This window comes from Pseudomonas sp. MM211 (genome assembly GCF_020386635.1).
Taxonomy (GTDB): Bacteria; Pseudomonadota; Gammaproteobacteria; order Pseudomonadales; family Pseudomonadaceae; genus Aquipseudomonas.
Genome location: NZ_CP081942.1, coordinates 2,926,682 through 2,983,953, shown reverse-complemented (window position 1 = coordinate 2,983,953; position 57,272 = coordinate 2,926,682). Strand labels below are relative to the sequence as shown.

Annotated in this window: 50 protein-coding genes and 3 pseudogenes (2 of these 53 running past the window's edge); 32 read left to right on the top strand and 21 right to left on the bottom strand. The window is 60.4% G+C overall.

Going from position 1 to position 57,272, the window contains the following annotated elements; genetic code table 11:
* Positions 1-875: pseudogene (locus K5Q02_RS13615) on the top strand (mannose-1-phosphate guanylyltransferase/mannose-6-phosphate isomerase) (it extends 557 nt beyond the left edge of the window).
* Positions 876-1,323: 448 nt separating this feature from the next.
* On the top strand, positions 1,324-2,121 hold the full coding sequence (locus K5Q02_RS13610) for a WecB/TagA/CpsF family glycosyltransferase (RefSeq protein ID WP_225831332.1): 798 nt from the start codon (positions 1,324-1,326) through the stop codon (positions 2,119-2,121).
* A 178-nt stretch (positions 2,122-2,299) separates the two neighbouring features.
* On the opposite strand, the gene K5Q02_RS13605 is transcribed toward K5Q02_RS13610, so the two are convergent.
* From K5Q02_RS13605 to K5Q02_RS13575, 7 genes are all read right to left on the bottom strand, one after another.
* Complete coding sequence (locus tag K5Q02_RS13605) at positions 2,300-3,493, bottom strand: polysaccharide pyruvyl transferase family protein (RefSeq protein ID WP_225831329.1); 1,194 nt, start codon at positions 3,491-3,493, stop codon at positions 2,300-2,302.
* 1 nt (position 3,494) lies between these two features.
* A complete protein-coding gene (locus K5Q02_RS13600) occupies positions 3,495-4,811 on the bottom strand; it encodes a flippase (protein WP_225831326.1) in 1,317 nt (438 codons plus the stop codon).
* Positions 4,808-5,914: a nitroreductase family protein gene (locus K5Q02_RS13595; RefSeq protein WP_225831324.1), complete on the bottom strand. Its 1,107-nt coding sequence runs from the start codon at positions 5,912-5,914 to the stop codon at positions 4,808-4,810. Before K5Q02_RS13595 ends, K5Q02_RS13600 begins: the two co-directional genes overlap by 4 nt.
* 440 nt (positions 5,915-6,354) lie before the next feature.
* Positions 6,355-7,863 (bottom strand): ATP-binding protein, encoded by a 1,509-nt coding sequence (locus tag K5Q02_RS13590; protein ID WP_225831323.1) that lies wholly within the window; start codon positions 7,861-7,863, stop codon positions 6,355-6,357.
* Positions 7,864-8,205: 342 nt separating this feature from the next.
* Positions 8,206-8,568 (bottom strand): response regulator, encoded by a 363-nt coding sequence (locus K5Q02_RS13585; RefSeq protein WP_225831321.1) that lies wholly within the window; start codon positions 8,566-8,568, stop codon positions 8,206-8,208.
* A 30-nt stretch (positions 8,569-8,598) separates the two neighbouring features.
* Positions 8,599-10,041: an ATPase domain-containing protein gene (locus K5Q02_RS13580; protein ID WP_230411038.1), complete on the bottom strand. Its 1,443-nt coding sequence runs from the start codon at positions 10,039-10,041 to the stop codon at positions 8,599-8,601.
* Between the two features lie 109 nt (positions 10,042-10,150).
* Positions 10,151-11,311 (bottom strand): two-component system sensor histidine kinase NtrB, encoded by a 1,161-nt coding sequence (locus tag K5Q02_RS13575; RefSeq protein ID WP_225831317.1) that lies wholly within the window; start codon positions 11,309-11,311, stop codon positions 10,151-10,153.
* Between the two features lie 153 nt (positions 11,312-11,464).
* Here K5Q02_RS13575 and K5Q02_RS13570 point away from each other — a divergent pair, with 153 nt between their 5' ends.
* From K5Q02_RS13570 to K5Q02_RS13560, 3 genes are all read left to right on the top strand, one after another.
* The gene (locus tag K5Q02_RS13570; RefSeq protein ID WP_225831315.1) at positions 11,465-13,105 is read left to right on the top strand and encodes a VRR-NUC domain-containing protein; all 1,641 of its coding nucleotides are present in this window, start codon (positions 11,465-11,467) and stop codon (positions 13,103-13,105) included.
* Complete coding sequence (locus K5Q02_RS13565; RefSeq protein ID WP_225831313.1) at positions 13,102-15,465, top strand: ATP-dependent DNA helicase; 2,364 nt, start codon at positions 13,102-13,104, stop codon at positions 15,463-15,465. Before K5Q02_RS13570 ends, K5Q02_RS13565 begins: the two co-directional genes overlap by 4 nt.
* 162 nt (positions 15,466-15,627) lie before the next feature.
* A complete protein-coding gene (locus tag K5Q02_RS13560; protein ID WP_225831311.1) occupies positions 15,628-16,143 on the top strand; it encodes a hypothetical protein in 516 nt (171 codons plus the stop codon).
* Here K5Q02_RS13560 and K5Q02_RS13555 read toward each other — a convergent pair whose 3' ends face one another.
* Positions 16,144-17,274 carry a M14 family metallopeptidase gene (locus K5Q02_RS13555; RefSeq protein WP_225831309.1) on the bottom strand — a complete coding sequence of 377 codons (1,131 nt, stop codon included), beginning with the start codon at positions 17,272-17,274 and terminating at the stop codon, positions 16,144-16,146.
* 139 nt (positions 17,275-17,413) lie between these two features.
* Here K5Q02_RS13555 and K5Q02_RS13550 point away from each other — a divergent pair, with 139 nt between their 5' ends.
* Entirely contained in the window at positions 17,414-17,812 is a 399-nt protein-coding gene (locus tag K5Q02_RS13550; protein ID WP_225831307.1) for a hypothetical protein, read from the top strand.
* Positions 17,813-18,040: 228 nt separating this feature from the next.
* Here the strand turns inward: K5Q02_RS13550 and ahpF are convergent, their stop codons facing one another.
* Positions 18,041-19,594, bottom strand: a complete 1,554-nt coding sequence (gene ahpF / locus K5Q02_RS13545) for an alkyl hydroperoxide reductase subunit F (protein WP_225831305.1) — start codon at positions 19,592-19,594, stop codon at positions 18,041-18,043.
* A gap of 128 nt (positions 19,595-19,722) precedes the next feature.
* A complete protein-coding gene (gene ahpC / locus K5Q02_RS13540; RefSeq protein ID WP_070885309.1) occupies positions 19,723-20,286 on the bottom strand; it encodes an alkyl hydroperoxide reductase subunit C in 564 nt (187 codons plus the stop codon).
* A gap of 182 nt (positions 20,287-20,468) precedes the next feature.
* Here ahpC and K5Q02_RS13535 point away from each other — a divergent pair, with 182 nt between their 5' ends.
* Together K5Q02_RS13535 and K5Q02_RS13530 are read left to right on the top strand one after the other, a co-directional pair.
* Positions 20,469-21,269, top strand: a complete 801-nt coding sequence (locus K5Q02_RS13535) for a substrate-binding periplasmic protein (protein WP_225831303.1) — start codon at positions 20,469-20,471, stop codon at positions 21,267-21,269.
* 89 nt (positions 21,270-21,358) lie between these two features.
* Positions 21,359-22,555, top strand: a complete 1,197-nt coding sequence (locus K5Q02_RS13530; RefSeq protein WP_225831301.1) for an MFS transporter — start codon at positions 21,359-21,361, stop codon at positions 22,553-22,555.
* Here the strand turns inward: K5Q02_RS13530 and K5Q02_RS13525 are convergent.
* From K5Q02_RS13525 to K5Q02_RS13515, 3 genes are all read right to left on the bottom strand, one after another.
* Positions 22,552-23,841, bottom strand: coding sequence for an FAD-dependent oxidoreductase (locus K5Q02_RS13525; RefSeq protein ID WP_225831299.1), 1,290 nt, complete (start codon positions 23,839-23,841; stop codon positions 22,552-22,554). The two genes, K5Q02_RS13530 and K5Q02_RS13525, sit on opposite strands and share 4 nt — an antisense overlap.
* 35 nt (positions 23,842-23,876) lie before the next feature.
* Positions 23,877-24,305, bottom strand: a complete 429-nt coding sequence (locus K5Q02_RS13520; protein WP_225831297.1) for a 3-isopropylmalate dehydratase — start codon at positions 24,303-24,305, stop codon at positions 23,877-23,879.
* 106 nt (positions 24,306-24,411) lie between these two features.
* Positions 24,412-25,212: an AraC family transcriptional regulator gene (locus K5Q02_RS13515; protein ID WP_225831295.1), complete on the bottom strand. Its 801-nt coding sequence runs from the start codon at positions 25,210-25,212 to the stop codon at positions 24,412-24,414.
* A gap of 99 nt (positions 25,213-25,311) precedes the next feature.
* On the opposite strand from K5Q02_RS13515, the gene K5Q02_RS13510 reads away from it, so the two are divergent.
* On the top strand, positions 25,312-26,241 hold the full coding sequence (locus K5Q02_RS13510) for a DMT family transporter (RefSeq protein WP_225831293.1): 930 nt from the start codon (positions 25,312-25,314) through the stop codon (positions 26,239-26,241).
* 169 nt (positions 26,242-26,410) lie between these two features.
* Here K5Q02_RS13510 and K5Q02_RS13505 read toward each other — a convergent pair whose 3' ends face one another.
* Together K5Q02_RS13505 and K5Q02_RS13500 are read right to left on the bottom strand one after the other, a co-directional pair.
* Positions 26,411-26,851: an HIT family protein gene (locus K5Q02_RS13505; RefSeq protein WP_225831292.1), complete on the bottom strand. Its 441-nt coding sequence runs from the start codon at positions 26,849-26,851 to the stop codon at positions 26,411-26,413.
* 73 nt (positions 26,852-26,924) lie between these two features.
* A complete protein-coding gene (locus tag K5Q02_RS13500) occupies positions 26,925-28,208 on the bottom strand; it encodes an MFS transporter (protein ID WP_225831290.1) in 1,284 nt (427 codons plus the stop codon).
* Positions 28,209-28,434: 226 nt separating this feature from the next.
* On the opposite strand from K5Q02_RS13500, the gene K5Q02_RS13495 reads away from it, so the two are divergent.
* The 11 genes and pseudogenes from K5Q02_RS13495 (at position 28,435) to K5Q02_RS24605 (ending at position 39,768) form a co-directional block, all read left to right on the top strand.
* Complete coding sequence (locus K5Q02_RS13495) at positions 28,435-29,232, top strand: undecaprenyl-diphosphate phosphatase (RefSeq protein ID WP_225831288.1); 798 nt, start codon at positions 28,435-28,437, stop codon at positions 29,230-29,232.
* Positions 29,233-29,331: 99 nt separating this feature from the next.
* Positions 29,332-30,207: a tetratricopeptide repeat protein gene (locus K5Q02_RS13490; protein ID WP_225831286.1), complete on the top strand. Its 876-nt coding sequence runs from the start codon at positions 29,332-29,334 to the stop codon at positions 30,205-30,207.
* 173 nt (positions 30,208-30,380) lie between these two features.
* Positions 30,381-31,388, top strand: a complete 1,008-nt coding sequence (locus tag K5Q02_RS13485; RefSeq protein ID WP_225831284.1) for an AraC family transcriptional regulator — start codon at positions 30,381-30,383, stop codon at positions 31,386-31,388.
* A gap of 129 nt (positions 31,389-31,517) precedes the next feature.
* Entirely contained in the window at positions 31,518-32,546 is a 1,029-nt protein-coding gene (locus tag K5Q02_RS13480; protein ID WP_225831282.1) for a histone deacetylase family protein, read from the top strand.
* Positions 32,547-32,587: 41 nt separating this feature from the next.
* The gene (locus K5Q02_RS13475) at positions 32,588-33,688 is read left to right on the top strand and encodes a polyamine ABC transporter substrate-binding protein (protein WP_225831280.1); all 1,101 of its coding nucleotides are present in this window, start codon (positions 32,588-32,590) and stop codon (positions 33,686-33,688) included.
* A gap of 453 nt (positions 33,689-34,141) precedes the next feature.
* Positions 34,142-35,047, top strand: a complete 906-nt coding sequence (locus tag K5Q02_RS13470) for a metal ABC transporter substrate-binding protein (RefSeq protein ID WP_225831278.1) — start codon at positions 34,142-34,144, stop codon at positions 35,045-35,047.
* A complete protein-coding gene (locus K5Q02_RS13465) occupies positions 35,047-35,931 on the top strand; it encodes a manganese/iron ABC transporter ATP-binding protein (RefSeq protein ID WP_225831276.1) in 885 nt (294 codons plus the stop codon). Before K5Q02_RS13470 ends, K5Q02_RS13465 begins: the two co-directional genes overlap by 1 nt.
* Positions 35,931-36,785: a metal ABC transporter permease gene (locus K5Q02_RS13460; protein WP_225831275.1), complete on the top strand. Its 855-nt coding sequence runs from the start codon at positions 35,931-35,933 to the stop codon at positions 36,783-36,785. Before K5Q02_RS13465 ends, K5Q02_RS13460 begins: the two co-directional genes overlap by 1 nt.
* Positions 36,786-36,787: 2 nt before the next feature.
* Positions 36,788-37,618, top strand: coding sequence for a metal ABC transporter permease (locus K5Q02_RS13455; protein ID WP_329959530.1), 831 nt, complete (start codon positions 36,788-36,790; stop codon positions 37,616-37,618).
* A 362-nt stretch (positions 37,619-37,980) separates the two neighbouring features.
* Positions 37,981-38,862 (top strand): annotated as a pseudogene (locus tag K5Q02_RS24610) (cache domain-containing protein); the annotation flags it as partial.
* Between the two features lie 138 nt (positions 38,863-39,000).
* The gene (locus K5Q02_RS24605; protein ID WP_442964004.1) at positions 39,001-39,768 is read left to right on the top strand and encodes a methyl-accepting chemotaxis protein; all 768 of its coding nucleotides are present in this window, start codon (positions 39,001-39,003) and stop codon (positions 39,766-39,768) included.
* Positions 39,769-39,840: 72 nt separating this feature from the next.
* Here K5Q02_RS24605 and K5Q02_RS13445 read toward each other — a convergent pair whose 3' ends face one another.
* Positions 39,841-40,239: a DUF1090 domain-containing protein gene (locus K5Q02_RS13445; RefSeq protein ID WP_225831269.1), complete on the bottom strand. Its 399-nt coding sequence runs from the start codon at positions 40,237-40,239 to the stop codon at positions 39,841-39,843.
* A gap of 202 nt (positions 40,240-40,441) precedes the next feature.
* Here K5Q02_RS13445 and K5Q02_RS13440 point away from each other — a divergent pair, with 202 nt between their 5' ends.
* Positions 40,442-41,548, top strand: coding sequence for a Gfo/Idh/MocA family protein (locus tag K5Q02_RS13440; RefSeq protein ID WP_225831268.1), 1,107 nt, complete (start codon positions 40,442-40,444; stop codon positions 41,546-41,548).
* Positions 41,549-41,615: 67 nt separating this feature from the next.
* Here K5Q02_RS13440 and fabV read toward each other — a convergent pair whose 3' ends face one another.
* Positions 41,616-42,824: an enoyl-ACP reductase FabV gene (fabV, locus tag K5Q02_RS13435; protein ID WP_225831266.1), complete on the bottom strand. Its 1,209-nt coding sequence runs from the start codon at positions 42,822-42,824 to the stop codon at positions 41,616-41,618.
* 400 nt (positions 42,825-43,224) lie between these two features.
* Here fabV and K5Q02_RS13430 point away from each other — a divergent pair, with 400 nt between their 5' ends.
* The 3 genes from K5Q02_RS13430 to K5Q02_RS13420 are packed head-to-tail and all read left to right on the top strand — an operon-like array spanning position 43,225 to position 45,516.
* Positions 43,225-44,670, top strand: a complete 1,446-nt coding sequence (locus K5Q02_RS13430) for a SulP family inorganic anion transporter (RefSeq protein WP_225831264.1) — start codon at positions 43,225-43,227, stop codon at positions 44,668-44,670.
* A 50-nt stretch (positions 44,671-44,720) separates the two neighbouring features.
* Positions 44,721-45,068 carry a hypothetical protein gene (locus tag K5Q02_RS13425; RefSeq protein ID WP_225831262.1) on the top strand — a complete coding sequence of 116 codons (348 nt, stop codon included), beginning with the start codon at positions 44,721-44,723 and terminating at the stop codon, positions 45,066-45,068.
* 31 nt (positions 45,069-45,099) lie between these two features.
* Positions 45,100-45,516 carry a hypothetical protein gene (locus K5Q02_RS13420; protein ID WP_225831260.1) on the top strand — a complete coding sequence of 139 codons (417 nt, stop codon included), beginning with the start codon at positions 45,100-45,102 and terminating at the stop codon, positions 45,514-45,516.
* Positions 45,517-46,537: 1,021 nt separating this feature from the next.
* Here K5Q02_RS13420 and K5Q02_RS13415 read toward each other — a convergent pair.
* On the bottom strand, positions 46,538-46,918 hold the full coding sequence (locus tag K5Q02_RS13415) for a winged helix-turn-helix transcriptional regulator (protein ID WP_225831258.1): 381 nt from the start codon (positions 46,916-46,918) through the stop codon (positions 46,538-46,540).
* Positions 46,919-47,003: 85 nt separating this feature from the next.
* On the opposite strand from K5Q02_RS13415, the gene K5Q02_RS13410 reads away from it, so the two are divergent.
* From K5Q02_RS13410 to K5Q02_RS13400, 3 genes are all read left to right on the top strand, one after another.
* Complete coding sequence (locus K5Q02_RS13410; protein ID WP_225831256.1) at positions 47,004-48,065, top strand: SDR family oxidoreductase; 1,062 nt, start codon at positions 47,004-47,006, stop codon at positions 48,063-48,065.
* Between the two features lie 215 nt (positions 48,066-48,280).
* Positions 48,281-48,739: a GNAT family N-acetyltransferase gene (locus K5Q02_RS13405; RefSeq protein WP_225831254.1), complete on the top strand. Its 459-nt coding sequence runs from the start codon at positions 48,281-48,283 to the stop codon at positions 48,737-48,739.
* Positions 48,740-49,018: 279 nt separating this feature from the next.
* On the top strand, positions 49,019-50,485 hold the full coding sequence (locus tag K5Q02_RS13400; protein ID WP_225831252.1) for an alanine/glycine:cation symporter family protein: 1,467 nt from the start codon (positions 49,019-49,021) through the stop codon (positions 50,483-50,485).
* A 103-nt stretch (positions 50,486-50,588) separates the two neighbouring features.
* Here K5Q02_RS13400 and K5Q02_RS13395 read toward each other — a convergent pair whose 3' ends face one another.
* Together K5Q02_RS13395 and K5Q02_RS13390 are read right to left on the bottom strand one after the other, a co-directional pair.
* Positions 50,589-51,221, bottom strand: coding sequence for a LysE family translocator (locus K5Q02_RS13395; protein WP_225831251.1), 633 nt, complete (start codon positions 51,219-51,221; stop codon positions 50,589-50,591).
* 127 nt (positions 51,222-51,348) lie between these two features.
* Positions 51,349-53,169 (bottom strand): sensor domain-containing phosphodiesterase, encoded by a 1,821-nt coding sequence (locus K5Q02_RS13390; protein WP_225831249.1) that lies wholly within the window; start codon positions 53,167-53,169, stop codon positions 51,349-51,351.
* Between the two features lie 285 nt (positions 53,170-53,454).
* Here K5Q02_RS13390 and K5Q02_RS13385 point away from each other — a divergent pair, with 285 nt between their 5' ends.
* Positions 53,455-54,234 (top strand): substrate-binding periplasmic protein, encoded by a 780-nt coding sequence (locus K5Q02_RS13385; RefSeq protein ID WP_225831247.1) that lies wholly within the window; start codon positions 53,455-53,457, stop codon positions 54,232-54,234.
* Between the two features lie 62 nt (positions 54,235-54,296).
* Here the strand turns inward: K5Q02_RS13385 and K5Q02_RS13380 are convergent, their stop codons facing one another.
* On the bottom strand, positions 54,297-54,587 hold the full coding sequence (locus K5Q02_RS13380) for a DUF1652 domain-containing protein (protein WP_225831245.1): 291 nt from the start codon (positions 54,585-54,587) through the stop codon (positions 54,297-54,299).
* Positions 54,588-54,993: 406 nt separating this feature from the next.
* Here K5Q02_RS13380 and K5Q02_RS13375 point away from each other — a divergent pair.
* The 4 genes and pseudogenes from K5Q02_RS13375 to K5Q02_RS13360 form a co-directional block, all read left to right on the top strand.
* Positions 54,994-55,152 (top strand): annotated as a pseudogene (locus K5Q02_RS13375) (general stress protein); the annotation flags it as partial.
* A gap of 211 nt (positions 55,153-55,363) precedes the next feature.
* Positions 55,364-55,585: a hypothetical protein gene (locus K5Q02_RS13370; RefSeq protein WP_225831243.1), complete on the top strand. Its 222-nt coding sequence runs from the start codon at positions 55,364-55,366 to the stop codon at positions 55,583-55,585.
* Between the two features lie 274 nt (positions 55,586-55,859).
* Entirely contained in the window at positions 55,860-56,261 is a 402-nt protein-coding gene (locus tag K5Q02_RS13365; protein ID WP_225831241.1) for a DoxX family protein, read from the top strand.
* Positions 56,262-56,650: 389 nt separating this feature from the next.
* On the top strand, positions 56,651-57,272 hold the 5' end (the start) of the coding sequence (locus K5Q02_RS13360; RefSeq protein ID WP_225831239.1) for a methyl-accepting chemotaxis protein. It continues 1,004 nt past the right edge of the window; 622 of the gene's 1,626 nt are visible here — the first part of the coding sequence; its start codon is at positions 56,651-56,653; the stop codon falls past the right edge of the window.

Genomic DNA, 57,272 nt, shown 5'->3' with positions numbered 1-57,272 from the left:
CGGCGAGCACTTCTGGAACAGCGGCATGTTCATGTTCCGCGCCAGTCGCTATCTGGAAGAGCTGCAACGCTGGCAGCCGGAAATCCTCGACGCTTGCCGTCGTGCCGCCGCCCAGAGCGAGGAAGACATGCACTTCGTGCGCATCGGCAAGGAAGCTTTCGCCGCCTGCCCGGAAGACTCCATCGACTACGCGGTGATGGAGAAGACCGAAGACGCCGTGATGGTGCCTCTGGATGCCGGCTGGAGCGACATTGGCTCCTGGTCGCGCACTCTGGGACGTCAGCGACAAGGACGAGCAAGGCAACGTGCACAAGGGCGACGTGCTCAGCCACGACAGTCACAACAACTACGTGCATGCCGACTATCGTCTGGTCACCACCGTGGGCGTCGAGAACCTGATCATCGTCGAAACCAAAGACACGATCATGGTCGCCCACAAGGACAAGGCCCAAGAGGTCAAGCGCATCGTCGAGCAGCTCAAGCGCGACGAACGTGGCGAGCACCTGAACAACCGCGAAGTGTACCGCCCATGGGGCATGTACGACTCCATCGATCACGGCGCGCGCTATCAGGTCAAACGCATCACCGTGAAACCGGGCGCCAAGCTCTCGGTGCAGATGCACCACCACCGTGCCGAGCACTGGATCGTGGTCAGCGGCACGGCGCAGGTGACCAATGGTGACGAGACCTATATGGTTACCGAGAACCAGTCGACCTACATCCCCATCGGCCAGATCCACGCCCTGGAAAACCCAGGCATGATCCCGCTGGAATTGATCGAGGTACAGTCTGGTACCTACCTCGGCGAAGACGACATCATCCGCTTCTCCGACAACTACGGTCGGGTCAAGGAACTCAAAGTTTCTGCAGCCTGATGTGCTACCAGCGCTGCACCCTTTCAGGTGCGGCGCTGGCTCATCGGATAGTGCAGACTGTTGAAAACGTAGGCGATGCAGCAGATGCGAGGCAAAACACAGGCGAACCGTAACGCAGCGCAGCTACAGTCGAAGGCTGGCATCCGGTGCGAACGAATCGAGTCAAAAGCGAGCAGTAAATGAGCATTTTCATTGGACTCGCATACGAGCCTGTTTTTAACGAAGCAGCAGCAACGCAGGTAGTTTTTCAACGATCTGCCAGGGCCCAAGTCGAGCCCAGCAGCATGTGTGATTCGCCACCTATGGAATCACCGTTCACGACTAACAGGGCGACGGATAGCTCCTTCATTTCGCTGAAAAAATGGATATTTATAAGAATAAGCAAAGCGCGAAGCCCAGTGAACAGATACCGGATAACTCCATAACTTTCCGACAACGAGGCTCGCCTGTGAAAACTTCACAACTGAAACTGCACGATCCTTTGATCCATAAACTGAAGTTGTTGGAAGAAGATGACGTGACCCCGCTGCTCGATGAACTGAGCACGCCGAAGAAGCCCACCATCCTCGGCTTCCTCAACCAGCATGGCTACAACATCGTTCAGAATGACACGCAAGCACGCCGTCACTTCCTGAAGGTCAACTACCTGTTGCGCGACGGTATCGGTGTAAAACTGGCCTGCTCGCTCAACGGCCTGGCGCCAGGCGCCAACCTCAACGGCACTGATTTCATTCCCAGCCTGATCACCCACCTGCTCGAAAGTGAACACAGCGACAGCTACCAGTTGTTCGCCATGGGCACCAGCGAGCCGTGGGTCAACCTGGGCGCCAGCGCGCTGTTCGGCGATCGCAAGTTTTACGCGATCGATGGCTTCCAGCCGACCGAGCGCTACCTCGAATTCGTCCGAGAGCATCTGCAACCGGAAAAAATCCCGCTGATCGTCATGGGCATGGGCATGCCTCGTCAGGAAGAAGTCGCAGTGAGCCTGCAGCGTGATCTCGGCCGCCCTGCTCTGATGATCTGCGGTGGCGCGATCCTCGACTTCGCGGCACAACGCTTCAGCCGTGCGCCGGCGATGGTTCGCAAGTTCGGCATGGAGTGGGCGTATCGCCTGCTGATGGAGCCGCGTCGCCTGTTCAGCCGCTACATCATCGGCATTCCGCGGTTTTTCTACTACATCATGCGCAACGGTATAGACCGCAAGGTTGCAGTTACCGAGCAAGGCGCCTACGACCGCAAGTCCTGACGCCAGCGCTGGAACGAGAACGCCCCGGTTGATCACTCAACCGGGGCGTTTTTCGTTGCTGCACTACCTGTAGCGTAAGTGAGCGCTGCCATGACAAGACGCCGCTCACTCAGCGTGTCGCATAACCCACCAGGCGCAATAAACGCTGCTCCTTGGTGGGTTCCGCAACCAAAGCGCCTTAGCGCCCTGCAGCCATCGCTAGCGGCTTCTCGCTGCGTACGCCATGGCTCTGCGCGATCAGGGCGAACACCTCATCCCACATCGCCTGAGTGCGCGTCTTCAGCTCTGCGGAGTGTGCTTGCAGACGAGTAGAGAGCGCCTGCATCTGGGCCGGATCAGTGAGGTAATCGAGGGCGCTGGAAAGCTCCTCATCGCTCAGGTTGATATTCAGCACGCCTTCGGCAAAACCGTAGTCGGCGAACAGCATCTGGTATTTGTGGCTCCAGCCCGTGGCCAACGACGGTACACCTTGCGATAGCGAACTGACCAAACCGTGGAAACGGCTGCCCAAGGTACCGCGGCAAGCACCGAGGATACCCTTGATCGCCAGCGGATCGGTCTCGCGCAGAATCGGCAGACCACCCACGGCCTGCGATACCTGCTCAGCTACTCGAGCATCGCCCTCGCCTTCGTGAATCAGCAGGAACGGCTTGGCGCCACGCTCGACCAGCATCTTGGTAGCGCGCTGCAGAAACGGCACATAGCCCTTGGCGACGCTGTCACCGGTTTTGTCGAGCATGCGGCAATTGGGCACCACACAGACCTGATGAATTTCAGGATCGAAATAGGCCGGCAGCGTACCGGTGATCAAGTTGGTGAAATCGGGTGCTATTTTGATGTTGTCACGCTCGCCAACCACCTCGGTGAGGTAGTCGTAGGACACCTGCTCGCGGGCGAAAACCAGATCGCAGTTGTCGAGGAACGCCCTTACCGCATCCTTGCTCTTCTGATCGCGGAACGGCCCGAACGCCTGGGGCAGCAGGATCACTTTCGAGCCCTGCTTCTTCCAGCGCTTGCTGGAACGCGCCAGTTCCTCGGACAGGTCAGGGCCCCACTGATCGCTGTAGGCGAAACCAGCGGCGTCCAGCACCACGTTCACTTCCTTGTCGAGCACCACACCGTACTGCTCGCGAATACCGGCCGGCACCAAGGCCGCCAGATCGCCGAAGGGGATGCCGGCGCGCCACAGCCAGGCTTTCTGATACAGGCCCAGGGATGCGCGGTTGACGTACGGATAAGGGCTCTTGGCGCGGCCAGGCTCCATCACCACCTTGGCGGTGGGAAGGTTCTTCTGCACCTGCTGCAGGGCAGCGTGCAGCATCAGTGCAGCCCCCTTGTTGACGAAACCGGCTTTGCGAATCTCGACGTACATATCACGTTCTCCTGAATTCACGAATCAACTGGGGCACGCTAATGAACACGTGCAGAAAAATACTCTTGGTCATCATGATGAACAGCGGCCGTGTCTTGCGTGACAGCAGCAAGCTCACGTAACCGGCGATGGAATAGGAAATCAGCGTCGCCCAGGCGGAGCCAACGACACCGTGACTCTGGATGAGGAAGTAATTGAGCACGATGTTGCTCACCGCACCCAGGCCCTGGGTGACCAGAGAAAAGATGAAGGCCTCTTCGATAATGATCCACTTGCTGAACAGCGCGCGCATGAACACGAAGGTCGCCGCGAAGATATGGATCGCCAGCACCGGCCCGGCATCCGCGTACTGCTCGCCGTAGAGCGTCAGGATGATCCAGTCGGAGAGGAAGAACACCACCACCGCCAGGCCGAACGCCATGAAGAACAACACATCCAGCGCGACCTGCATGAAGCGGTTGTAGCCCGCCGTATCGGTCTTGCTGAGGTCGATCATCTTCGGGAAGACCGACGCCATGAGGATGGTCGGGATCAGGTACCAGGCTTCCGACAGCCGCGAAGCCGCCGAATACACACCGACCGAGTACTCGCCGAGCATGTACTGCAGCATGATCTGATCGACCTTCAGGTAGATCACCGCCGACAGCGAACCGAGGAAGATCAGCAGGCTTTTCTTGAGCAGGGTTTTGCCCAGCGTCCAGGAAAAATCGAAGCGGAACTCGCGCTTGAGCATCACCGCATAGCAGACCAGGATCACCGAGGTGACCATCACCACCACCACGTGGGCCAGGGCGATATACACCAGGCCAGCACCGGCGATGGCCAGGATCATCTTCAGGCCGTTGCCACCGAGCTGACCGACGAAGCCGGCGACGGCAGCGTACTTGGCCTGCACCCGCGCCTGGAACCAGTCGATGAGCATCTCGAATGGCGTGAAGAACAACGCCAGAGCGGTGAACAGCAGCACCAGGAAATTCTGGTCGTTGCCGATCAGGTAGGTGCCCATCATGATCGCGAAGGCGATCACCGAACAGCCCACCTTGATCACGAATACCGTCGAGAGAATCTGGTCTTCGTTCTCCGGGTTGCTGCGCAGCTCCTTGACCACCAAGCCGGTCAGCCCCAGGTGCACCACGATGCTGAGCAGGCCCAGCAGCGCGAGTGCGTAGTTGAGGTAACCGAAATCCTCGGGGCCCAGGTAGCGGGCCAGTACCACGGTGGTCGCCAGGCCGATGGCCAGCATCAAGAACTTCTCGGCCAGCATCCAGCCAGAGTTGAGGAGGTACTTCATGCCCTCCTGGACACGCGTGGCACTCATCGGCTGGACGTCTCCAGGTGCCCGTAGCTACGGGCTTCATCCAGCGACAGCTTCTGCGAATACGGCACCAGACCGGTGTCCGCCGCATAGCCCAGGGAAATGAACATGACGATGCGTTCGTCCGGATCGAGTTTGAGCAACTTGGCAGCGGCCTGTTCGCGCTCGGGAATGTCCGGCCAGTTGATCGAGCAGGACGACACGCCCTGAGTCTCCAGCGCGAACATGAAGGACATCGCTGCCAACGCGCCATCGATGTAGATCACGTGACGATCACGCACGTGCGGATAGGCACGCAGGCGGCCGACCACGGCGACGATGGCCGGGAAGTTGTGATCGAAACCGGCAACGCCCATTGGCAAGCGCGAAGCCTGTGCCACGGAAGCGGCATCATCGAAGATCAGGAAGCGGTACGGCTGACGGTTGCAGGCACTCGGCGACTGCACGGCAACTTCAACGGCCTTGTCGATCACATCACGCGGTACCGGGCGATCCTGATACCAGCGCACCGAGCGTCGCTTCATCGACAGCTGGCGCATGGCGGTGTAATCGACGCTCGGCGTGCTTACGTCAGCGGCGAACGGCACACGCTCGGTGTCAGGATTACGCAGGCTGCCTGGCGAGCTTACCGGACGCTCGAAGCGGGCGAATTTCTCGCGCGCTCGGTTGATCACCGGATGCTCACCGGTCACGGTGAAGTATTCGGCGAGCACATCGTGGGCCCAGCTGACTTCGTCACGATCCACGTTGCCGTTAAGCGAGGCGATGTAGCTGTCGACCGTGTCGCCGATGTAATCCAGGGCAAACACGTCGCGCCTGGGCTGCATGATCAACCCCTTCTCGATACGGTGCACAGCACGGCGCAAGAAGTAGTTCACCGGCTCGGCGCCGGACAGATTTTCCTCGTGCTGCAGGTGCCCGACCACCACGGCATACGCTTCACGATCGAACGCCGACGAGAAGAACGAATAGTGGAAGCGGCGCAACGTGGCCGACCGTGACAGTGCACGAATCCAACCCATGGACAGTTTCTTCTGCAACCCTTTCAGGTTATCGATACTGTCGCGGGGCAATACCTTCTTGAGGGATTCCTTCAACATTTTCATAGGCTGTGATTACCGTTCAATGGTTAATATCTCCCCCACAATCGCCATAGTGGTACGGCGACATTGAATTGATAGACGCAGGCAGTTATCAGCCCAACCGCAAGCGCCTGCACGCCACCAGAAGCCCGTCATGGCTGGCGCATACAGCAGCATCCCTTCCCTAACGCAATCACCAAATCCGCTCTGCCTGCTCAACGGGAGCACGCAGGGAAAATGGCATTGGTACTGCAAACGGATCGACGTCCAGACCAGCACTTCAAGAGGCTGGAGGTGGCGGTATGGGCTACCGCCTTTTCGTTGTCAGGGTTTAGGACTACGGAGCAACGCTTTGATTCCGCAGCAGGATGCTATCGAGGGAAAAAGTTGCCGGAAGGCCGTTTCCCCTGACGCGAGCGCACCGACACCGGGCTCTGGCAGACCGGAAGCACCAAGAAAAAGCGTCAAGGCCTCGACGGCAACATGTCGTCGATGGTTTCGCTCAGCTCTCGCATGGAGAAGGGTTTATTGATTCTCTTGAGGCCAGGTAACGAGGCAAGCGGCTCATCATCGGCATCGCCAGCGATCAGCAATACAGGCAAGCCAGGCCTGCACTGTTGCGCTAAACCGACCAGTTGCAAGGCCGTGATACCAGGCAGATTGATATCCGAAACCAGCAGGTCGAACGACGCGCTGGACGCGAGCAGCTCGATAGCCGCTTGGGGTTCGGCAGCATTAACGATTTCACAGCGCCTCTGTGCCAACACCTCGGACACCAGCAGCCGCACCGCCGAATCGCTTTCAACCAGCAGAACCCGATGGCCTAAAGCATGCTCGGGTACGAGATTGGCAACCGGATCCTGTTCGCCTGCGGCAACGGGCAGGTACAAGCGCACCGTGGTACCAATGCCTGGCTCGCTGTGAATGGTGACCTGACCACCGCTCTGTCGTGCAAACCCATGCACCATTGGCAGCCCCAGGCCACTGCCCTGCCCGATGGACTTGGTGGTAAAGAACGGATCGAAAACTTTCTCCAGCGCATCGCTGCTAATGCCATAACCGGTATCCGAAAAGGCGATCAGCAGATAGTCACCCGGCAGCAGATCGGGCAAGGCCGTCATTTCTTCCCGTGTCAGGCTGATCAGCGCTGTGTGCAGCCGTATTTGCCCGCCATTGGGCATGGCATCGCGGGCATTAACGGCAAGGTTGAGGATTGCGCTTTCCAGCTGCCGAGCATCCACCAGAACCCGTGCCGTGCCGTGCCGGTAATCGACCTGCAGCGAAATACCTTTACTGATCGTGCGCCTGATCAGCAACTCCAGCGATTCGAGAAGTGGATCCACATCAACGGGCCTGGCATCCAACGGCTGTCGATGGGAAAAGGTCAACAGCCGCTGGGTCAGCGCACTGGCCCGATCCGCAGAAACGCTGGCGGCCTCGATAAAACGTCCTATTCCTTCCAACCGGCCATTGGCAACACGACGCTTCATGATATCCAGCGCGCCGATGATGCCGGTAAGCACGTTGTTGAAATCATGTGCGATACCGCTGGTCAACGACCCAACGGCATCCATCCTCTGGCTTTGCAGCAACGCCAATTCGCCCTCGCTGCGATGCCCTTCCAGAACGGCGCCTGGCGAACGGTTAACGAGCGCCGTCAGGCAACTGCACAGTGAGCGCGACGTGAATGGGCGCTCCAGCACGACGGCACCGCTGCCACCTAATGCTGCGCACGGCTCCTGGACTGTGGCAGCGCCGAGCAGAATAAGCGGAAGCGAGGATTGGAAAAGCCTGCCGTATGCACGCTCATCTTGGCCCGCCAGCACCTCCTCGGCGATCAAAACGGCATCGGCATTGCCTGCCAGGGCATCGAGCAACATCGCAAAGCTGTCGCATAGCTCGAAGGTAAACTCCAAGGGTGCAAGCAACGGTAGCAACAGGCTCGCTTCGTCACTACAGATCAATACGCGCATGGGCACCATCCGCGATTCATGAACGCGTCGCAAGACCGAGGCACGCTGGCAGAATGGGCTCGTAACCACCGATATGAAGTTGTCGGGTCACCCTTAACCACCTTCCACATCAATGGGAAAACGGCCAACGCGACCTCCAACCACCGGGCATCAACGGGCGCCCGTACTACAACCTCATCCATGGATACCTGCTCTCGACACGACGGACTGCCTTGTCACCTGATGGCGACGGTGGCGTATACGCAGGATTCGACATTCGCCCACGCGAAGGCGTTCCAGAAATAGAACAGACGAAGAAATAGATCAGTGGAACGGGAATGGAGGCTGAAAGGCGGTAATTAATCAGCTCGAGCCGATCAGTTCCCTTACCGTGGCGATGACCTGATTGATATCGAAAGGTTTGTCGAATACCGCAGCAAACAGCTCAGGGCTGGCGCGCCCGACACTGCCTTGGGCACCGCTCATCAGAATGATCGGCAGATCAGCAGACGCAGGCCTCGCCCGTATGGCACGGGCGAATTCGAGGCCATCCATGACCGGCATCATGAAATCCGTGATGACCAACTCAGGGCGTTCGCGGTCGAGCACTTCCAGGCCTCTACGGCCATTGCTCGCCTTCACCACCATGTAGCCTTCATCCTCCATGGCATAGCCGAGAATATCCGCGATCAGGTATTCGTCATCGACTATCAGGATGGTTGTCATAATCAGTAGGCTCGGTCAGGCACGCATGGCTCAGGCGTCCTGCGCCGGAACGGCGTTCCCTGACAACGCGCCTGCCTGGTTTTTGAATGCCTTGCTGAGTTCAATACCATGATCGCTGATCACCACTTCCAAGAGTGAGGAATCGTAATAACTGTCCCTCATCTTAAGTATGGAAAAGAGCCGCTTTAGTTCAGCGTCCTTTTCCACGAAACGCATCAGCACCAGATTATCGACAATGCTCGACAGCTCCGGAGCAGGCGCATTGATCTCAGCTGCAAACAGGTCACGCATCTCCCAGGTAGCGAACACGGTGACGCCCATGGAGCGCAGTTGGCTCATCAGGGCACTGAAAAATTCGATCAGGCGTGTGCTGCTAGTGGCTACGCGCGCCATGCCGCCCAGGCTGTCAATATGCAGGCGTTTTATGCCTTTCTCTTGGACTGCCTTGATGACCCGCGCACCAAGACCGTCAAGCAATCCCTCGGTGGTTGGCTGCCACATGATGTGCAACGCGCCACTTTCTTCCAGTGACCGCAGGTCAAGACCGATGGCTTCGGCCTTGATACGCAGGCGCTGCGGCGTTTCGTAAAAGCCGAAATGCAGACCTGGCGTTGCCACCGTGGACTGCGCGAGAAAGTTCAGCCCCAACGTAGTCTTGCCGACACCAGACGGCCCCATGACCAAGGTAACCGAAGACTCCGAAAGGCCACCGCCGATCAGCTTATCGAGGCTTGGAATGCCGCTGGTAACGCGAGCCAGCGTGTCGATATCGTCGTGAATCGGTTTGCTGTACAGGCTTTCCAGACGTGGGTGAACGACCAGCCCGTCGTCGGTGATTTCGCACTCGTGCAGCCCGGACAGCGCACCGCTGCCACGGGTCTTGCGCAGATGAATGCGGCGTACCGAACGCGCACCGAACAACTCTTCGCCAAGTTCGATCACGCCATCGACCATGGTGTGTTCAGGGCTGCCGTCATCCAGTCGAGAACTGGTCAGGAACAGCACGGTGCAACCCGCGAAAGCGGCGTGGCCCTGCAACTCGGCAATGAATTTCTTGGTATCGATCTGATTTTCCGCTTTGGAGCGGGCATTCAGCAGACCATCGACGATGAGCAGCGTGGCCTTCTGACGACTGATTTCACGGCGCAGCAACTTGACGACCTCATCGAGGCCCTCATTCTCCAGGGTGTCAAAAGCACTGACAAACTGGATTTCCGCACCGACCTTGGCCGGGTCGAAGAAGGTCATCGTGGAAAGGAATTGAAAGAGCCTTTCATGGGATTCGGCCAGCAAGGTGGCCACCAGCACACGACCACCATCACGCACATGATTGAACGCGATTTGGTTAGCCAGGATGGTCTTGCCCGAGCCAGGGCGCCCCTGAACGATATAGGATGCGCCGGCTACCAGACCGCCCTTGAGCAGTGCGTCCAGTCCATCAATCCCACTTTGAAGGCGTTGTAGCTGTTCCAAGTTATGGTCTGCCTCAGTCGTAAATACGCAGTAAAAGCCCACGCTTGAATATGCTTTTCCTAGGGGTTAACGCACTGATGGGAAAAGCGACTCGCGGATACTAGCATGTTCATGCCCGAGCACCTGCTGATTCCCCGACAGCCGCAGGCAAGCAGAGAATCATGGTAGCCCCCTGCCCTGCCACGCTCTCGACGTGCACGTCACCACCGGCCTGCCGGGCAAAGCCATAGACCTGGCTGAGCCCCAGTCCAGTTCCCTTGCCCACATCCTTGGTCGTGAAAAACGGCTCGAACAGCCGCGAGCGAATGGCTGGGTCGATACCAATGCCATGATCGATGACCGAAATCAACACGAACTCCCCGCTCAGATCGTCAAACTCCCCGGCAAGTGTGCGGTTCTCCGCGTGCAACCGTACGACACCTGTACCGTGCATAGCGTCACGGGCATTGAGGATGAGGTTAAGCAGCGCCATTTCCAATTGACTCGGGTCGAGTTCGACACAATGCAAGTCAGGGGCGTAGTGCATTTCCAGGCTCATGCCCTTGGGCAGTACCTGGCTCATGAACGTATGAGCGGTATCGAGCAGCGCGTTGAGGTTGACCAGGCGGCTTGGCATCTGTTCGCAGCGAGCGAAGGTCAGCAGATTACGCGTCATCTGCGCGCCGCGCTCACCAGCGTTCTGGATACTGGCGAGCAGGCTTGCCAAGCGCTCCGGGTTGCTGGTGCGGCTAGCCAGCTTGGCAGCACTCAGGATGATGGTCAGCAGGTTATTGAAATCGTGGGCCATACCACCACTCAACTGACCCAGAGCTTCGAGTTTCTGCGCCTGAAATAGCTGTGCACGCAAAGCGTCATAGCGCATGTCCGCCTCGTGACGGTCCGTGATATCGCGGGTGATCTTGGCCAAGCCGATGATCACACCCTCTTCATTGCGAATCACTTCAATGGCCACCAGCGCCCAAAAGCGGGAGCCATCCTTGCGCACACGCCAACCCTCATCCTGAGAGCGCCCGTCGCGCAGTGCCCGCTCGATAAGCTGCCAGGGTTTACCGTCATGCCGGTCTTCGTCGGAGTAAAAGATCGACAGGTGCTGGCCAATCACCTCAGTGGCGTCGTAGCCCTTGATACGCGCAGCACCGGCATTCCAGGAAACGATGCAGCCTTCCGGGTTGAGCATGAAGATCGCGTAGTCGGCAACGGCCTGAACCAGCATCTCGTAATGACGCTCGGTCAATGTGCTCGCAGAGAGTGGGGCTAACTGGCTGTTCATGATGGCCCGCTCAAGCGGCAATGGAGGTGCAGCAGTGTAGTCCGCTATCGGCGCCAAGCGACAGCGCGACGTGCGGCCCGCCCATCTCCTGCTCATTGCAAGATGATGAGCGGCCTGATATCTGTATATAAAACCAGTATCCAGCACCCTCTCATGCCATTTACCGACGACCCACGCTTCTATTACCTGAATAACTTTCACAAGGCTCTGGCGTGGATCGAAGAGCGCCATGCCGATCTGCTGAACGCCCGTGAGCAGGCGTTTTTGCAAACATTCAGCACGCTCGAAGGCCCGGCACAAGCCCTGCTGGTGCGCATGATCATGCGCAAAGGCGTGCATTTTCGTGCCAGTAAGCTCAATTACGATGAAATTGGCTGCTGCCGCCAGGCCGTCTTGGCGCTTGTTGCCAACGGATGGGTCGTCGATGACGCGGCGTTGCAGATAGATGAGCTCCTGGCACTGCTGCGCAAAGGCGAGATTATTGACTGCTTCGCCGCCCGGCTCATCGACCGCCGCGCCCGTAAAGGCGACCTGCTGGAGCAGCTCGCCGCGCAATTCGACGACGCTCAGGCATTCGATACCTGGTGCCCAACGCTCGATGATGCCCTCTACAGCCTGACCATCGATGACCTGAGCGAACGCCTGCGGTTGATGTTCTTCGGCAATTTGCATCAGGAGTGGTCGGAGTTCGTGCTCGCTGACCTGGGTATCTTCCGCTACGAAAGCGTCGACTTTCCGCCTGACTCCCGAGCGCTGCGCTGTCGCGAGGATGTCGACGATTACCTGCATCTGCAGCGCTGTCGCGAAGTGTTCGAGGCCGGAGATGCGAGTACCGAGTTACTCGAACGCATCGACACTCGCCGTTACGACAATCCCTACATTGCCGAACGGCGCGCCAAGTTGCTGTTTCGCATCGGTCAGCACCTGGAGCGTTGCGCCGAGTTCGAACTGGCCTTGCAGGTATACGCCAGCAGCGGTTATGGCGCCGCGCGGCAGCGGCAGATTCGCGTACTGGAGCGCACGCTGCGTTACAGCGAAGCCTTCGAGTTGGCCGGCCAGGCCATTGCTGCGCCGAACAGCGACGGCGAACTGCAACTGGCCGAACGTGCGTTGGCGCGCCTGACCCGACAATTGGGGCTGCCTGCGCAAAAACGTGCCAAGGCTTCGCTACCCGCGCGCCTCGACCTGCAGCTGCCCAGGCTGCCATTGCTGGCGGTGGAACAACTCGTACAGATGCATTTGCAACGCAGTGAAGCACCGGTGCACTACGTCGAGAACACACTGATCTGCAGCCTGTTCGGCCTGCTGTGCTGGCCAGCGGTATTCGCCGCGGTGCCGGGCGCCTTCTTCCATCCATTCCAGCACGGCCCGGCAGACCTGCTCACCACTGACTTCTACCCGCGCCGTCAGGAGCTGTTCGCGGCATGCCTGGGGCAACTGGATGATGGCAGTTATCGCAACAGCATCCGCCGTACCTACCGCGACAAGTTCGGCATCCAGTCACCGTTCGTGCATTGGGGCGTGCTCAGCGAAGCACTGCTGGATCAAGCCCTCGATTGCCTGCCAGCGGCGCATCTACGCGCCTGGTTTCGCCGCCTGCTCGGTGATATCCAGGCCAATCGCGCCGGCATGCCCGACCTGATCCAGTTCTGGCCCGAGGAAAAACGCTACCGCATGATCGAGGTCAAAGGCCCGGGTGATCGCCTGCAGGACAACCAGCGCCGCTGGCTGGCATTTTGCGCGGAACACGGCATGCCGGTGGACGTCTGCTACGTGCAGTGGGCCGAAGCGTGAGCTATCGCGTGGCGGTGCGCGCGCTCTGCGAGTTCACCGCCAAATGCGGCGACCTCGACCTGCGTTTCACGCCCTCGCCCACCGCCCAGGAGGGTATGGCCGGACATGCCACGGTGGTCAGCCGACGAGGCGAGCACTATGAAGCGGAGGTGCCCCTAGCCGGTGAGTTCCGCTCCCTGCAAGTGCGTGGCCGGGCTGACGGTTTCGATCCGCACAGTAACCTGCTCGAGGAAATAAAGACCCACCGTGGCGATATCAGCCGCATTCCTGACAACCACCGACAACTGCACTGGGCTCAGGCACGGGTGTACGGCTGGTTGCTCTGCCAGAGCCGCGGTTTGGCAGAGATCGATCTGGCGGTGGTGTACTTCAACGTTCTGACCCAGAAAGAAAGCGTTTTCCAAGAAACCTGCACGGCTGCCGAGCTATGCAGCTTTTTCGAGGCACTGTGCAGCCGCTTTATCATTTGGGCCGAGCAGGAGCAGGCTCACCGTCAGATGCGTGACGCTGCCTTGGGCGAACTGCGCTTTCCCCACGCCGAGTTTCGTCTTGGCCAGCGACAACTGGCTGAGGCTGTGTACCGTGCAGCCCGCGACGGCCACTGCCTGATGGCGCAGGCCACCACCGGCATCGGCAAGACGCTGGGCACGCTATTCCCGCAGCTCAAGGCCTTCGCGGAAAACGGCCTCGACCGACTGTTCTTTCTCACCGCGAAAACGCCGGGACGCCAACTTGCACTGCACGCCCTGCAGATCTTGCGTGGCGAGACCCTGCCGTTGCGCGTGCTGGAACACGTCGCCCGGGACAAGGCCTGCGAACACCCGGACAAAGCCTGTCACGGCGAATCCTGCCCGCTGGCCCGAGGTTTCTATGACCGCCTGCCCGCCGCGCGCCAGGCCGCTGTCGACTGCATCTGGCTGGATCAGACTGCGGTGCGCGATATCGCGCTCCAGCATCAGGTCTGCCCCTACTACCTGAGCCAGGAACTGACCCGCTGGGCCGACGTGGTGGTGTGCGATTACAACTACTACTTCGACCTCAGCGCCCTGCTCTATAGCCTGACCCTGATCAACGAGTGGCGCGTGACGCTGCTGGTCGATGAAGCCCACAACCTGATCGAACGGGCCCGGCGCATGTACAGCGCCGAGCTCGATCAGGGTCGCTTCGAAGCCATGCGCAGCAATGCCCCCAAGGGCCTGAGCGCCGTCCTGACACGCATCAGCCGGCACTGGAAACAGCTGCACAAGGAACTGCCCGAGGACTACCAGACCTACCCGCAACCGCCGGATCTGCTTCTCCTGTCCCTGCAGAAAGCGGTCAGCGCGCTTACCGATCACCTGACGGATCAGCCCACCGGCAACGATGGCGAACTGCTGCAGTTCTACCTCGACGCCATGGCCTTCTGCCGCCTGGCAGAAGCCTTCGGCCCCCATTCACTGTTCGACATTAGCCGCAAGGCGGATCTTCGTGGGCGCAACCATTCGGTGCTGTGCCTGCGTAATATCGTGCCGGCGCCGTTTCTCGCTCCGCGCTTCGAAAACAGCCACAGCACCACGCTGTTCTCCGCCACCCTGAGCCCGGCCGGCTACTACGCAGACCTGCTCGGCCTGCCGGAAGAAACGCCCTGGCTGGACGTCGAGTCGCCATTCCAGGCCGCACAGTTGCAGGTACAGGCGGTGAGCAACCTGTCGACACGCTATCAGCACCGCGAGCGTTCACTGGCACCCATCGTCGCCCTGATGGCGCGACAGTTCGCCGAGCGCCCGGGCAATTACCTGGCCTTTTTCAGCAGCTATGCCTACCTGCAACAGGTGCTGGAGCTGTTCGACCGCGACCACCCGCAGATCCCACGCTGGGTACAGGCACGACAAATGGACGAGACCGAGCGCCAGCAGTTCCTCGAGCGCTTCAAAGCGGGTGGCCAGGGTATCGGCTTCGCGGTATTGGGCGGGGTGTTCGGCGAAGGCATCGACCTGCCGGGCGACCGCCTGATCGGCGCCTTCATCGCCACCCTGGGCCTGCCACAGATCAACCCGATCAACGAGCAGATCAAGCAACGCATGGCCGAAATGTTCGGCAGTGGCTACGACTACACCTACCTGTTTCCCGGCCTGCAGAAAGTGGTACAGGCCGCTGGCCGGGTCATCCGCACGCCGCAGGACAGCGGCGTGGTGCACCTGATGGACGACCGCTTCACCCTGCCCGAAGTACGAGCCCTGCTACCAGGCTGGTGGCAAGTGCAACGCAGCCGCGTACCTCAGGTGCCCGTTGCGCAGGTCAGCCGACAGCTACCATCGCGCACTGCCACGCCGACATTACCAACGCCACCACAGCAAGGCCTGTTCGACCTGCCGAACTGAGGACATTACGACAGGCGGCAGCGACTTGCCGTGAGCGGCAAAGGGCTGCCCAAAGCGCCCTGGCATGAAAAACAAATCCTTTCATAATCAAACAATTGGCAGCAACCAATTGGCTGGCACAGGCTTTGCTATTTTGAAGGCCTAAAGCCAAGGAGGTTCGCCATGAGCATCATCGGTTCGCTCACCCACTACGGAACGACCAGCCCACTGCAGCGCAGTCGTGTCGAAGCGTTGGATTTCAAACAAAGCAGCGAAGCGTCGCTCGCCAAGCAAGAGAAAGCGCAGGAAGCCAATGCAGCACCCAAGGGATTCAAGAGCGATCAGGCGGACTCCAGCCAGCAGGCCTACAACGAAGCCTTCGCGCGGATGATGGTCAACCTGTACAGCACCGCTGAGGATTCACAGCAGACGTCCGACAGCACACCAGGCGTCAACTCGGACAAGAAGCCAGCCGCCGACAGTGCCCTTGCTCAGTTCATGGCCTACATGGACATGTCGCCTGCCGAGAAGATGCGCGACAAGATCCTCAAGGAAATCGGCATGACCGAGGATGAGCTCGAGAGCCTGCCACCTGAGCAGCGCGCCGCGGCCGAGAAGGAGATCGCCGAAAAGATGCAGACCCTGCAGCAATTGCAGGCCGCGCAGGATGAGGAAGGCACCCTGCACGAGCATGCCTGATCAGCGCAGCCGATCGACCATCTCTGCCACTACGTCGAGCATCTCGCCGGCCAGCTTCATCGAGCGCTCGCCGTCCCAGCCAGTCAGCGGGTTTGGCGTGTCGTCGTGATCCTTGAAAGGCATCTCCAGGGTAAATGACAGGCAGTCGAACTCCAGCCCTACTGAATTGCAGGCCAAAGCGGTATTGGCCTGCCCCGGTGCGCTGCGTGGGTAACCGAAGCGTGTCTGAAACTCTGCGCCACGCTCGACCAGACGGCTACGGAACTCATCTTCCAGTGCCTCCAGCCGTGGCGAGAATCCGGGATTGCCTTCGCAGCCGGCGGTGAACACATGGGGGATTTCTTCGTCCCCGTGGATATCGAGAAACAGATCAACGCCCACTTCACGCATGGCCTGCTGCACGAAGAATACCTCCGGGCTGCGCTCGACGCTGGCCGACTGCCAGGCGCGATTGAGATCCTGGCCCGCGGCGTTGGTGCGTAGATGGCCACGGAAGGCGCCGTCCGGGTTCATGTTTGGCACCAGGTAGAGATCGGCCTGCTGCAGCAGCGCATCGAGAATTACGTCGCTGCTGTCCTGCAGACGGCGAACGATGCCCTCCATGAACCACTCGGCCATGTGCTCACCCGGATGCTGCTGGGCGATGATCCACACCTTTCGGCTCGCCTGCGCATGGCGGTGCACACGCAGCAGCTCGATATCCCGCCCCTCGATGCTGCGCCCGCTGCCATGCAGCTCGACACCCGGCAAGGCCAGCGCCTGAGCGATCAGGTCACTGTGCCGCTCGCGGCTGTAGGGCTCGAAGTAGGCGAACCAGATCTGCGCCTGCTCGGGCTCCAGGCCGAAATGCAGGGCGCCATCCTCGAAGCGGCTTGGCACACGGAACCAGGTGCGCTGATCGTAAGAGGCCACTGCGTTGTAGCCCGTCCAGGCATGGCTATAGGCTGACTGCCCGGCGTTGGTGATGCTGAAATCGTGGCGCGCACCAGGTGTCAGGCCCTCGACCTGGAAATGAAACCACTGGAAATGGTGGCTATTGAGATCCTTGCGCATGGCCAGCAGCACGTTGTGCGGGTCGCTGGCGTCCTGCACGAGGATGTTGCCGCTGTCGAAATCCGAGCTGATCTTCATGATTGTTCTCAATACTGCTTCACGGTCGTACCAGCATCGCAGTTTCCGGGCTCGGGGGAAATCGCACGCGGGTGATTGCAGGCCACCGTGGCGCAGCTCACACTGCACACCTCGATTTTTTCTGATAGTCGGAGCCACCGTGTCCCTAATCGATGATCAACAACGCCAGCGCGTGCTGGATGCCGCCGAGTCACAGGACTGCACGGTCTATCGCCCGGATGAAGACGATACCGACGCTGAAGAACGGGACATGGGTGATGCCAAAGTCCTGTTCACCGGCCCGTTCGAGCCGCCTCACGAATGGGATGCTGCCGAGCGTGACGATTATTTCGATGGCAGCGATCCGGCGTTGTTCTTCACCGCACTGGTCGCCTGCGAAGCCAAGCCGGGCTCCAAGGCCTTCTTCACCCCACAGGCCGGTGATTATCTGGCGACCATGTCCAGTGCTGGCAAGGTAGAGATGTACTTCGTCTGCGAGCGCCTGGACGATGAACAAGGCCCCAGCTTCGTGCTGATTCGCGATGAAGAAACCGACTGAGTGACTCAACCCGGCGATAGCGACATGCAGCGCCCAGCCGAACCGCCCGCAAGCGGGCTCCTACAGATGTAGCGACTGTCATCGTCCTCCCCGTAGGAGCCGGCTTGCCGGCGATCAATTGGTTCGGGGAGATATCTGTCGATCCTGGCTGGTTGCCACACTTTCTGAAAAACAGAAATGAAAAAGGCGGGCCATCAGGCCCGCCTTTCGTGCTTCTGGCTTAGCGCATCAGCTGCGGATCAGGTGATCGAAGGCGCTCAGCGACGCTTTCGAGCCCTCGCCCATGGCGATGACGATCTGCTTGTACGGCACGGTGGTCACGTCACCCGCGGCGAAGATGCCGGGCAACGAGGTTTCACCGCGAGCGTCGACGATGATTTCGCCACGATCCGACAGCTCCACCGAGCCCTTCAGCCACTCGGAGTTCGGCAGCAGGCCGATCTGCACGAAGATACCCTCCAGTGCTAGCGGGACGAACTCATCGGAGTTGCGATCCTTGTAGACCAGACCGGTGACCTTCTGGCCATCGCCTTTCACTTCGCTGGTCAGGGCGCTGGTGATCACCTTGACGTTGGGCAGGCTGTAGAGCTTCTTCTGCAGTACGGCGTCAGCGCGCAGCTTGCTGTCATATTCCAGCAGCGTGACCTCTGAAACGATACCGGCCAGGTCGATGGCCGCTTCCACGCCGGAGTTACCACCACCGACCACCGCCACACGCTTGCCCTTGAACAGCGGGCCGTCACAGTGCGGGCAGTAAGCAACGCCCTTGTTGCGGTATTCCTTCTCGCCCGGCACGTTCATCTCTCTCCAGCGTGCGCCGGTGGACAGAATCACGGTCTTGGCTTTCAGGCTCGCACCGCTCTCGAACTTCACTTCGTGCAGGCCGCCAGCGCTGGAAGCTGGAATCAGTGCGCTGGCACGTTGCAGGTTCATGATGTCGACGTCGTACTGCTTGACGTGCTCTTCCAGGGCGCGGGCCAGTTTCGGGCCTTCGGTTTCCTGTACCGAGATGAAGTTCTCGATGGCCATGGTGTCCAGCACCTGACCGCCGAAACGCTCGGCTGCGACGCCGGTACGGATGCCTTTACGGGCAGCGTAGATGGCTGCCGCAGCACCGGCCGGGCCACCACCGATGACCAGCACGTCGAAGGCTTCCTTGCCGTTCAGCTTGGCCGCATCACGGGCAGAAGCGCCGGTGTCGATCTTGGCGAGGATTTGCTCGGCGTCCATACGTCCCTGGCCGAACAGCTCGCCGTTCAGGTAGATGCTCGGTACCGACATGATCTGACGGGACTCGACTTCGTCCTGGAACAGCGCGCCGTCGATGGCGACATGGCGGATGTTCGGGTTGAGCACGGCCATCAGGTTCAGCGCCTGGACGACGTCCGGGCAGTTCTGGCACGACAGCGAGTAATAAGTCTCGAAGTTGAATTCGCCTTCGAGGCTGCTGATCTGCTCGATCACTTCAGCCGCCAGCTTCGAGGGGTGGCCACCGACTTGCAGCAGGGCCAGCACCAGCGAAGTGAACTCGTGGCCCATCGGCAGGCCGGCAAAACGCAGGCTGATGTTGCCGTTCGGGCGATTCAGGGCGAACGACGGCACACGGGCGTCGCTGCCATCGGTTTTCAGGGTGATCTTATCGGTCAGGCTGACGATGTCGTCGAGCAGACCTTTGAGCTCCTGAGATTTGTCGCTGTCATCGAGGGACGCGACGATCTCGAACGGCTGGATGACCTTTTCCAGGTAGGCCTTCAACTGGGTTTTAAGCGTGGCGTCCAACATAAACGTGTCCTCAATGACGAAATTCGGGCAATAAAACGCCCGGACGGGTTACGCCCGGGCGCCGAGCCGTCAGGGATGGGTTACATCCCCGCGGCTGACCATCTGGAAGCGAGGCTTCCGGGTCGTTTTTAGATCTTGCCGACCAGGTCCAGGGAAGGAGCCAGAGTCTGTGCACCTTCTTTCCACTTGGCTGGGCAGACTTCACCCGGGTGAGCGGCAGTGTACTGAGCAGCTTGCAGCTTGCGCAGGGTCTCGGCCACGTCACGAGCGATCTCGTTGGAGTGGATTTCGACGGTCTTGATCTGGCCTTCCGGGTTGATCACGAAGGTACCGCGCAGTGCCAGACCTTCTTCGGCGATGTGCACGCCGAAAGCGTTGGTCAGCTGGTGAGTCGGGTCACCAATCAGCGGGAAACGAGCCTTGCCAACGGCAGGGGAAGTTTCGTGCCATACCTTGTGGGAGAAGTGGGTGTCGGTGGTGACGATGTAAACCTCGGCACCAGCCTTCTGGAAGGCTTCGTAGTTGTTGGCGGCGTCTTCGATCTCGGTCGGGCAGTTGAAGGTGAAAGCTGCCGGCATGAAGATCAGTACCGACCACTTGCCCTTCAGGCTTTGTTCGGTGACTTCGATGAATTTGCCATTGTGAAATGCATTGACCTTGAACGGCTGAACTTGAGTGTTAATCAAAGACATCAGTAACTCCTTAGGAGGGTTGAAAAATTTACAGGAGGGATAGTAGCCCCATATGGATCAAAGAGCCCATTGATTGAAACCATCAATCCAATAAGCTCAGTCAATCGACCCATATAAAAAGCCTTTTAAAACAATAATCTGAAGTTTTCGTATACCGCAACCGATGATGGAGTCTTATCAGCATGAGCCAGCAGCGTACCGGCTCCAGACGGCCTACGCTTTACGACAACGCTCAATCCTGCCTGGTTCGTGCCATGTCTCCTCGCCTGTGTGCCGCAGTGCTCGCCTTGCTCAGTTTCTGCTGCATCGCGGAGGAACGCCCGATACGCTTCTCGATCACCGAAAGCGGCGTCATGCCACTGGTCGACATCCGCGACGGCAAGGCCGTCGCGGGCATTCTCTACGACCTGCACATGCGCCTGGCAGAAAAGCTCGGCCGTCGCGCTGAAATGCTGGTGTTGCCGCGCCTACGCGTACAGCGCGCCCTCTTGCACAAAGAGGTCGACGTGCGCTGCTACGTTAATCCGGCGTGGCTGAGTGAAGCTTATCCCGAGTACGTGTGGAGCATCCCCTTCATGGTGCAGCGTGATCTGCTGGTAGGTCGCAGCCCTCAGCCGGTCAACCCGGAAAAACTGCCCAAACAATCCATAGGTACGGTGTTGGGTTTCTATTACCCGACCCTGCATCCGCTGTTCATGAGCGGCAAGTTGCTGCGCGACGATGGCCGCACCCAGGGCCTGGTTCTGACCAAGCTCGCTGCCGGACGTTACGATTATGCGATCAGCAACGAACTCGCCCTGCAGTGGTACAACCGCCACAACGACGAAACCCAAAAACTCTACGAGGTACACGAACTGGCCAGTGACCTGGCAGCCTGCCTGGTTCGCGACGAACCTGATGTACCCACCATGCAGTTGCTGCGCGCCATGGTACAGATGAAACAGGACGGCGAATTCGATGCCATTCTCAAGCGCTACCGCTGAACGAAGCCGCGCAATAAAGCGGTTCTCTCGACGGCTCATTGCGTGAATAATGCCCCGCCTGATTCGCCGCACGTTATCGAGGTAAACACATGAGTGGCCCAGCCCACGACGCCACGCGCCTGAGCGCGGGGGCGATCCTTTTGATCGAACTGGCCCTGGCACTTGGCGGTTTCGCCATCGGCACCAGTGAATTTTCGATCATGGGTTTGATGCCCAACGTAGCCGAGGATCTGGGCGTCAGCGAGCCACAGGTCGGTCACGTGATCAGCAGTTACGCGCTTGGCGTGGTGGTCGGTGCGCCGATCCTGGCCCTGCTCGGCGCACGCCTGATGCGCAAGACGCTGCTGCTGTTGCTGATGGGCGTATTCGCCGTCGGCAACCTGGCCAGCGCCCTGGCACCCGACTACTCCTCGCTGCTGATATTCCGCTTCTTCGCCGGCCTGCCTCACGGTGCCTACTTCGGCGTCGCCATGCTGGTTGCTGCCTCGATGGCGCCACCGCACAAGCGCGCCAAGGCGGTGAGTCGAGTACTGATGGGGCTGAGCGTGGCCATTCTGGTCGGCAACCCGCTGGCCACCTGGCTAGGCCAGAGCGTCAGTTGGCGCTATGCCTTCGCACTGGTCAGCGTGATTGCGCTGCTGACCGTGGCGATGGTTGCGATATTCCTGCCGGTCGATCGTAACGAAGTACGCAGCAGCCCGATCAACGAGCTGCGCGCCTTCAACCGCGCGCCTATATGGCTGGCACTGGGCATCGGTTCGATCGGCTTCGCCGGGATGTTCTGCGTGTTCAGCTACATGGCTCCGACGCTGCTGGAAGTCACCCAGGTCAGCCCTGGCATGATCCCGGTGGCCATGGCGATATTTGGTGTCGGCTGCATCCTCGGCAACATGGCGGGCGGCTGGCTGTTCGACCGCCTGCAGTTCAAGTCGGTGGCCTGGATTCTGCTGTGGAGCGCGCTGGTGCTGCTATTGCTACCTATGGCCACCCATTCGATCTGGACGATGCTGCCTGCGATCCTCGCTCTGGGCACCATCGCCGCCCTGTCACCTGCCCTGCAGACCCACCTGATGGACGTGGCCACTGGCGCCCAGACCTTGGCAGCCGCCTCCAACCACGCCGCATTCAACATTGCCAACGCACTGGGCCCATGGCTAGGCGGCCTGGCGATCAGTGCCGGTTTTGGCTGGACATCGACGGGTTATATCGGCGCAATAACGGCGGCGGGTGGCCTGCTGATTTTCTTCTGGGCCTGGAAAGTGCAGCAGGCGCGGGCAGTCGTCTAAGTAGAGGCCACCGGCTCCACCGTTGGCTTGCGCCAGGCATACAATTCGGCCGTGCCCTTGCCGGACAACAACCAGCCAGTACGCGCACCGACCAACGTGGAAACGGCATGCTGGCGACCCATCGGCAAGTGCCGCGCCATGAACAGCGCGGTATCACGGATGACCGCCAGCCATGCGCTGTCCGACTGGAACAAGGGCGTCAGCAAGCGACTGGCCTGGCGGTAATAACGCAGGTGAGCGCGACGCAGATCGGCGTAGGCGGCAAAACGGTCAGGAAAATTCGGCGCCCTGCCATGGTCTGCAGGCCCCAGCGCATTGGCCAGCGCAACAGCATCGATCAGCGCCATGTTCGCGCCCTGCCCCAGCTGCGGGCTCATGGCATGGGCACAGTCACCGATTGCCAGCACCCGACCGTCGTGCCACTGCGACATGCGCACATCGGCATAGGTGGCGAGCATCAGACGCTGCGCCGAGTCGATCGATTGCAAAAAGGCTTCAGCCGGTTTGCCGGCAAGCTGTCTTACCGAATCCTTCCACGCGGGCAGGCCATCCTGCTGCCACGCACCATGGGTCGCCACCGGCAGGCTCCAGAACAGACTGCTCAGGCGCATATCTCGGTCGGTATGGGTAGCGCCGGTCGGCATGATGCCGAACATCTGCGAACAGCCCCGGTACCACTGGCGCAAATCGGTGGAATCGGCCCCATCTGGAGTCGGCACGATGCTCCATAGCGCCCCCCAGGGATAGGGCTTGACCCACTGACGTACCTGCATCTGCGCGCGCAACTGCGAGCGGGTGCCATCGGCCAGAATCAACGCCGCGTGGTCACCGAGTGCGATCTCGCCGCCCTGGCCATCAGCGGCGAGCAGGCTCACATGGGTGGGCGACTGCTGGAAACGGTTGATGGAGATACCCGTGCAGATGTTCACGCCGGCCGCGCGCGCCGCATTGAGCAGCGCCGTCATCAGCACACCGCGATGGATGCCGAGGCCGAAGGAGTCGGCTTGCCAGTGCTGATAACGGGTGTCGAGAATCACTCGTCCCGCGCAGGCGGAAGTCCCATACAGGCGGCTTACCGGCGCACCGAGCGCAGCGCACTCATCGAGCAAGCCGAGGCTGCGCAGAGCGGCCAGGCCGGAGGGCTGCAGGAGAATGCCCGCACCGACCGGCTGCAATTCGGCGACGCGGTCGAAAACGCTGACAGCCCAGCCCTGGCGAGCCAGCAGAATGGCACTGGCCAGCCCTGCGGTACCAGCCCCGACGATGGCAATGGGTAGATCTTTCACGGGCACTTCCTGTGCAGTAGTTCGTGAGGCGGATTCTACCTCGGCTCGCTGAGTTGGATATCGAAGCCGCCACGGTTTTGGCTGACGATACGCAAATCAGCACTGCCGCCCGCCTCGACTTTCACCGCCACCTCGCGATTGAGGCGCCCCTTGCCACACAGGGTTTCATCCTGCTTATCGGCAGTGATGCCCAGAATGCGATTACCCGCAGGCACCTGGAAGCGCGCCTCCTCGCCCACGGCGATGCGCGCCGCGACCTTGCGGTCGACCAGCACAGCGACGTAGCAACCGCCGCCCATCAAGCCCAGATCACGGTTGACCACTACCTCACCGCCACCACTGACCGGCGTCTGATACGCCAGCAGGCGCTCGGCCGGCACGGCCGTGACCTTATCGGGGTCGGCCTGGTACGAAGAGCAACCAACCAAAGCCAGCAGCGGCAGTACGGCGAAGATCGAACGCATGGGTTCCCTCCATGGGAATCATAGTGAAGTGCCCGTTATGACCAGCACACTGCCATGACAGTGCCATAAATCCTGGCACGACTCACCGGGATATTTTCACCACCGACTACTGCTGTCGCGGCAAGTTGCCCTTGCGGTATTCATCGGGCGACACGCCCATCAGCCGGCGGAACATGCCAATGAATGCCGACGCACTGCTGTAACCCAGATCCAGCGCGATGCTTTCCACGGTACGGCCACGCTCCAGCTGCGCCAGCGCCGCGACCACACGCAGGCGCTGACGCCATTGCGCGAAGGACATGCCTAGGTCGCGCTGGCAGCGGCGCATCAGCGTGCGCTCGGTGGTGTTGGCCTGACTGGACAGTTGCGCCAGCGAGCGCGTATCCGCGGGGTTGGCCGTCAATTGCCGCAACACCGGTTCCAGCAGCGGATCGCTGGAGCTGGGCAGGTAGCTGCCGACCTTGGGTGCCCGAGCCAGCTTGTCGAGCAGCAACTGCAACTGTCGCTCGTTCTCGGCCTGCCGCGAGGCGTCAGGCGGCGATTCGCGCAGGTCGTCGAGCAAGGCACGCACCAAGGGGGTCAGGCTCAACGCACAGGGTTCGGCGGGCAGCTCGACACAATGCTCAGGGGCGACATACACCGAGCAGTGGCAGGCCTCGTGACGATTGAAGCCGATGTGCTCCAGATCCGGCGGCAGCCAGATGCCATATTGCGGCGGCGCCAGGTAATGGCGCCCGGCGACTTCGATTTCCATCACACCGCTGAAGGCATAGACGAATTCGCCCCAGGCGTGGCGATGGCGCGGATAGGTCGCATGCGCCGGTACGCTGGCGGTTCGGAAGAACAGCGGGGCCGGCAAGGCATCGCTGAATGGAGGGATCTGCAGTCGCGGGGCGTCAGTGTTCATCGCTCTGGCGGATAACCGCTATGCGCTGTCGGGTTTGAACTATATCAGTAGAAATCGCCAGCACCATAATGGTGACCTACTTCACTGGCAGGCTCCTTCATGGACACGCGCAAGAACATCGACGGGCTGGCCGGGGCAATGATGGTCGTGCTGTGCATGATCTGGGGGCTGCAGCAAGTCGTACTCAAAGCGGCAGCAGACGACGTAACGCCGATGATGATGCTCGCCCTTCGCTCCGGGGTGGCCGCCATGCTGGTGGCACTGCTGATGCTCTGGCGCCGCGACGGTCTCTCGCTGCGCGAAGGCAACTGGCGGCCAGGCCTGATGGTCGGCTTTCTGTTCGCACTGGAGTTCATGCTGGTCGGCGAAGGCCTGCGCCATACCAGTGCCTCGCATATGGTGATTTTCCTCTACACCGCGCCGATCTTCGCCGCGCTCGGGTTGCATTGGCTGCAGCCTAGCGAACGCCTGAAACCCCTGCAGTGGCTGGGTATCGGCGTGGCCTTCATCGGTATCGTGGTGTCTTTCGCTGGGGGGGCGCCCGACCTCGAAGCGCGAGACACCAGCCAGCAGATGTTCGGCGACATCCTTGGCCTGCTCGGCGCGGTGGCCTGGGGAGCGACCACGGTGGTGGTGCGCTGCTCGCGACTGTCCAGCGCACCGGTCACGCAGACACTGCTCTACCAATTGCTTGGCGGTTTCTTGCTGCTGATGGCGGCCTGTGCGCTAACTGGCCAACTGTATTTCAACCCAACACCGGTGGCATTGGGCGGCCTGGCATTCCAGGCGCTACTGGTGTCCTTCGCGAGTTTTCTCGCCTGGTTCTGGCTGCTGCGCAACTACCTCGCCTCGCGCCTCGGCGTGCTGTCGTTCATGACGCCGATGTTCGGCATCGTGTTTGGCGTGTGGCTGCTCGACGAGCCACTGGAAGTCAACTTCATCGCCGGCGCATTGCTGGTGCTATGCGGCATCCTGATGGTCAGCGGTTACGAATGGTTGAGCCAATGGCTGAAGCGACGACTCTCGTAGGATAGCGTTGAGCGAAGCGATACCCATCGAGGGTTCGGCGCACGACCCTGATTCACCCCGCGGCCGAGTCGGATCTTTAAGAGCGTTGGTGGGCTAAAGCCTACCCTACGGGTGAAGTGGCGGTGATCGCATGTAGGGTGGGCTTCAGCCCACCAAGTGCCTATACCAATCAAACGCTCTGGAATCGCTTCACCAGTCTGGCCTGCAGTTTCTCCAGCTCGGCCGGATCGGCCTTGCCGCTGGCGTGGTTCTGCAAGCCCTGTTCGGTGAAGCGCGGAATCACATGCACGTGGATGTGATAGACTGTCTGCCCTGCCGGCGCGCCGTTGAACTGGGTGACCTGTACGCCATCGGGCTTGAGTTCGTCGGCCAGCACACGGGCGACCTTTTGCACGCCCAGGGTCAGTTTGGTCAGGTTGTCGGCGTCGATCTCGAGGATATTGCGAGCCTCGGCGCGCTTGGGGATCACCAGGGTGTGCCCGAAGGACTGCGGAAACAGGTCGAGGAACACCAGCACGTCTTCGTCTTCGTACAGCTTGTAGCAGGGCATCTCACCGCGAATGATCTTGGCGAAGATGTTCTGCGAATCGTAGTCGCCGTAAAGGCTCATGAGCTTCTCCATCGCGTTGTGAACGTGCACGCACCATACCGGCTCGGCCGGCTGGTGCAAAACACTCGAATGCTCAGCGGCCCTTGCGCAGCAAGCCCAGTCCGACGACCACGCCGACACCACAAAGGGCGATCAGGTAATAGGCCGGGCCCAGCGGGCTCCACTTCACCAGCAGCGAGACGGCCACCGGAGTCAGGCCGCCGAACACCGCATAGGACATGTTGTAGGAGAACGACAGGCCGCTGAAGCGCACTGGCGCCGGGAAAGCATGCACCATCACGAACGGCACCGCGCCGATGGTGCCGACGAACAGGCCGACCAACGCATACAGCGGGAACAGCCACTGCGGGTTGGCGTGCAGGCCGCTGTAGAACAGCCATACGCTGACCGCCAGCGCACTGCAGCCAACCACCAGCACCCGACCGGCACCGATGCGGTCGCACAGAGCGCCGCTGATGATGCAGCCGATGCTCAGCATGATGATGGCCAGGCTGTTGGCCTGCAGCGAAGTGACCGCATCGAAGCCATAGAGGGTCTGCAGGAAGGTCGGCGTCATCAGGATCGCCACCACGATGCCGGCCGAGAGCAGCCAGGTCAGCAGCGCGGAAATCACCACGCTGCCGCGATGGTCGCGCACCACGGTTTTCAGCGGCAGCTCCTCGGCCAGGGCCTTGCGCTGCTGCATCTCGGTGAACACCGGCGTCTCGTGCAACCACTGGCGCAGGTACATGGCGAACAGACCGAACACGCCGCCGATCAGGAACGGCACGCGCCAGGCCCAGTCGAGCACTTCCTCGGCGGTGAAGACGCTGTTGATCAGCGTGGCCATCAACGAGCCGAGCAGGATGCCGGTGGTCAAACCGCAGGTCAGCGTGCCGCAGGCATAACCGATATGGCGCGCCGGCACGTGCTCGGACACGAATACCCAGGCACCGGGCACTTCACCGCCAATCGCCGCGCCCTGGATCATGCGCATGAGCAGCAACAGCAGCGGTGCGAAGATGCCGATCTGCGCGTAGGTCGGCAGCAGGCCCATGATCAGCGTCGGCACCGCCATCATCAGGATGCTCAACGTGAACATGCGCTTGCGGCCGATCAGGTCGCCAAAATGCGCCATGATGATGCCGCCCAACGGGCGCGCCAGATAGCCCGCGGCAAAGATGCCGAAGGTCTGCAGCATGCGCAGCCAGTCGGGCATATCCGGCGGGAAGAACAGCTTGCCGACCACGGTGGCGAAGAATACGTAGATGATGAAGTCGTAAAATTCCAGCGCGCCGCCAAGCGCTGACAGGGACAAGGTCTTGTAATCGCTACGGGTCAATGGCCGGCCAGGTGCCGACGAGGCTGCAGATTGCATGGAGGGAATTCTCGGAGGTCTACGGAGCCCCACAGGCAGGGCCTGCGGGGCGCTCACGATAGCAAATTCGCGGCCCTAAGGCAGCGCCGCAACCCAGCAGAGTCAGGGTTTACAGCGAAATTGTGTGTAAAGATTTCAGCTTATAGACAGGTTCGCAGGGAGAAAATGGGCCCGCGCCGGGTCATACCCGCAGTTCACATTCGTTAGCTCCCTCATAAGGAAACCCATGGACTGGCTCCACTTGCTAACCCTGTCGCTCATCCAGGGCATTACCGAATTCATTCCCGTCTCCTCCTCCGCGCACCTGATTCTGCCCTCGCAGTTGCTGGGCTGGCCCGATCAGGGTCAGGCGTTCGACGTCGCCGTGCACGTCGGTACCCTGATGGCGGTGGTGCTCGCGTTCCGCCAGCAGATCGCGGCAATCGTCAGCGGCTGGCTGGGCCACGTGCTGCACCGCCGCGCCAGCCCGGAAAGCCGCATGGGCTGGATGATCATCCTGGCGACCATCCCGGCTGCACTAGCGGGGCTGCTCTTCGAATCGGTGATCGAGCAATACACCCGCTCGATGCTGGTGATCGGCACCACCACCATCGTCTTCGGCCTGGTGCTCTGGTGGGCCGACGTGACAGGCAGCCGTGACGCCGACATGAGCCGCATGACCTGGCGCCACGCCCTGCTGATCGGCCTCGCGCAGATGCTCGCACTGATTCCCGGCACCTCGCGCTCGGGCATCACCATGACCGCCGCACTGATGCTCGGTTTCGACCGCAAGAGCGCTGCGGGCTTCTCCTTCCTGCTGTCGATCCCGCTGATTCTCGCCGCCGGCAGCCTGAAGACCCTGCACCTGATCGAAGAAGGCAACGGTGCCCACTGGGGCGACATGGCTTGGGGCATCGGCCTGTCGTTCGTGTCGGCGTTCCTGTGCATCAAGCTGTTCCTGGCGGCACTGGATCGCATCGGCATGCTGCCGTTCGTGATCTACCGCCTGATCCTCGGCACCTTCCTGCTGTTCGTGGCGCTGTAATCGGATCGTCTTGCCGCTACAGGCAGAACTGACATAACGTGCCACCCACGGACACCCTGCTCGGGGCTCGCCATACACAGACATACAAGGATCGTTTTCATGCGTTCACTGGCATTGCTCGCAGCCCCGCTACTCGTCGCCTGCACCCTTGCAGCGCAGGCCGACTCCTCCCCACCCTGCCCGGTCTACGATATAGCCGATACCCCGGACAGTGTGGGCATGGAGCGCGACAAAGCCGAGTCCGGTGATCTATGCGCCCAGTTCAATCTTGGTTTCTACCACTACACCCATCAGTCCTATGACGCGGCAGAGCGCATGTACGCCCTTGCAGCAGAGCAGGGTAATGCGCGCGCGGCATTCGAGATCGCCATCCTGTACCGCGACGGTTTGCTCGAAGACAACGCTGGGCAACGCCGGCAGTGGATGGAAAAATCTGCCGAATTGGGTGCGGATCTGGCGCAGATTGAACTGGGTATCGATCACTGGGAACAACGCGACGACCATCAGCAGCTCTACCAGGCGATGTACTGGTTCGAGCAGGCTGCAAGCCAGGGGAATACCCAGGGCCAGTACCTGCTTGGCGAGGGTTACTGGGCTGATCGTGGGGTTGAGGGTTTTGCCGGTGATGATCAGTTGGCAATGCGCTTTGGCCGTGACGAAGAACTGGGCGCGTACTGGGTATGCAAGGCTGCCGAGCAAGGCGACGCGCAGGCTCAGTTCGCCATTTCCGAGGCCTACAGCATTGGCCGTGGTGTCCCCCCCAGCAGTATTCAGCGCCACCTGTGGCTAACCCGTGCGGGCGATAATGGCCATGAAGAAGCGCTGACCTGGCTGGATGAAAGCAATACCGCTTGGTACACACGCCTGGAAAACTGGGCGAAGCGACAGATGAGCAATGAAGTCGCCACCTGCCCTGCGCTGCCGTCCAGGCAGGAAAACGACGAAAGCGAGCTGACTGCCGTTGAAGCGGGCTAGAGCCTTCCCAGGAACTGCTGGGCGTTACCATCCCCCACAACCCTTCACAAACAAGTAAGCAGAAATGCCGCTCTGCATCGCCAGGCTCCGCGGGCAGGCGGCATTCTGGGTAAACGCGCACAAGGCACGCTTATTGCCTGACTCTCGGGTCTGCCCCGAGAAGGCGTGCCCCCATGCTGCACTCCCACCTGACCACCCTGCATGCCGTCGTTCTGGCCCTCGATACCCTTTGCCAGAATGGCGACTGCAACGCCCACGAACTCCTGGCCGGCAGTGGCATCGACGCAGCGGATCTGCAGCGTCCGGAGATGCGCATCAGCATCGCCCAGGAACGCCAGGTGTTTCGCAACGCCACCGCCAGGCGGCAGGATCTCGGACTGCTGCTCGGCAGGCGTATGCACGTATCGTCCTATGGCCTGCTGGGTTTCAGCCTGCTTTCGGCCGCAACGCTAGGCGACGCATTGGAAGTGGCCTTCAGCTTTCCCGCCTTGCTCGGCACCCTCTTCGACCTGCGTCTGCGCCGCGACGGCTCGCACGCCTGGATCGAAGCCAGCCACTATCGGGATACAGCCGAGCTGGAAACCTTCAACACCGAGTTCTGCCTGGCCTCGCTAAAGCTGATCTGCGATGACCTGCTCGGCCGCCCCCTGCCCCTCGAAGCAGCCCGTTTCAGCCACAGAGCGCCGCGCTACCAGCGTCAGTACAGCCGCGACTTCGCCTGCCCGGTGCGCTTCAATGCCGCCGACAACGCCATCGTTTTCGACAGCCAGTGGCTGGATCGACGCCTACCCCTGGCAGACCCGGTGACTCACCGCGACACTCTGGAACGCTGCCGCCATCTGAATCGCGAGTTCATCTCCCATCTGGCGCTGATTTCCCGGGTGCGCCAGTTGCTCGCCAGCCAGTTGCCGACCGCGCCAGGGCTCGATGGTCTGGCGCGCCAACTACGCTGTTCGTCGCGCACCCTGCGCAGGCAGTTGCAGGAGGTCGGCACCAGCTACCAGACGCTACTCGATGAGTTGCGCTTCGAGCAGGCACGCCATCTGCTGGATCAGGAGCGGCTGCCCATCGCCCGTATCGCCGAGGAGCTCGGCTACAGCGAAACCGCCAGTTTCCGCCACGCCTTCCAGCGCTGGAGCGGTGTGTCACCGAGCCGCTATCGGCGCCCGCTCAGCGCATAGAACCTGCACCGATACGGATCGCTGCTGCGCCATTTCGTGGCCATATCTATCCCCTTTTGGCCATTACGCTCATTTCGCCAGAGCCAGACTCGGGCCAAGAATGCAGGTGTCCAAGTCGGAGGCTCAGCCATGCGTACGATCTACAGCGATGACCATCACCTGCATCATGGTCGCTGCGAAATCATCGACGGGGAGCTCAAGCCCTGTTTCGAAATGCCGTCGCGGGCCGACCATGTGCTCGCCCGTGTACGCCAACAGCAACTGGGCGAGGTCATCGCTCCCAGCGACTTCGGCCGAGCGCCGATCGAACGTATTCATCACCGCGACTACCTGAGCTTTTTCGAAGGCGCCTGGGCACGCTGGGCGGCCATGGGCCGTGACGGCGACCTGATGCCCTTCACCTGGCCCGCCCGCACCCTGCGCAGCGTGGTGCCGGACAACCTGCATGGTCAGCTCGGTTATTACAGTTTCGACGGCGGCGCACCGATCACCGCCGGCACCTGGCAGGCCGCCTGGAGTGCCGCCCAAGTCGCCCTTACCGGGCAAAAGCTGATCAGCGATGGCGCCAACAGCGCCTTCGCCTTATGCCGCCCGCCCGGCCACCACGCCGCGGCCGACCTGATGGGCGGCTACTGCTACCTGAACAATGCCGCCATCGCCGCTCAGGCCTTTCTCGATCAGGGCTGCAAACGGGTCGCCATTCTCGACGTGGACTATCACCACGGCAATGGCACCCAGTCGATCTTCTACGACCGCAGCGACGTGCTGTTCGTCTCCATCCACGGCCACCCAGCCTTCGAATTCCCGTTCTTCCTCGGCTATGCCGATGAACCTGGCGAGGGCGCCGGCGAAGGCTTCAACCTCAATCTGCCGCTGGCTGCCGGCAGCGGCTGGGAGCAATGGAGCGCGGCGCTGGAGAGCGCCTGTGCACGTATCGACGATTACGCAGCGGACGTAATCGTGGTGTCCCTGGGCGTGGACACCTTCAAGGAAGACCCAATTTCCCAGTTCAAGCTCGATAGCCCCGACTACCTGCGCATGGGCGAACGCATCGCCCGCCTCGGCAAGCCCACTCTGTTCGTGATGGAGGGCGGCTATGCCGTCGAGGAGATCGGCGTCAACGCGGTAAACGTACTGGAAGGTTTCGAGGGCGCCTGAGCCTACTGCCGATAATTACGCATTCAACGGAGCACATAACGATGAAAAATCTCCACCGTCTGTTCGGCACCACCCTCTGCGGCGCGGCCCTGTTGGTCGGCAGTGCCATGGTCGAGGCCCGGGAACTGCGGGTCTACAACTGGGCCGACTACATCCTGCCGCAGACCCTCAAGGACTTCGAGCAGAAAAGCGGCGTCAAGCTGACCTGGGACACTTTCGAAACCAACGAGGCGCTGGAGGCCAAACTGCTCACCGGCAACTCGGGCTACGACCTGGTGGTGCCATCCAACATGTTCCTCGACACCCAGATCAAGGCCGGCGTGTTCCAGAAGCTCGACAAGAGCAAGCTGCCCAACTGGAAGAACCTCGACCCCGCGTTGCTCAAGCTGCTGGAAACCAACGATCCCGGCAACCAGTACGGCGTGCCCTACATGTACGGCACCGTGCTGATCGGCTTCAACCCGGACAAGGTCAAGGCAGCCCTCGGCGCCGACGCCCCGGTGGACAGCTGGGATCTGGTGTTCAAACCCGAGAACATGGAGAAGCTCAAGCAATGCGGCGTCGCCATGCTCGATGCGCCGAACGAGATCCTGCCGCTGGCGCTGCACTACCTGGGTTTACCGCCGAACAGCACCAACCCGGCGGACTACGACAAGGCCACCGAGTTGATGATGAGCATCCGCCCGTACGTGACCTATTTCCACTCGGCCAAGTACATGACCGACATCGCCAACGGCGACATCTGCGTGGCCATCGGCTATTCGGGCAGCTTCTACCAGTTCGCCAACCGCGCCAAGGAAGCGGGCAACGGCGTGAAGGTCGAATGGCGCCTGCCGAAGGAAGGTGCGCCGATCTGGTTCGACACCTTCGCCATTCCGGTCAGCGCCAAGAACGTCGAGGAAGCCCATGAATTTCTCAACAACCTGCTCGACCCGAAAGTCATTGCACCGATCAGCGATTTCCTCGGTTACCCGAACCCCAACAAGCCCGGCATGCTGCTGGTGGACAAGGCGATCAGTGATAACGCCGACCTGACCCCGACCGCCGAGGGGCAGAAAACCCTCTACAGCGTCGAGCCGCTGCCGCAGAAAGTCGAACGGGTACGCACCCGCGCCTGGACGAAGATAAAAAGCGGCAGCTGAGCCGGTCTTCGTGCACACAACCCCGCGCCAGTCAGGCTGTGTGAAAACTACTGCGCTCGGTCATGCGGCGTTAAAAACCAGCTCAAAATGCTCATTTACAACTCGTAAACTGCGCTTTTTCGCCGGCTTTTGCCTTGCCTGACCTTCGCTCGCTACGTTTTCACACGGCCTGCAGTCGCGGGGTTTTGCATTTCCAGCCGCAGCTGCTTCGGGTTGCAAAAAGCAGGTTGGCGGAACCTGCCGAGCACGCGACCGCTCACATGCATACGCTGCAGCAGCTACGCTGAGCGCATTCATCGTTCGCTGCCGCAATGCGATAACAGGCGGCACACATTGAACAAATCTCTAATGACAATAGTTTTCATTAGCGACAAATTATCGCTAGAGTGGCAGCCCTGTCCGGGGTCATGACCATCCCGGTGATTTGACCGGTCAAGCCATATGAGGATGAAGATGTTCAATCGGATCCGCTCGCGCACCTGTGCTCCCCTGCTCGCCGCCCTCCTTCTGACCCTGCTGCCACAATTGGCCACCGCCGAAGGCAAGTTCAAGGTCGTCACCACCTTCACCGTTCTCGCCGACATGGCTCGCGAGGTAGCTGGCGACGCGGCCGTGGTCGAGTCGATCACCAAACCGGGGGCGGAAATTCACAATTACCAGCCGACGCCGGGCGATATCCTCAAGGCCCGAGACGCACAGTTGATCCTGCGCAACGGCATGAATCTGGAACAATGGTTCGAGCGTTTTCTGCAGCGTTTACAGAACGTGCCAGCGGCAACCCTCACCGACGGTATCGAACCGATGGGTATCGCCGAAGGCCCTTACAGCGGCAAGCCCAACCCGCATGCCTGGATGTCGCCGGACTCGGCGATGATCTACATCGACAACATCCGTGATGCGCTGGTCGAACACGACGCGGCCAATGCCGAGACTTACAAAGCTAACGCCGAGGCCTACAAGGCTCGCATCCAAGCCACCGTGGCACCGATTCGTGAACGCCTGCAGTCCATTCCGGAGAACCGCCGCTGGCTGGTTTCCAGCGAAGGCGCGTTCAGCTACTTGGCACGCGACTTCGGCCTCAAGGAGCTGTACCTGTGGCCGATCAACGCCGATCAGCAAGGCACGCCGCAACAGGTGCGCAAGGTGATCGATGCGGTACGCGCCAACAAGATTCCCGCCGTGTTCAGCGAAAGCACCATTTCCGCTTCGCCAGCCCAGCAGGTCGCCAGAGAAACCGGCGCCAAATACGGCGGTGTGCTGTACGTCGATTCACTCAGCGAACCGAGCGGCCCGGTACCGACCTACCTCGACCTGCTGCGCGTCACCTCGCAGACCATCGCTGACGGGCTGGCCGAATAATGCCACACACCCTGCACGAAGAGGACAGCCTCGACGGCATTCGTGTCGATAACATCAGCGTGACCTACCGCAACGGCCATACCGCCTTGCGCAATGCCAGCTTCGGCAGCCCAGGCGGCAGCATCACTGCGCTGGTGGGCGTCAACGGCAGCGGCAAGTCGACCCTGTTCAAGGCCATCATGGGCTTCGTGAACGTGGCTCAGGGCAGCATCAGCGTGCTCGGCATGCCGGTGCGCGATGCCCTGAAACGCAACCTGATTGCCTACGTGCCGCAGAGTGAAGACGTCGACTGGAATTTCCCGGTACTGGTCGAAGACGTGGTGATGATGGGTCGCTACGGCCACATGGGCATGCTGCGTCGCCCCAAAGCCGCCGATCGCCAAGCGGTTGAAACAGCGCTGACGCGAGTCGGCATGAGCGACCTGCGCAAACGGCAGATCGGCGAGCTGTCCGGCGGGCAGAAAAAGCGCGTGTTTCTGGCGCGCGCCCTAGCCCAGGATTCGCGGGTCATCCTGCTCGACGAACCCTTCACCGGAGTCGACGTGAAAACCGAGGACGCCATCGTGCGGCTGCTCGGCGAACTGCGCGACGAAGGCCGGGTGATGCTGGTCTCCACGCACAACCTGGGCAGTGTGCCGGAGTTCTGCGACCGTACGGTACTGCTGGCGCGTACCGTGCTCGCCTACGGCCCGACTCAATCGGTGTTCACCCGCGAGAACCTCGAGCGCACCTTTGGCGGCGTGCTGCGCCATTTCGAGCTGCCGGGTGAAGGGCACAACAGTACATCCCCACTGATCGGCATCATCACCGACGACGAGCGCCCGCTGGTGCTCTATGACGGCAAATCGACCATCCGTGGCCGCGTCGACGAAAAGGATCAATAGTGCACACCCTGCTCGAACCCTTTTCCTACGGCTACATGGTCAATGCCATGTGGGTCTCGACCCTGGTCGGTATGGTCTGCGCACTGTTGTCGGTGTACCTGATGCTCAAGGGCTGGTCGCTGATCGGCGACGCCCTGGCGCACTCCATCGTGCCCGGCGTCGCCGGGGCCTACATGCTCGGCCTGCCCTTCGCCCTCGGCGCCTTCGGCGCCGGTACGCTGGCGGCGGGTGCCATGCTGTTCCTCAACCAACGCAGCAAGCTCAAGGAAGACGTGATCATCGGTTTGATCTTCTCGTCGTTCTTCGGCCTCGGGTTGTTCATGGTGTCGCTGTCACCGACCTCGGTGAACATCCAGACCATCGTGCTCGGCAACATACTCGCCATCACGCCCGGTGACACACTGCAGTTACTGCTTATCGCCGGCATCACCATGGCCGTGCTGGCAGTGCGCTGGAAAGATCTGATGGTGGTGTTCTTCGACGAAAACCACGCCCGCTCCATCGGCCTCAGCCCAACGCGCCTCAAGGCGATCTTCTTCATTCTCCTGTCCGCCTGCACCGTAGCGGCGATGCAGACCGTGGGCGCCTTTCTGGTCATCGCCATGGTCGTCACCCCAGGCGCCACCGCCTACCTGCTCAGCGACCGTTTCGACCGGCTGTTGCTGATTGCCGCTTGCATCGGCGGCCTGAGCAGTTTCATCGGCGCTTACGCCAGCTACTTTCTCGATGGCGCCACCGGGGCGATCATCATCGTGCTGCAGACCTGTGTGTTCCTGGTGGCCTTCGTCTTCGCGCCCAAGCATGGCCTGCTCGCCGCCCGCCGCCGTGCCGCCCAAGCCCGGCTGGAGATGTGACCATGGAGACGTTGCTGCAACCGCTGCAAATCGACTTCATGCAATACGCCCTGCTGATCGCCGTGCTGGTGGCCATTCCTGCCGCACTGCTGTCGTGCTTCCTGGTGCTCAAGGGCTGGGCGCTGATGGGCGACGCCACCGCCCACGCGGTATTTCCCGGCGTGGTCATTGCCTACATCGTCGGCCTGCCCTACTCGCTCGGCGCCTTCGTGGCCGGCATGCTGTGCGCGGTCGCCTCGGGCTACCTCAAGGAAAACAGCCGGATCAAGCAGGACACCCTGATGGGCGTGGTGTTCTCCGGCATGTTCGGCTTTGGCCTGCTGCTGTACACGCAGATTCACAGCGACGTGCACCTGGATCACATCCTGTTTGGCGACATGCTCGGCATCGGCTGGGCCGACCTGCTGGAAAGCGGCCTGATCGCCCTGGCGGTCACGGCCTTTATCGGCCTGAAATGGCGCGACCTGCTGCTGCACGCCTTCGACCCGGTGCAGGCACGCACCGTCGGGCTGCCGGTGCGCCTGCTGCACTATGGCCTGCTGGCGGTGATGTCGCTGACCATCGTCGGCGCCCTCAAGGCGATCGGCATCGTACTCACCGTGGCGCTGCTGATCGCCCCTGGCGCCATCGCCTTCCTGCTCACCCGCACCATGGGCGCCATGCTCTTCACCGCCGTGGGCATCGCTGTCGGCGCCGCACTCGGCGGCGTGTACCTGAGTTTCTTCATCGACAGCGCACCCGGCCCGACCATTGTGCTGCTGCTCAGTGCGGTGTTCGTGGTGGTGTTCATCTATGCCGGAAGGCGCGAGCGCAAAAGCACCGCGCAACACTGATCGTCACGGCACAATCACCTTCAACTCTCGAGCACTCGATGCTCCAGTGAGGGCTTTGTAGAGATATACGCAGCACCAGGCTTGCAGCGCTCAAGTTCCTTTCTGTCATGCCGATTCACTACTCATAGGCCGGCATAAGGCCTGAAGGTTCTTTCTTCTACTGCCCTCGCATCAAAACAATATCTCTCGCTCGAGCAGGAACCACCGTGAACATCAAACAGAAACTCACCTGGGCCTTCGCGGCCATCGCCTGTGTGCCCGTCGTACTGGTCGCCGTTGTGGTGGTGGTCAATCTGCGCGCTCAGGCGCAGGACGACTTCCTCGACAGCAGCAGCCGCGAGATCCGCCAGATCGAGAACGCCATGACTCAGTTCCTCGACGCCATCGCGCAGAACGTCGAGTACCTGGCCAAACATCCTGACGTACGCAACGCGGGGGAATTGAAGGATTATTCCGGTGCAAATGCCGCACAGATACCGCTGACCGAAGAAAATCAGAGGTTTCTGCAGATGTTTGGCCAGTTCGCTGCCAGCCACCCGAGCACCGCTTACCTGTCGATCGGCAAGCCCGACGGCGGTTACGCGTCCTGGCCGGACGATACCAAGTTGAGCAATTACGACCCGCGCGTACGCCCCTGGTACAAGGCCGCCATGGCCTCGCCGGGCAAGACCGTACGCACCTCGGCCTACTACTGGGCGCCGGACGATGTGGTGCTGATGGGCACCGTGCACACCATCGAAAATCAGCAGGGTCAACCGGCCGGCGTGCTAGGCCTGGACGTTTCGCTCAAGCAGCTCACCGAGCTGGTCAAGCAGATCAAGCTCGGCGATAGCGGCTACCTGATGCTGCTGGAAAGCAACGGCAACGTGCTGGTCGACCCCCGCGACCCCGCCCATGGTTTCAAGCTGATCAGCGAGCTGGGCGACGGCTACACACAGTTGGCCGGCGTACAGAATGGCTTGGTCGAGGTAGAACTGGGCGGCGTGCCGTACATGGCCAACGTCTGGTCGTCGAGCACTCTGGGCTGGCGCTTTATCGGCCTGATCGAGCGCAGTGAAGTCATGGCCAAGGCCACCAGCCTGACCTGGCAGATCGCGATCATCGCGGCTGTGTTGGCCGTGCTGTTCGCCATCGTAGGTGCCAGCTTCGCCGGCCTGATTGTCAAACCGATCCGCAGCGTGGCCGGTGGCCTGGAAGGCATCGCCCAGGGCGAAGGCGACCTGACCCGCAATCTCGACGTGCGCGGCAATGACGAAACCGCGCTGCTGGCACGCTGGTTCAACCAGTTCCTCGGTGCCATCCGCACCCTGGTGCAACGCATCGGCAGCGCTTCGGCGGATCTGCAAACCGCCTCGGATGCCAGCACCCGGGTGGCCCGCGACATGAACGACGCCGCAGGCCGTCAGCGCGAGGCCGTGGAGCTGGTGTCCACCGCTTTCAACGAGATGGTCGCCACCGCCAACGAAGTGGCCCGTTCCTGCAGCCATGCAGCCTCCTCGGCCGACTCCGGCCAGCGTCAGGTACACGATGGTCAGTTGCAGATCGACGAAGCAACCGGCAGCGTCTCGCGGCTAAGCGAGAACCTGCAGAAGTCGGCCCAGGCCATGCAGGTGCTGGAGCAGGACAGCAAGAACATCAACGCCATCCTCGACACCATCCGCTCGATCGCCGAGCAGACCAACCTGCTGGCCCTCAACGCCGCCATCGAGGCCGCACGTGCCGGTGAGCAGGGTCGGGGGTTCGCCGTGGTCGCCGACGAAGTACGCGCACTGGCGAAGCGCACGGCGGACTCAACGGGCGAGATCGACAGCCTGTTAGGCGGCTTGGCCAAACGCACTCAGGACGTGACCAAGCAGATGCAGAGCAGCCTGAGCATGTCGCAGCAGAGCGTCGAACGGATTCAGCAGGCTCGCGACAGCTTCGAGCAGATCCGCACCTCGGTGGACGAGATCCGCGATCAGAACAATCAGATCGCCACGGCAGCCGAAGAACAGCACCACGTGGCCGAAGACATCAACCGCCACATCGCGCAGATTCAGACCGATGCACAATTGGTCGAGGAACTGGCGCATTCGGCGCGCAGCGACTCACAGCGCCTGGAGTCGCTGTCCGGTGAATTGAATGGATTGGTGGGGCGTTTCAGAACCTGACGGTAGGCGCCGGGCAATCCGGCGCCGCAGTTTGAGAAAGGGAGGATAGCCGTTCGGCCATCCTCCCTTTTTTCATTCCGGCTGCTGCTTGGCTGCCGGACTCAGCTCAGCCTCGGCCTGCTGCAATTCCTCGCGGGCTTCTTCCAGCTTGGCCTGGCGCTTGGCGATCTTGCTGGCGTCGCCGCTCAATTCGGCCTCACGCAGATCCGCCTCACGCTCACGCACCTCCTCTCGAGCCTCGCTTACCTTGCCTTCCAGCTCGCGCAGCAGCTCTTTGTCGGTACAGTTGTCACGAACCTTTTCCAGCGCGGTGTTCAACCCTTTTACTTTGCCGTCATGGCCAGCAGTCTTGGCAGCCTCGATCTGTTGCTGGATGTCCGCCGCCTTCGCCTCGCAACGTGGGTTGGACGCGTTGTCGGCCAGTGCCGGCAGTGCGGCGACGAGCAACAGGCTGGAAATCAGGGCTTTCATTGCAACTCTCCATAAACAACATAACGGGTACGCCTTGGATGGCGCCAATACTGACCACAGAATAGTCGGATGATTTCCCGCGTCACTCAAGCGCCCCGATACATCAAGACCGGCAAGCGCTTTTACTGAACTTCAAGTGCCGATACCTGCCGACTACTACAAGCCGGACAATGCTGTCCGGTGTTGCACAGGAGTCGATAAAATGCCCGATGCTCAAGGCAAGGTTCGTTATGCAGTGGTCGCAGGTGGCTGGATTTCCCAGGGGGCGTTCATGCCCGGCGTTGGCCAGACCGACAATTCGGTGATCACCGCACTGGTGACTGGTGACCCCATCAAAGCCGACGAGCTGGCTGCGCTGTACGACATCAAGAGCTACAGCTACGAAGAATTCCCCACGCTGCTCGCCTCGGGCGAGATCGATGCCATCTACCTGGCCACGCCGAACTTCCGCCACCGCGAGTTCGCCGAGCCAGCCCTGGAAGCTGGTATCCATGTGCTGCTGGAAAAGCCCATGGCAACCAGCGAAGAAGACTGCAAGGCCATCACCGCCGCGGCCGAACGCTCCGGCGCCAAGCTGATGATCGCCTATCGTCTGCATTTCGAACCTGGCACCGTGGAGATGATTCACCGCATCCGTTCGGGCGATATTGGCGATCCGCGCCTGTTCACCGCGACCTTCACGCAGACTGTCGATCCGGCCAACCACCGCATGCAGAGCGGCTATTGGGCCGGGCCGGTGACCGATATGGGCCCGTACCCGATCAATGCGGTACGCAACCTGTTCGACGATGAGCCGCTGGAAGTGCGTGCCGTGGCCATCCAGACACCCGGCCGCGAGATCAACACACCGGACACCGTGACCGTCACCTTGCGCTTCGCCGACGAGCGCCTGGCGGTGTTCACCGTCAGCTACAGCCTGCCCGGTAGCCAACGCCTGCAGGTGATCGGCAGCGAAGGCGAATTCGAAGCCTCGCCCTGCTTCGGTTTCGGTGAAGGCGTAGGGATCAGCTACCGCGCCATCATCGGTGACGAGACCAAGGAACACAGCCATCCGGTGGTCGATCAGTTCGGCGGCCAGACCCAGTACTTCTCCGACTGCATCTTGCAAAACCGCGAGCCGGAACCGGACGGTGATGAAGGCTGGCGCGACGTGCGCATCCTCGCCGCCATCGAGCGAGCACTGGAGACTGGCCAGCCGCAGCGCCTGGAATCGCTGCCCAAGCGGCCAGGCATCAGCGTCGAACAGGCACGCCGGCTGCCATTGGCGAAAGTGCCTCGTTATATAAACACCGATGAGCCGGTGGGCTGACAGGCCCAGGCCGGAAAGCAAAAAGGGACGCCGAGGCGTCCCTTTTTCACAACCGCTGAAAGAGCGGTTACAGCTGAACCACGTCGAACTCGACGTCGGTAGCCACGTCAGCGTCGTAGTCCACGTCGCTGCGCTCGAAGCCGAACAGGTTGAGGAACTGCTTCTTGTAACCGGCATAGTCGGTCAGTTCGAACAGGTTCTCGGTGGTCACCTGTGGCCACATGGCCTTGCAGGCGTCCTGTACGTCGTCACGCAGCTCCCAATCGTCCAGGCGCAGGCGGGCTTTTTCGTCGACCTCAGCCGGGGCGCCGTCGGCGCGGAACAGACGGTCACGGAACAGGCGGTCGAGCTGGTTCTGGGTGCCTTCGTGGATGCCCTTTTCCTGCATGATCTTGAAGACCATCGACAGGTACAGCGGCATCACCGGGATGGCCGAGCTGGCCTGGGTGACGACCGACTTGAGCACGGCCACGTTGGCGCCGCCTTTGACTTCACCGGCCAGTTTCTGGTCCAGGCGCAGGGCGGTTTCGTCCAGATCCTGCTTTGCCTTGCCCAGCGCACCGTGCCAGTAGATAGGCCAGGTGATTTCGGTGCCGATGTAGCTGAAGGCCACTGTACGCGCGCCTTCGGCCAACACGTCGGCCTGCTCCAGAGCGTTGATCCACAGTTCCCAGTCCTGGCCGCCCATGACGGTGATGGTGTCAGCGATTTCCTGCTCGTTGGCCGGCTCGATGGCGGCCTCGATGATCACGTCTTTGTTGGTATCGATGGCGGTCGACTTGTACGGCTGGCCGATAGGCTTGAGCGCCGAACGGATTACTTCACCGCTTTGCGGCAGCTTGCGCACCGGCGAAGCCAGGGAGTAGATCACCAGGTCGATCTTGCCGCCCATTTCGTTCTTGATCAGCTCGATGACCTTGGCGCGCGCTTCGTCGGAGAAGGCATCGCCATTGATCGACTTGCTGTACAGGCCTTCGGCCTTGGCGAACTTGTCGAACGCAGCCGAGTTGTACCAGCCAGCGGTGCCGGCCTTGGTTTCGGTACCCGGCTTCTCGAAGAACACACCCAGGGTGTCGGCGCCAAAGCCGAATGCAGACGTGATGCGCGCGGCCAGGCCGTAACCGCTGGAGGCGCCGATAACCAGCACCTTCTTCGGACCGTCGTTACGCACGCCCAGTTTGCGCGTGGCCTCGATCTGCTCGGCCACGTTGCGCTCGCAACCCAGCGGGTGGGTGGTGGTACAGATGAAGCCACGAACTTTAGGGTGAATAATCAACGTGTTTACCTCGTCATCGTTTTTTGGGCAGGCGACAGTGTAATGTCGATTGGTCGCCGGAGAAAAAGGAGATTAGACCTATTGGTCGCTCCAAATGCCAGCCAGGCCACATTTCGGCGGCTGGTTGTTTTGTCGCAGGGCCTCGGCGGCGTTGCCATTTACACCATCCAAGCCCCTGGCTATCGCGTTGCTCAACCCAGGCTACGGGCGCATGGCCTTGTTCCGTAGCCCGGCGTAGAGCGTAGCGAAACCCGGGAAAGTCGCCGCCATCCAGATCCCCGGCACTGGCCTTCGCCCCGACGATTCCTTACCATCGACAGCCTTCCAACTCCAAGGCCACACGGCCGTGCAATGCCCTGCACTCTCCACGGGGCGTTTGTCTTGTTCGATCAGGTAACCCATGAAAATCGCTCGTCTGCGCGCCGATGTCCTGGCCGGTCTCACGTCATCGTTCGCACTGGTGCCGGAGTGCATCGCCTTCGCCCTGGTGGCCCAGGTCAATCCGCTGATGGGCCTTTATGGCGCCTTCTTCATCTGCCTGATCACCGCCCTGTTCGGTGGCCGCCCCGGGATGATTTCCGGTGCTGCCGGCTCCATGGCCGTGGTCATCGTCGCCCTGGTGGTGCAGCACGGCGTCGAGTATCTGCTGGCCACGGTGCTGCTTGGCGGTGTGATCATGCTGGCGTTCGGCTTGTTGCGACTCGGCAAGCTGGTGCGCATGGTGCCGCACCCGGTGATGCTCGGCTTCGTCAACGGCCTGGCCATCGTCATCGCCATGGCGCAACTGGAGCACTTTCAGCGCGATGGCCACTGGATCAAGGGTAACGAGCTGTACCTGATGCTCGGCCTGGTGGCGCTGACCATGGCCATCGTCTATATCCTGCCGAAGCTGACCCGCGCCATCCCGCCAGCCCTGGCGGCGATCCTCAGCGTCGGCCTGCTCACCTATTTCCTGCACCTGCCCACTCACACCCTTGGCGACATGGCGAAAATCGCCGGTGGTCTGCCCGTGCCGGCGCTACCGCAGATCCCCTGGAACCTGGAAACCCTGTGGATCATCCTGCCCTACGCGGTGCTGATGGCCATGGTCGGCCTGCTGGAAACCCTGCTGACCCTCAACCTTACCGATGAAATCACCGAAAGCCGTGGCCACCCGGATCGCGAATGCGTGGCCCTAGGCGCAGCCAATATCGCCTCCGGCATGTGCGGCGGCATGGGCGGTTGCGCGATGATCGGCCAGACCATGATCAACCTCAGCTCCGGCGGCCGCGGCCGGCTTTCCGGCATCGTCGCCGGGGTGATGATCCTGCTTTACGTGCTGTTCCTGTCGCCGCTGATCGAGCTCATTCCACTGGCCGCGCTAGTCGGCGTGATGTTCGTGGTCGCTCAGCAGACCTTCGCCTGGGCGTCTCTGCGGGTGCTGGGCAAAGTGCCGCTCAACGACGTGCTGGTCATCGTTGCAGTGACCATCATCACTGTACTCACGGATCTGGCCATGGCGGTGATGTGCGGGATCGTCATCGCCGCCCTGAACTTCGCCTGGCAGCACGCCCGCGAACTCTACGTCGACAGCCGCCTGGAGGCAGACGGCAGCAGACTTTACGTGCCCCATGGCACCCTGTTCTTCGCCTCCACCGCGCCGTTTCTCAACCTGTTCGACGCCGCCAACGACCCCGCCGAAGTGACCATTGATTGCCGTCACCTGAGCTTCGTCGACTACTCGGCCATCGCCGCCCTGATGACCCTGCGCGAGCGCTACAACAAGGCCGGCAAGCACCTGCGCGTGGTGCACCTCTCGGAGCGCTGCAAGCAACTGCTCAAGCGCGCGGGCATGCAGCCAGCCTGATTACCTGAGCGCCACGCCCGCCCCCAAATCACAACATGGAAGACAGACGTATGAAGAAATTAATTGCAGGGATGATCGCCGCCGGCCTTGCTGGCTGTGCCTCGTACTACCAGCCGGCACAGCCTGCGCGGGTGATGTGGGAACCCACCCGACAAGCGACAACCGATGTCGATACGGCGCTCGAGCAGTGCGACTTCATCGATCAGATGAGTGCAGGCGTGCAAAAAATCCAGGAACAGGCCATGTGCATGCGTGACCTGGGCTTCGAACCGGATTTTTCCAGCTACAACCCGCATAACTGCTATGGCAATGCCCCTGCCGGTTGCATCGTTTACTGGCCGCAAGGTATGGCTCAGCCTCAACCCGTGAAGAGCAAGACAGCACCCACTGGCGGCTGAGCCTTTCAAACGTTATGTATAAGGCAACGCCATGCTCAAGCCAGTAATACAGGAAGAAATCAGCGGATGCGGGATCGCCTCGGCGGCCAACATCCTGGGTAAAAGCTATTCAGAAATGAAGGCCATTGCCAACGCCATGGGCATCCACGCCGAGGATGAATCGCTGTGGTCGGATACCCAGTATGTGCGGCGCATGCTGTCCAGCGCCGGGGTGAAAACGTCGGATGGTGAAATACCGTTCGAATCCTGGGATGCGTTACCCGACCAGGCATTATTGGCCATCAAGTTCCATCAGGAAGACGGCAAGAACTTCTGGCACTGGGTTGTGTTCAAGCGCGTGAATGACAAACCTTTCGTACTGGATTCGGCCAGTTACCTGCCTTCCAATATCCGTCAGGATTTCGATGCCATGCAACCCAAGTGGTTTATCGAAGTGGAAAACGCTTAACAGGCCGCCTGACATTCTCCATCGGCTGACCTGCTAACTTTTGATGGCTCCCACACTCTGCGTGGGAGCCACGGAGAAACACAATCCGTAGAAACAGCACCCTCGGCGCGAAACGATGGCGATTATGGCCCGTTTTCTCATCAGCACTAGTGCTAGGTGCCCTATCGCTACTGATCTGGAACCTATCCACGGACAATAAATAAGAAGAATAAAGCGCGCACTAATCAGCTAAAATTCGCAAAAAAATAGTTCAGACTTCTCACTTCGCTTACTGCGAAATGCACTGAAGCCTGCCCCTCAACCCACCTATGTTTACGGCCAGCATGAAGACAATCGGCAAGACACTTACCCTATTGGCTGCTTTAATTTTTTTAGGCGGCCTTACTACTTTACTCTGGGAGGAGGTCTCCGGCGAAATAACTGAATATAAAACACTGTCAAGAACTTACGCTGGAAACGGAGGTATGGCAGCTAGGGGCGCGACTTATAGGGACGGAGCTACGGAGCTCGCATATATCACTTATCAATTCAGCGTCAACAACACTCAACATACAGCCCACAGCATCCGCTTTTCCGGCGGAGCTTCAACGCTAAAACCCATCAACGGCTATTCCCGACCATCAATAAAGGTCTACCACTCAAGTTCATTTCCGTCGCTTTCCGTTCTTGATCGTAATATTTATTTTTTCATGGCTTTTTTATTGGCATTATTCGGGTTCGGGCTAGTTGAAACACACAAGTGGTTTCTAAAGCACACGAAGCCCAGTAGGAAAAAATTCAGCTAAAAGCACTCGAATGGAATGGGGTAAAGCGCTCTTCACACAGCTAATCTAGTGATTTCGGAGAAATAAATTTAGCGAGCACCATACAGTTTCCAATCGAGATTAATTCATGCCTGATTATTAACACCCGTCGAGCGGCGGCGTCTGATCGTTTGGCAGGCCGCTCTGAGGCACGGGTTCCCGCGGCAAACGCATCATTGGCACGCAGCAGTGTGGACGGTGAAAGAGCAACAATCCGCTCAACGCCTGCGCGATGACTGTCTGGGCTGCAGCGCATCGAGGGCCGGAGCATTGTCACGGGCCCAGTCGTAGATCAGTTCGATGGGCTCGACCAGCCGCTGGCCCAGCTCGGTGAGCGAGTAATCGACAGCCGGTGGCACGCTGTCGTACACCTGCCGATTCACCAGCCCGCTGGCTTCCAGCTCGCGCAGGGTCTGCACCAGCATTTTCTTAGAGATGCCCGGCAGGCTGCGGTGCAGCACACCCGCACGGGCGTTACCGCCGTGGCGAGCGTGCAAGGTATGCAGGATCATGCTCGTCCACTTGGTGGAAAACAGTTCCAGCACACGGCGCGGCGCACAGTCCTCGCGCCATTGTTCTTCGGGAGATCCGGTTTGCATCGGGGTGGTTACCTTTTGGTGCCGTCTTGGTTTGAGTCTTCAGCATCGCTATGGTGCCAATGCTCTATCTGCGAAGGAATCTCTAATGACACATCACGCACTGGTTGTTGGCGCTAGCGGCATCGTTGGCAGCGCCACCTCCCGCCTGCTGGCCGATCAAGGTTGGCAGGTCACCGGCCTGGCCCGTAACCCCAAGGCCACCGAGAACATCACCCCGCTGGCCGCCGACCTGCTCGACCCAGCCTCGCTGGTAAGCGCCCTCGAGGGGCTCAAGCCCAGCCACGTCTACCTGACCACCTGGGCGCGCCAGGCCACCGAAGCGGAGAACATCCGCATCAACTCAGCGATGATCCGCAACGTGCTCGACGCCTTGCGCGCTGCCGGCAGCGTCAAGCATGTCGCGCTGGTCACCGGGCTCAAGCACTACCTTGGCCCATTCGAAGCCTACGGCAAGGGCAGCCTGCCACAGACGCCGTTCCGCGAGGAACAGGGCCGCCTGGACGTGGAAAACTTCTACTACGCCCAGGAAGACGAAGTGTTCGCCGCCGCCAAGCGCGATGGCTTCACCTGGAGCGTACACCGCCCGCACACCATCACCGGTGCGGCAGTCGGCAACGCCATGAACATGGCGACCACCCTCGCCGTCTACGCCTCGGTATGCCGCGAAACCGGCCGCCCGTTCCGCTTCCCTGGCTCGGCCGTGCAGTGGAACAGCCTGACCGACATGACCGACGCCCGCCAGTTGGCCAAGCAACTGCACTGGGCTTCGACAACGCCGGCAGCCGCCAACCAGGCCTTCAACATCGTCAACGGTGACGTGTTCCGCTGGAGCTGGATGTGGCAGCGCATCGCCGAGTGGTTCGGCATCGAAGCCGCCGCTTTCGAAGGGCAGCCAGCACTACTGGAAGAACAGATGGCTGACGATGCCGCAACCTGGCTGAAGCTGGTTGCCAAACACGATCTGGCCGAAGCCGACATCACCCGCCTCATCTCCCCATGGCACACCGATGCCGACCTTGGCCGGCCCATCGAAGTGGTCACCGACATGTCGAAAAGCCGCAAGCTGGGCTTCCTCGACTATCAGGCCAGCGACGAAGCCTTCTTCGCCGTATTCGAGCACCTGCGCGAAGCCAAGCTGATTCCCTGAGCCTGGATCTGCGGGTAAGTTGGGAGCCATCGACTGCACGAGGTAAAACTCGTCACGATCCAACCAACCTACCCGGCAGAGTGCGCACTACGTCCATACGAAGCTATCATCCTGCCGATATCCAGACCGTGGGCGAATAAAGCGCAAGTGACAACCTGTCATGCCGCATTTCGCCTGAGGCCCCACGTGCCACATTCAGCAGGCGGATCCCGAACATGACGCGCATACAGCAAGCGACGCCAAACGACGTGCCAGCCCTGCTTCCTCTGGTAGCCAGCTATTGGGACTTCGAGGGCATTACCGGCTTCAATCAATCGGGCGTCACCACCCAGCTCACTCGCCTACTCTCGACCCCGGAACTGGGGGCCGGCTGGATTGCGGTGGTGGACGGTGCCGCGGTGGGTTATCTGCTGGCCGTTCAGGTATTCAGCCTCGAATACCTGGGGCTAACCGCAGAGATCGACGAGTTCTTCGTGCTGTCATCTCAGCGTGGCAGCGGAGTTGGCGTAGAACTGCTGGCCGCCGCCGAGGCCGAATTCACACGCCGGGGCTACACCAAAATCGCGCTGCAACTGTCACGGGATAACGAGTCTGCGCGCAGGTTCTACCGCAGCCGTGGCTACGCCGACAGATCCGGCTACGAGCTGCTCGACAAAGTGTTGATTGCTCAATAGCTCGACGCCATTCATAGAACGTTTTGCCCGTTTTTGTAGGGTGGACAACGCGAAGCTTGTCCACCCCCACATCATCGAAAGCACACTCGCCAGCGACTGTACCCTCCCTCGCCGCTTCGTTTACCTGAACCATCCCGCCCTTCCCTGCCCTAAGCACTACCGCTGCGGGTAAGGGAAATGGGCTTATCGGCCTGCCGTCAGCGGCGTCGGGTTTGGGAATTTGGGCGTATTGCCCTATCCTCGCGCCCCTTCGAATAAGACGACCAAAGGAAGACGCCTGTGTCTGCGTTGCTCGATGCCTTCTCCGGCCTGCTCTGGACTTACCTTGCCATTCCCATGCTGCTGCTTAGCGGCGTCTATCTGACCTACGTGTGTCGTGGCGTGCAGCTGCGGATGATCCCCGAGATGTTTCGGGTCATCCTCGAGCGCAACCATGGCGACAAGGAGGCGATTTCCTCCTTCAAGGCCTTCACCATTTCAGCCGCGTCGCGGGTCGGTACCGGCAATATCGCCGGGGTGGCCACGGCGATTGCCCTCGGTGGGCCGGGTGCGGTGTTCTGGATGTGGATGGTGGCACTGGTAGGTGGCGCGACCTCGTTCGTGGAGTCGACGCTGGGGCAGCTGTACAAGTCCGACAAGCAGTACCGCTACCACGGCGGCCCTGCCTACTACATCCAGCGTGCCCTGGGCTGGCGCTGGCTGGCAGTGGTGTTCGCGGTGATGATCAGCATCACCTATGGCCTGGTGTTCAACTCGGTTCAGGCAAACTCGATCGTTGATGCCATGCAGACGTCGTTCGGCGGCGAAGGCGGCAGCCAGACGCTGGCCTGGGGTGTCGGTATCGCGCTGACGATCATGACTGGCCTGATCATTTTTGGCGGCGTGCAGACCATCTCCAAGGTGTCGGTCACCGTAGTACCGGTGATGGCGCTGATGTACCTGGGTATCGGCCTGGTGGTGATCGTGCTGAATATCGGTCAGGTGCCGGCAGTATTCGCCGATATCGTCGCCCACGCCTTCGGCTGGCGCGAAGTCGCCGGCGGTGGTATCGGTGCAGCAATCATGATGGGTGTGCGCCGCGGCCTGTTCTCCAACGAAGCGGGCATGGGCTCGGTACCCAATGCCAGCGCCACCGCATCGGTCTCGCATCCGGTCAAACAGGGCCTGGTACAGACCCTGGGCGTGTACTTCGACACCTTGGTCATCTGCACCATGACAGCGATGATCATCCTCCTCGCCGACCCTGGTCACGCTTACGGCGATGCTGCTGTAGGCGCCAGCCTGACTCAGTGGGCGCTAGCCGAGCAGCTCGGCAGTTGGGCGATTCATTACCTGACCTTCGCCATTCTGCTGTTTGCCTTCACGTCGGTGATCGGCAATTACTACTACGGCGAGTCGAACATCCAGTACATGTTCGGCAGCAAGCTGTTCCTGAACTTGTTCCGCGTGCTGGTGATGGCCTTCGTGCTGATCGGCTCGGTGGCCAAGGTGTCGGTGGTCTGGGCGATGGCCGATGTGTTCATGCCGCTGCTGGCGCTGACCAACCTGGTCGCCATCGTGCCGCTGGCCGGCATCGCCGCGCGCCTGCTCAGCCATTACAACGCGCAGCGTCGCCAGGGCGTGGAGCCGGTGTTCCACCGTGACGACATGCCGGATCTGAAGAACATCGAATGCTGGGACGGCAGCGACCGCACCACCTGCGCAGAAACCTATCGAGAGTCCGAGGGCAAAGCGCTGAAGGACTAGGCACTGCAAGCCATGCGCTGACAGCACCACAGCGCCTGCCTAAAAAACGCCGACCTGCCCAGGTCGGCGTTTTGCTATCCAGCCTCCGGCAAAAGTCGGCGGACTACACCGCCCGGGCCGTGAGCAAGCGAAGGCCCAGGCCGATAAACAGCGCGCCGCTCAGGCGCTTGATGAGCACAACCCAATACGCAGCGCTGAGCCGTTTGCTGAAGCGAAAGGCGGTATAGCAGTAGAACGAGTGCACGCTGATCACCACTGCGGCGATGGTCAGGTACATGATGATGAATTGCATCGGCACGGAGCGATCCGGCTGCAGAAACTGCGGCAGAAAGGCACACAGAAAAATCATCGCCTTGGGATTGCTGACCGAGACCAGAAACGCCTCGCCAGCTATACGCCATTTCGCCAGCGGGCTGCCTGGCACCACCGCCACGGGCGCACTAACGGCCATCTTGCGGCTGAACAGTTGGCGCATACCCAGGTAGATCAGGTAACCGGCACCGAGGATTTTCAGGGCCAGAAACGCCGTGGGCATGGCGACCAGCAGTGCGCCAACACCGAGTGCAACCCCAGTGACGACCAGCAGCTGGGCAGCCAGGTTGCCAACCAGGGTCGCGCCCATGGCAGCCGGCCCGTGGCGCAGCGCATTGCGCACCACCAGCAGCACGTTCGGCCCAGGCGTCAGCGTGGTGGCCAGATAGGCCAGAAAGAAGGTGAACCAGAGGTGCAAGGCCATGGGCAGACGCTCGTAGTGGGACGCCCGGTCGATGCTATCAGCTCCCCCATCCCGCGCTAGCCAGGCGCGCAACTATCTTTGCCTATAGCGGCGATGGCAGCGAAGCGAGACGCTGTGCTGTGGCGACCTAGACCAGACACTCGATGTCGTTAGCGGCCGCCTCTCCCGCCCTGCCCGCCTTCACATCCAGCCAGGCGATCAATGCAGGCGCCTCCAGCGGCCGTGAGATGAAGTAGCCCTGAGCTTCCTGACACCCCCACTCACGCAGAACCTGCAAGGTCTGCTCGGTTTCAATACCTTCGGCGACTACGCGCTGGCCCAGTTCGGTGGCCAGGCTGATCAGCGCGCGAACGATGTTCCAGTCCTTCTGCCCAGGGCGTAGATCATCCATGAACGAACGGTCGAGTTTTACCGTGTCGGCTGGAATGTCGCGCAGGTACGACCAGTTGCTGTAGCCGCTGCCGAAATCGTCGATGGCGATCTCCACACCAATCGCCTTGAGACGTTCGAGCTGCGAGATCACCACCGAGAAATCACCGACCAGCGCGCTCTCGGTGAATTCCACTTCCAGGCAGGAGCCATGCAGCTCATGGCGAGCCAGGAGGCGGATGATTTCGTCGGCAAGGTGATCGTTGTTGAGATCCGCAGCGGAAACGTTGATCGCCACCTTGAGGTCGAGGCCACTCTGACGCCAGCTGATGATCTGGCTAATCGCCTGGTTGATGACCCAGAAACTGACGGCGTGGATCAACGCGGTTTTCTCGGCAAGGGGAATGAATTCGGCAGGGCCGATCTCGCCCAGCGTCGGATGCGACCAGCGCAATAACGCCTCGACGGACAGGCAGGCACCGCTGTGCAGGTCAACACGCGGCTGGAACACCAGGCGCAGTTGATCGTCAGCGCGCACTGCATCAGCCAGGTCGTTGAGCAGGCGGGTGCTACGTTGCTGCGCGGCATCCATCTGCTGATCGTAATAGGCCCAGCCGCAGCCCGAGGTGCGCGCTTCGTCCGCCGCACAGACGATCAGGCGCATCCAGTCAGCAGGCTGCTCATCGGCGCTCATGCGCAGCACACCCACGCCGATCTGCGGCAATACCGGTAGCCCCTGGCAGTGAATCGGCTTGCTGAATGCTTCGATCAGTTGCGCAAACACGGCCTCGGCCTGCTCATGCTGGCTAGCAGGTACGCTGCAGGCGAAGCGCAGCGCGCTGATCTTGTAGAGTTCCCAGCCGGGCGGCAGCAATGTACGCAGGGTGTCTCTTACCGCCAGGGTGAAGTCGGTGAGAAAACCAAAGCCAAGGGATTTGAGCATGTCATTGAGCTGTGCTGGCGAAACCAGCTCGATGGCCACGGCAAGCGAGCTTTCACCCCTGCTCAGCGCATCGCTGATGTCTTCATCGAGTTTGGCGTGATTGAACAAACCCGTCGCGCCATCGGTGTAGGCTGCCGCCCGCATCTCATTGAGGCGGCTCATCGCCAGGCGGCCCATCTGCTGCAGCATGGCCATGTCGTCCGCCGACATCGGCGGCCGTGGCTGGGTATCGATCACACACAGGTTGCCGAGAATAAGGCCGTTATCGAGGGCCAGAGGCACACCCGCGTAATAGCGAATACCAGGGTCGCCGGTGACCAGCGGGTTGTAGCGAAACCGCTCGTCCCGCGTGGCGTCGCACACTTCCACGCTCTCGCCGATCGCCACGCTGTAGGCACAGAAGGAATCAGTGCGCGGCGTTTCCTGCAGCTCGGTGCCTACTCGAGCGCGGAACCACTGGCGCTTGCGGTCGAGGATGGTGATCAGCGAGATGGGCGCCTTGAAGTACATCGCGGCCATCTTCACCACTTCGTCGAGAAAGGGATCAGTGTTCTGTTCGAGGAGGCACGGATGCTTATCGAGCAGTGCCTGCCGGCTCAACTCATTCAAGGGAAGGGGTGGGTTGGGTGCCAGCATCGTTCTTTTCTCGCTTGCTGCTTAAAACGTGGCCGTGGTTCGTTTACACAAACAGCACGACAGATGATAACGAAATGACATCACAACTCGTATAGAGTTGCGATTAAGTAAGCGACCGTTGGGCGGTTAGGAACGATACGCATCAGTAATCCATCGGTTACTTGGTTCACACATGACGGGCGACGTGCTGTCATTACTACCTTATCGGGTGTCAGTCGGCAGTAATCCAGCATGGCGCTGGTTTAAACTCGCGCCCTTCTCAACACGGATGTTCATGAGGTTCCTATGAGGCTTTGCAGCGTGCTCTATAGCTGCGTTTTGCCGATGGTGCTGTGGTGTAGCGCGAGCCTGGCGCAACCCCTGTTAGGCGGCGGCGCGCAGTGGTATCCCTACAGTTATCAGGATGATGACGGACAGGCCAAGGGCATCGCTGTCGACATTGTGCGCAAGGTCATGGCGCAGAACGGCCACGAGGTGAATTTCGTTTTCTACCCGGCCAACCGCCTCAACCGGCTTCTTGATGAAGGCCGCCTGGATCTCAATTACGCCGACTCACCGCTATGGAACACGGCGGATGCCGGCGAACGCTTCGTGTATTCGCAGCCGTATTTGCAGATTCGTGAGTACCTGTACTTTCTGAGCGACCACCCGGCACGCCTGTTGCCACTTGAAAAGCTGCAAGGGCTGCGCATTGGCATTGTGCGCGGGTATGCCTACCAGAGCCTGGAAGCGCCCCTGAAAGACAAGCGGCTGGTGAAGGTGGAAACGTCACGAGAGCCTGCCTTGCTGGATTTGCTGATGCTTGGCCGGGTCGACGCCATCGTAGTGGTGGACGACGTGTTCGCCGAACTGCTCACCGCTCGCCATCTCGAACACAAGCGCTTCGTACGCGGGGCAAAACTCAGCGACGCGCCACTGGTCATCAAGCTGCAGCGCCAACATGCGAATCAATTGCCTGGATTGAACGCGGCCTTGCAGACGCTGATCCGCAGCGGTGAGGTCGAGCGTATCCGGCGCAGTTACCTGCTTAACCAGAACGAGAAACGCAGCAAGGCGGCGGATTGATAACGGCAAGTTTCGCTGACTGAAGCACGCGTGCAGACAACTCAGCCGTCTGACCTGACCTTTCAGGGCTGATAACGAGCGCCCACACCTGGAAGCGGATCGCTTCCAACCGTTGGCTTGTCAGCCGCATTGGCGGACTCGAGCTCACGCCGCAGACGTAGCACCAATTGCGAAATGCTTCGCGAGCTGGACAGCTCCGAGCGATCAATACCCGCCGCATTCAACAGCACCCGCTCATCGTCAGGCGCACGGATCTGGATCGACACGGTGTCGCCAGCCTCAATGCTGCATCGGCAATCCAAAGGCAAAAAAGCAGATTCAACGATCTGCCGTTGTTCCAAAATGGACATCATCAACGTTCACCTCTCGATTAAATGGCTTTTGTTCTGCGCAAATAAGCCGGCGCTATTTTTTTGTCGGTTTGATAACGAAGCGGCAAAAAATGCTTAGGACACTTGGTATATTTCAGGCAACTAGGTTAGTGCATCAGCAATGCCAGAAACTTTCCCAATAAAAACAACATGCCTCGAAAAACTACTCATGCACTTTGCAAGGAGAACAGCACCTGCTCCGGCTTTTTGCACGATCACCTGTAACGCTTTATTTACCTGCAAAGTGTCGCCACTTCCTGGCACATCGACCGCCTGTCTTATAGTGAAATATTTAGCTAGAACGAAGCGCTTGAAAGTTGCTTAGTACTCATGAGGCCAGTCCTCTCAACCCACGCATGAGGAGATAACAATGACCAATAGCAACCCTGGCAACTTCGCGAATGATCGCGCAAAAGCATCGGAAGCCGGCCGCAAAGGTGGCCAGCAAAGTGGCGGCAACTTTGCCAATGATCGTGTAAAGGCGGCAGAAGCAGGCCGTAAGGGTGGGCAGAACAGCCATGGCGGCGGCGGTAAGCGCTCGTCCTAATTGAGGGCGGTAAAGGCCCACCACATGCGGGCCTAGCCTTTGGCGCTTGCTCGACCAAAGCCGACATGAAGCCTGCTGGCAGGTTTGGCTAACCAGGGTTATCAGTGACCGTATCGCCAACCCAGCAACCGATTTACCACGGCACTTTTATACCCAGGTCATTTTAACCTGAACACCCCTTACAGCTACCGCAACCGAAGAATAAACAAAAATGATCAAGACACTCTGCTTGGACGCAATTTACGCACTCTACAACTTAATCAACCCGATGACTGAACAGAAATCGATTGAAACACCCTACCTGATGACAATCGAGCTCACCAATCCACTAACAATGGAATCGCTCACCATCACCGGCACCCCTTGTTTCGAAAATAAAGACGCCCTGGAAATCCTGGAAGTTCTGACACCCCTCGAAACGCGCGCTATGTAAGCCGCCTCTATCTATTTTGGCTTCATGGCCTCAATCAAACCATGAAGCTCTGAAAGCCTGCCGTTTTCCATAAACAACATATCCTGTTGGATATCGTTGTTTATGGAAAACAATGCATACGCAGCCTTAAAAAGCAGCTCATTAAAAAGCATCGATACCTCCCCCGGCAACTTGCCAACCGAAACAAAGCCAACGGGTCAAGAAGCGCACATCCATACAAGACGCCGCCCCCGGCCCGGCTCAAAGTGGCGCCTCTTTTCACTGGAGGTTTGCCATGCACCCTACCCTGGTACATAAGCGCAGCGACTGGGCGCTGCTCTTTCTGCGTGTCGCTGGCAGCCTGCTTTTGCTGGCAGTACACGGTTTACCGAAGCTGCTGAACATTCAGACAGAACTCGATTTGATCGAAGATCCGCTGGGTCTGGGCCCGGTCGTTACTCTGAGCCTGGCGCTGTTCGCCGAAGTGGTGTGCCCGCTGCTGATCATCCTCGGGCCGTTCACGCGCCTCGCCAGCTTGCCGATCCTGGCAGTACTGCTGGTTTCTCTGGTGTTGGTGCATCCCGAATGGAGTCTGGCCGAGGGGCAGTTCGCTTGGCTGCTGGCGATTATCTTCACCACGTTGGCGATCAGCGGTCCTGGCCGCTTTGCCCTGGGAAGGCAACTGCCCTTCCAGTAACGCCCACGATTCTGGCTGTCGCGCCAGTCGCGGCCAGCCAAAGGGCATGAGCCCCTTCGGCGATAGCCCCTCGAAAAACATAGCCTCCCGATCTGTTCGTTACTCCGCAATGGCCCTCAAGCCACTACGACTCATCTCTCGAAAACGGCCAAGAAGCCCATTCTTGAGCCTTCTTTTCGGCTTTCCAGTGACCCGAAAGAAAATATTGACGTCAATATGCCATCACCCTGCGCAATGGCCATTTACCGGAGCCTGCAGCGTCATACCGACGCCTGCCTCCCGGCTTGCCCGCGGTGACCTTCCAATTCTCATACCGCCAGCACCCGCGCTCCATTGGAGTTAGCCGGGCGCATGGCTGATCAGCAACGAAACTGCCACATCAAGGAGTTATGCAGTTGAGGAATCTCAAGATTGGAAAGCGGGCCGGGCTCATCTTCACCCTGTTGGCCGCACTGATTGTCACCATGGGCCTCATCAACCTCTATCAAACCGACCGAATGGATGCGGCAACGGACGAGGTTCAGGGCACCTGGCTGCCAGCCGTGATCGCCCTCAACGAGATCGGTGCACATATCGGCGACGCACGCGCGGCGACACTGCGAAGTGTGCTGGTTGATGACGTGGTGCAACAGCAGCGTAGCGCCGCCACCATCCGCGGCATCCAGCAAGCGCTGCCGCAGCAATTCGCCACCTATGAACGCACCATTGTCTCGGCGCAGGATCGCGAACTCTATGATCACCTGATCAGCGCCTATAACACCTATGAAGGCCTGCAGCAGCAGATCGTCAGTGCAGTGGAAGCGGGCAAGATCAGCGAGGCTGATCGCCTGGCGAACGGCCCGCTGGTCGAGTACGCCAAAGCGATGACCAGCGCACTGGGCGACCTGATCAAATTCAACGCCGATGGCGCGTTCGAAGCTGCCGAGATCAGTAGCGCGACAGCAGAAGAAGCCTTCGTGGTGCTGTTCGTGGCCTTGGGTGTGATTCTGGTGGTCATGATCGGCGCCGCCA

Excerpts from the sequence above, each read along its gene's own strand:
- K5Q02_RS13605 (WP_225831329.1), bottom strand. The coding sequence starts at position 3,493 with ATGTACGTCGAGATTCGCAAAGCCGGTTTCGTCAACAAGGGGGCTGCA.
- K5Q02_RS13600 (WP_225831326.1), bottom strand. The coding sequence starts at position 4,811 with ATGAGTGCCACGCGTGTCCAGGAGGGCATGAAGTACCTCCTCAACTCT.
- K5Q02_RS13595 (WP_225831324.1), bottom strand. The coding sequence starts at position 5,914 with ATGAAAATGTTGAAGGAATCCCTCAAGAAGGTATTGCCCCGCGACAGT.
- K5Q02_RS13590 (WP_225831323.1), bottom strand. The coding sequence starts at position 7,863 with ATGCGCGTATTGATCTGTAGTGACGAAGCGAGCCTGTTGCTACCGTTG.
- K5Q02_RS13585 (WP_225831321.1), bottom strand. The coding sequence starts at position 8,568 with ATGACAACCATCCTGATAGTCGATGACGAATACCTGATCGCGGATATT.
- K5Q02_RS13575 (WP_225831317.1), bottom strand. The coding sequence starts at position 11,311 with ATGAACAGCCAGTTAGCCCCACTCTCTGCGAGCACATTGACCGAGCGT.
- K5Q02_RS13570 (WP_225831315.1), top strand. The coding sequence starts at position 11,465 with ATGCCATTTACCGACGACCCACGCTTCTATTACCTGAATAACTTTCAC.
- K5Q02_RS13560 (WP_225831311.1), top strand. The coding sequence starts at position 15,628 with ATGAGCATCATCGGTTCGCTCACCCACTACGGAACGACCAGCCCACTG.
- K5Q02_RS13555 (WP_225831309.1), bottom strand. The coding sequence starts at position 17,274 with ATGAAGATCAGCTCGGATTTCGACAGCGGCAACATCCTCGTGCAGGAC.
- ahpF (WP_225831305.1), bottom strand. The coding sequence starts at position 19,594 with ATGTTGGACGCCACGCTTAAAACCCAGTTGAAGGCCTACCTGGAAAAG.
- ahpC (WP_070885309.1), bottom strand. The coding sequence starts at position 20,286 with ATGTCTTTGATTAACACTCAAGTTCAGCCGTTCAAGGTCAATGCATTT.
- K5Q02_RS13535 (WP_225831303.1), top strand. The coding sequence starts at position 20,469 with ATGAGCCAGCAGCGTACCGGCTCCAGACGGCCTACGCTTTACGACAAC.
- K5Q02_RS13530 (WP_225831301.1), top strand. The coding sequence starts at position 21,359 with ATGAGTGGCCCAGCCCACGACGCCACGCGCCTGAGCGCGGGGGCGATC.
- K5Q02_RS13520 (WP_225831297.1), bottom strand. The coding sequence starts at position 24,305 with ATGCGTTCGATCTTCGCCGTACTGCCGCTGCTGGCTTTGGTTGGTTGC.
- K5Q02_RS13515 (WP_225831295.1), bottom strand. The coding sequence starts at position 25,212 with ATGAACACTGACGCCCCGCGACTGCAGATCCCTCCATTCAGCGATGCC.
- K5Q02_RS13510 (WP_225831293.1), top strand. The coding sequence starts at position 25,312 with ATGGACACGCGCAAGAACATCGACGGGCTGGCCGGGGCAATGATGGTC.
- K5Q02_RS13505 (WP_225831292.1), bottom strand. The coding sequence starts at position 26,851 with ATGAGCCTTTACGGCGACTACGATTCGCAGAACATCTTCGCCAAGATC.
- K5Q02_RS13500 (WP_225831290.1), bottom strand. The coding sequence starts at position 28,208 with ATGCAATCTGCAGCCTCGTCGGCACCTGGCCGGCCATTGACCCGTAGC.
- K5Q02_RS13495 (WP_225831288.1), top strand. The coding sequence starts at position 28,435 with ATGGACTGGCTCCACTTGCTAACCCTGTCGCTCATCCAGGGCATTACC.
- K5Q02_RS13490 (WP_225831286.1), top strand. The coding sequence starts at position 29,332 with ATGCGTTCACTGGCATTGCTCGCAGCCCCGCTACTCGTCGCCTGCACC.
- K5Q02_RS13485 (WP_225831284.1), top strand. The coding sequence starts at position 30,381 with ATGCTGCACTCCCACCTGACCACCCTGCATGCCGTCGTTCTGGCCCTC.
- K5Q02_RS13480 (WP_225831282.1), top strand. The coding sequence starts at position 31,518 with ATGCGTACGATCTACAGCGATGACCATCACCTGCATCATGGTCGCTGC.
- K5Q02_RS13475 (WP_225831280.1), top strand. The coding sequence starts at position 32,588 with ATGAAAAATCTCCACCGTCTGTTCGGCACCACCCTCTGCGGCGCGGCC.
- K5Q02_RS13470 (WP_225831278.1), top strand. The coding sequence starts at position 34,142 with ATGTTCAATCGGATCCGCTCGCGCACCTGTGCTCCCCTGCTCGCCGCC.
- K5Q02_RS13465 (WP_225831276.1), top strand. The coding sequence starts at position 35,047 with ATGCCACACACCCTGCACGAAGAGGACAGCCTCGACGGCATTCGTGTC.
- K5Q02_RS13455 (WP_329959530.1), top strand. The coding sequence starts at position 36,788 with ATGGAGACGTTGCTGCAACCGCTGCAAATCGACTTCATGCAATACGCC.
- K5Q02_RS24605 (WP_442964004.1), top strand. The coding sequence starts at position 39,001 with ATGAACGACGCCGCAGGCCGTCAGCGCGAGGCCGTGGAGCTGGTGTCC.
- K5Q02_RS13445 (WP_225831269.1), bottom strand. The coding sequence starts at position 40,239 with ATGAAAGCCCTGATTTCCAGCCTGTTGCTCGTCGCCGCACTGCCGGCA.
- K5Q02_RS13440 (WP_225831268.1), top strand. The coding sequence starts at position 40,442 with ATGCCCGATGCTCAAGGCAAGGTTCGTTATGCAGTGGTCGCAGGTGGC.
- K5Q02_RS13430 (WP_225831264.1), top strand. The coding sequence starts at position 43,225 with ATGAAAATCGCTCGTCTGCGCGCCGATGTCCTGGCCGGTCTCACGTCA.
- K5Q02_RS13425 (WP_225831262.1), top strand. The coding sequence starts at position 44,721 with ATGAAGAAATTAATTGCAGGGATGATCGCCGCCGGCCTTGCTGGCTGT.
- K5Q02_RS13420 (WP_225831260.1), top strand. The coding sequence starts at position 45,100 with ATGCTCAAGCCAGTAATACAGGAAGAAATCAGCGGATGCGGGATCGCC.
- K5Q02_RS13415 (WP_225831258.1), bottom strand. The coding sequence starts at position 46,918 with ATGCAAACCGGATCTCCCGAAGAACAATGGCGCGAGGACTGTGCGCCG.
- K5Q02_RS13410 (WP_225831256.1), top strand. The coding sequence starts at position 47,004 with ATGACACATCACGCACTGGTTGTTGGCGCTAGCGGCATCGTTGGCAGC.
- K5Q02_RS13405 (WP_225831254.1), top strand. The coding sequence starts at position 48,281 with ATGACGCGCATACAGCAAGCGACGCCAAACGACGTGCCAGCCCTGCTT.
- K5Q02_RS13395 (WP_225831251.1), bottom strand. The coding sequence starts at position 51,221 with ATGGCCTTGCACCTCTGGTTCACCTTCTTTCTGGCCTATCTGGCCACC.
- K5Q02_RS13390 (WP_225831249.1), bottom strand. The coding sequence starts at position 53,169 with ATGCTGGCACCCAACCCACCCCTTCCCTTGAATGAGTTGAGCCGGCAG.
- K5Q02_RS13385 (WP_225831247.1), top strand. The coding sequence starts at position 53,455 with ATGAGGCTTTGCAGCGTGCTCTATAGCTGCGTTTTGCCGATGGTGCTG.
- K5Q02_RS13380 (WP_225831245.1), bottom strand. The coding sequence starts at position 54,587 with ATGATGTCCATTTTGGAACAACGGCAGATCGTTGAATCTGCTTTTTTG.
- K5Q02_RS13370 (WP_225831243.1), top strand. The coding sequence starts at position 55,364 with ATGATCAAGACACTCTGCTTGGACGCAATTTACGCACTCTACAACTTA.
- K5Q02_RS13365 (WP_225831241.1), top strand. The coding sequence starts at position 55,860 with ATGCACCCTACCCTGGTACATAAGCGCAGCGACTGGGCGCTGCTCTTT.